Origin of the sequence: Halopseudomonas sp., from assembly GCF_041579695.1 — a bacterium.
GTDB lineage: Bacteria > Pseudomonadota > Gammaproteobacteria > Pseudomonadales > Pseudomonadaceae > Halopseudomonas.
Genome location: NZ_JBFGFI010000007.1, coordinates 1 through 57,465, shown reverse-complemented (window position 1 = coordinate 57,465; position 57,465 = coordinate 1). Strand labels below are relative to the sequence as shown.

Below are 57,465 nucleotides of genomic sequence, written 5' to 3'. Positions count from 1 at the left end.
GCGCAAAGCTCTGACATATCCGCGTGGCTCGCGCCGGGTAAGGTATGGCATACCCTCGCTGGCCACGACCCCGGGTAAGGGTCAGTTTTATCACACCGTTCTGCAACTGCTCTGCGACGGCGCCAAGCTCAGCCACGACGTCGGCCAGGTCAGCCGACATCCGCAATACGCCAAGGCCACGGCGCAAGCGCACAAGGTGATAGTCGAGCAACGCGATCCGGCCCTTGGCGACCCGCATCGTCTCGAACACTCCGTCGCCATAGGACAGGCCGCGGTCGAGTACCGACAACGTGTCGGCCGGCTTGCCGTCGACCAGACACTGCGATGCAGCTGAATTGTCCAGACGAGAATCCGCCATCAGGGACGACGGAATACCAGGCTGCCGTTGGTGCCGCCGAAACCGAAGGAGTTGGATACCACAACCTCAAGCGATCGCGCCTGCGCCTCGTGGGCCACGTAATTCAGATCACATCCCTCGTCGGGATTGTCCAGATTGATAGTCGGCGGAGCCACCTGGTCGCGTAATGCAAGAATGCTGAAGATGGCTTCAACAGCACCCGCCGCACCAAGCAAATGGCCGGTCATCGACTTGGTCGAGCTGATAGCCAATGCCTGGGCATGGTCGCCGAATACCGTCTTCACCGCGCGCGTCTCTGCCAGATCTCCGGCGGACGTCGAGGTACCATGGGCATTGATATAGCCCACCTGAGCCGGATCCACACCGGCATCGCGCAACGCATTGGTCATGCACTTGGCACCACCGCGGCCGTCTTCCGGCGGCGCAGTCATGTGGTAGGCATCGCCACTCATGCCGAAGCCGATCAGCTCCGCATAGATATTCGCGCCGCGCGCCTTCGCATGCTCATACTCTTCGAGCACCAGGGCACCGGCGCCATCGGACAGCACGAAACCATCGCGGTCGCGGTCCCAGGGCCGGCTGGCAGCCGTCGGATCCTCGTTGCGCGTGGACAGCGCGCGGGCTGCACTGAAACCACCCAGACCCAAGCCGCTGGTAGCCATCTCGGAGCCACCGGCTATCATCACGTCCGCTTCGCCATAGGCGATATTGCGCGCGGCCATGCCGATGCTGTGGGTGCCGGTAGTACAGGCCGTGGTCAGGGCATAGTTCGGACCCTGCAGGCCATACTGTATGGAGAAATAGCCAGCGACCATGTTGATGATCGAGCCAGGCACGAAAAACGGTGATATGCGTCGCGGCCCACTGGCCAGCAACAGCTCGTGATTCTTCTCGATATTGGTCAGGCCACCAATTCCGGAGCCCATGGACACACCGATCCGGTCACGGTTGTCGTCGGTGACCTCCACACCGGAGTCGGTGAGCGCCTGTATGCAGGCGGCAATGCCGTACTGGATGAACAGGTCGAGTTTGCGTGCCTCCTTGGGCGCCATGTACGGCTCGATATCAAAATCCCGGATCGATCCACCAAAACGGGTGCCAAAGGCACTCACGTCCATATGCTCGATAGGCCCGATACCGCTCTTGCCCGCCAGGGCTGCCTGCCAACTGCTGTCCACCGTGTTGCCCACAGGGGTCAACATGCCAAGGCCGGTTACCACGACGCGTCTGCGCGACACAGGATGCTCCTTATTCAACTCTCAGGGATGACGAGACATTACATTATCTCGCGGCAATCGGTAGGTATTGTCCGCATAAAGAGCGCCCTCGGCAATATCAGCGACCGAAGTATGCAGCAGCGCCTGGCGCAACAGATGCAAAAAGGCCGCGGTTCCGAATCAGAACCGCGGCCTTTTTGTGTTCAGTCAACGGACTTTGTGATTACTTCTGATGAGCATTCACGTAGTCGATGGCTTCCTGAACGGTGGTGATTTTCTCGGCATCTTCATCCGGGATCTCGGTCTCGAATTCTTCCTCGAGAGCCATGACCAGCTCAACGGTATCAAGCGAGTCAGCGCCAAGGTCTTCAACAAAAGAAGCGCTGTTGGTCACTTCTTCTTCTTTGACGCCGAGCTGCTCGGCAACGATTTTCTTGACGCGTTCTTCGATGGTACTCATACCTTGTTCTCACTCCTGGTTGCAGTTCCGGAAAGCCGGACTGCGCGTAGTTTATAGAAACAATTTACGTCATTTCAAGCATCAATCGTTTCTATCTCAAAGAGGTCAGGGCCACCAGGCCCTCACCGCGTAAAAACTGCTCCGGCGCTCCGGGCGCAGACGCCCGTGCCAGAAGGGTTACAGCTTAGCTCATAAACATGCCGCCGTTCACCGGAATAACTGCACCGGTAATATAGCCAGCCGACTCACCGGTCAGAAATTCGACGACGGCAGCGATTTCCTCGGCCTGCCCGAGGCGTCCGAGCGGGATCTGGTCGAGCATGGCCGAACGCTGACTCTCATTCAAGGCCTTGGTCATATCGGTATCGATAAAACCCGGTGCGACCGCGTTGACGGTAATTGAACGCGAGCCCACTTCCCGAGCCAGGGCACGGGTGAAACCTTCCATCCCGGCCTTGGACGCAGCATAGTTCGATTGCCCGGCATTGCCCATGCCGGCAACCACCGAACTGATGTTGATGATACGCCCCCAGCGGGCTTTGGTCATACCGCGCAGTACCGCTTTTGATAACCGGTAGACAGATCCAAGGTTGGTGCCTACAACGTCTTCCCACTCCTCGTCTTTCATGCGCATGAGCAGGTTATCGCTGGTGATACCGGCATTATTGACCAGGATCGCCGGCGCAGAAAACTCCTTGCCGATGCGCTCGAGCACCTCGCTTACCGACTGCGGATCACGCACATCGAGCTTCATGCCGGTGCCCTGATAGCCCGCGGCAGCGAGCTTGTCGGCAATCGCCTGGGCGCCGGAATCACTGGTTGCGGTGCCGATGACAATGGCGCCCTTAGCCGCCAGCGCATGGGCGATCGCCTGGCCGATACCTCGGCTGGCGCCGGTTACCAGCGCCACTTTCCCTTCGATACTCATATTCAGGCTCCTTGCGTTAGTGCGTTGCCGGCAGCGGCAAAACCGTCTACCGAATCCAGATTGTGGGTATTGACCCCTTTTACGCAGCGTTTGTTCAAACCGGACAGCACGCGCCCCGGTCCGCACTCAACCAGATCGGTCACGCCCTGGGCGGCCATCCACTCGATGCTCTCCACCCAGCGCACAGGATTGTAGAGCTGCTCGACCAACTGCTGGCGAAGACTGTCGAGATCCGCGGCCGGCCGCGCCGATACATTCTGCACCAGCGTGATTTGCGGCTGCTGCCAGCTCAGCACATCAAGATCCTTGCTCAACTGCTCGGCGGCGGGCTTCATCAGCGCGCAGTGCGAAGGCACGCTGACCGGTAACGCGATTGCCCGCTTTGCGCCCGCTGCCTTGCATTGCTCGATGGCGCGCTCGACCGCGCTGGCCTGTCCCGCTATGACCACCTGACCGGGCGCATTGAAATTGACTGCACTGACAACTTCGCCCTGTGCTGCCTGGGCACAGATATCGATTATCTGACTGTCTTCCAGACCCAGTATCGCAGCCATACCGCCCTGCCCCTCAGGCACAGCCTGCTGCATAAGCTGGCCGCGGCGCTCGACCAGCCGCAGCGCGTCGGCAAAACTGATCACATTGGCTGCCACCAGCGCCGAATACTCACCCAGGCTGTGGCCGGCCACATAAGCCGGGCGAGCCGGATTACTGGCGCACCACAAGCGCCACAGCGCGACGGAGGCGGCCAGAATGGCCGGCTGCGTGCGATCGGTGCGGTTCAGGTCAGCCTCGGGGCCCTGCTGGCAAAGAGCCCAGAGATCGTAGCCCAGGGCTTCGGATGCTTCGGCGAAGGTGTCGGTAATCAGGCTGTGCTCTGCTGCCAGCCCGGAGAGCATGCCCACTGCCTGGGAGCCCTGCCCGGGGAAAACAAATGCAAGGGTTTGAGACATTCCTTAATCCTCGTTTATTGTCATGTTCGCTGTTCGCCTTGCGGCGACTGCTGTTTGGATGGCGACAGACCGGCGCGGGTCACAGAAGCCCGGGCGTTAATGTCATTGGCTTGCAGGAACGGAGCCCTCAAGCCGGAGGGCGATCCGCTGCGGCAGATTGCTGCGGCCAGCCTGAGCGGCGCGGTCGATAGCGGCAGCAAACGCGTTCTCGTCGGCACCACCATGGCTCTTGACTACCACGCCCTTGAGGCCAAGCAGACTCGCTCCATTGTAGCAGCCAGGGTCGTGTCGCCGGATCATCGGCCGCAGCGCGGCTCCCAGCAGCGGCGACAGGCAGCGCAGCAACAGATTTGCCGTCAGCGCTTTGCGCAATTCGGCCTGCATATAACCGGCCAGACCTTCGCTGGCCTTAAGCACGACATTGCCGACGAAGCCGTCACAGACCACTACATCCGCATCACCACGGAACAGGCCGTCGCCCTCCACGTGACCGATATAGTTCAGCGCATCGCTCTGGCGCAGCAATTCGCTGGCCTCGCGCACCCGCTGACTACCCTTGTTGACCTCGCTGCCAATGTTCAGCAGACCTACCCTCGGACGCTCAATGCCCGAAAGCTCGCGCGCAGCCTCGGACCCCATCAATGCAAACTGAAAGAGCTGCAGCGCACTGCAATCCACGTTGGCGCCCAGATCAAGCAGATAGCAGGCCTTCCCGGCAACCGGCAACGCAGCCATGATCGCCGGCCGCTCAATCGAATCCAGAGTGCCCAGAATCGAACGCGACAGCACCATCAGCGCACCGGTATTGCCAGCGCTCAGGCAGGCATCAGCCTGCCCGTCCCGCACCTGCTCGATGGCCACGCGCATGGATGCATCCGGCTTGCCGCGCAGAACGCTGGCCGGAGAATCTTCGGCAAGTATGGTTTGAGTCGTGGAAACGCATCGAAAGCGTCCGGATGGAAGCTGATGCTTTTTACAGAGAGGTTCAACCTGTTCGGCATCGCCGACCAGAATCACCTGCAGATCGGAGATCTGCTGCAGGCTGCGGGCTACCGCAGGAATAATGCAACGGGGACCGAAGTCCCCGCCCATCACATCAATCGCAAGACGGATTGACGTCGACAAGACTTACTCTTCGCTATCCTTGTTGACAACCTGACGGCCGCGGTAGAAGCCATCCGGGGTCACATGGTGACGGAGGTGAGTCTCGCCGGTGGTGCTGTCCACGGACAGGGCCGCTGAAGACAGCGCATCGTGTGAACGACGCATGCCGCGTGCTGAACGAGACTTTTTGTTCTGCTGTACTGCCATGACGATAAGCTCCTAAGCTTTCAGGTATCACGTTTTAACGATGCCAGCACACTGAAGGGGTTGGGCTTTTCAGCCGGCTCCTCAGCGTCCACCGGATCGGGGGTATAGCCCGGCGGATGCTCGCATGTTTCCATTGGATGCATTGGAACTGGTGGCAGAGCCAGTAACAGTTCGTCCTCGATCAGCGCATGCAGATCCAGGGGTTCATCATCCACAATAACCGGTTCGTAGTGCTTCGGCAGATTTTTGGCTGCCTCGTCACTTTCGACAAAACCCACGTCACACTGACTGTCGAGCGGTACCACGACCTGCTCGAGACAACGCTGACAGATCAACGCCACCTCGGCCTGGTAGTGCCCGTGCAGGGTAGCAATACCCTGCTCGTCCCGTGCGAAAGCGAGCTTGACCTGAACGTCCCCTGCGGGGGCGTCCAATAGCGCGCTCAACCTGGGCATCTTGACGGCAGCCACCGTTCCCTCGAGAACGATTTCACGGTCAACCAGCTTGCGCGGCTCTATGTGTGCGGGTATGGGTCCAGACATAAGCGCGCAATTCTAGGCATCATGCACCCTGCTGTCAAAACTATTTGCACAATTAAACAGCAGGCAGCTGCAAAGGTTAGGATAGCCGACAACCTTACCGTCGAAGGAGTGCAACATGCTGCCACTGGTACTCGCCTCGGGCTCACCCTACCGCCGCAATCTTCTGGAGCGCCTGGGCCTGCCCTTTGAATGGGCTGCCCCGGACATCAACGAAACACCCGTACCCGACGAAGACGCGGCAGGGCTGACCGAGCGCCTGGCGCTCGCCAAGGCCCGCGCTCTCGCCTCCGCCTGGCCGGCCCACCTGATAATCGGTTCTGACCAGGTACTGCTGCTTGACGGCGCCCCCGTCAGCAAGCCCGGTAATCACGCAGCGGCCTTTGCGCAGCTGAGACGCTGCAACGGCCGCACAGTGCGTTTTTCCACCGCCCTGTGCCTGCTCAACACCCGCACAGGCAAGCATCAGATCGCAGTGGAGCCTTTCGATGTAGTATTTCGCGACTTGACCGACGAGCAGATTGAACGCTATCTGCGCCGGGAGCAGCCCTACGATTGCGCCGGCAGCTTCAAGATGGAGGGCCTGGGTATAACGCTGTTTCATGCATTGCGCGGCGATGACCCCAACAGCCTGATCGGGTTACCCCTGATCAGGCTGTGCGACATGCTTGCACAGGAAGGCTTCAGCCTTCCCTGACCACCTCTAGCGCAGCAGCGGCGCGCTCAAACCCAGGTGAGTGGCCAGAGTATTCCCCATGCTCGCACCGATCTGGCGGGCGAAACGCTCGAAGGCCGACTCGCGGTGAGTGAAATCAACCAACTCCTCGACGCCGACGACATCCCTGGCAACCTTTGAGGTACTGGCGAAGCCATCAATCAACCCCAGGTCCAGCGCCTGCTCACCCGACCAGATAAGGCCGCTGAACATATCCGGATGCTCCTTGAGCCGCTCACCCCGGCCAGCCTTGACCTGATCAATGAACTGTTGATGCACGGTACCCAGCACCCCTTGCCAGAACTCGGTCTCTTCCGGCTTTTCCGGCTGGAAGGGATCAAGGAAGGTCTTGTGCTCGCCCGAGGCATATACGCGGCGTTTGACGCCGAGCTTGTTGAGGGTTTCGACAAAACCGAAGCCCGCAGCGGTCACGCCGATAGACCCCACCAGACTTGCCTTGTCGGCGTAGATCTCGTCGGCGGCCGCAGCGATGTAATAGGCACCCGAAGCGCCGATATCGGTAATCACAGCGTATACCTTGGTATCGGGATGGAGACCGCGCAGCCGGACTATCTCGTCATAGACATAGCCCGATTGAACAGGGCTTCCTCCGGGGCTGTTTATACGCAGCACCACGCCCCGAGTATTTCCATCCTCAAAAGCCTCGCGCAGACTGGTTATCAAGTTGTCGGCACTGGCTTCTTGCTGGTCGGCAATGGGTCCACGCAATTCGATGACCGCCGTATGCGGTTTCAGCGAAGCGGTCCCTTCGCCCGACATCAGCGGCGTAAACAACACGACCGCACCCAACAGGTAAATGAATACCAGGATCTTGAAGAATATGCCCCAGCGCCGCGCCCGACGCTGCTCCTGAATCGACGCCTGCATTGTCCGCTCGATCATCGCCCACGCCTTGCCATTGTCAGCGCCGCTTTGTGCCTGCTCGCGATCAAGCATGGGGCCTTCGGTCCATCTATCCTGTGACATTATCTATCCTCTGCTGTGCAGCCTGTGAGGCGGGCAAGATCCAGCCCTGAAATTCAGTGAACGCATCAATACAATGCTCCGGGCGGCTTTGCAACAGATGCGCTCTGGACTGGGCGCCGTAGCTCGCTGCGACCGCACGCACCCGGGCACTGTGCGCCATGCGTATATCAAATTCGCTATCGCCCAGCATCAACGCACAACTGGCGGGGGTTTCCAGACGATTGAGGATCTCCTCAAGCATCCGCGGATGCGGTTTGCTCAGGGTTTCATCCGCGCAGCGGGTCATATCGAAAAAACCGGTCAGATCATGCGACGCCAATACCCGGTCGAGACCCCGGCGGCTTTTGCCGGTTGCCACTGCCAGCTTGAAGCCCGCGGCGCGAAAGTTTTCCAGCGCCTCCATCACCCCGGGAAACAGACTGGCCGGCTGCTGCTCGAGCGCCACATAATAATCGCTGTATTCCTGCCGCAACTTTTCCGCCAACCAGGGCTCGTCCATGCCGGGAAACAGCGTAGCAATGGCCTCCGGCAGACCCAGCCCGATAATGTCGCGCACAGCCTGATCGGAAGGCACTGCAAGACCGGTCCGTTGCGCGGCATTGGTCATCGCCTCCACAATTCGACTGATGGAGTCGCAGAGAGTGCCGTCCCAATCAAATATCAGGGTCTTGAGCTCAGGCATTGGCAAGCCTGCGCAGGGTATCGTCCCACATCCGGCCCGGCTCGGCCTTCACATCCAGCTGCGTGCCGTCGGGCAGCTCAACGTGCAACGAGGCTGCATGCAGAAACAGCCGCTTGCCGCCCAGCTCTTTTATCTGCTGGGAGAACTCGTCACTGCCATACTTGGGATCGCCGGCAATCACATGGCCAGCATGCCGGGCGTGTACACGGATCTGATGGGTACGGCCGGTGATAGGACGGGCCTCCACCAGGGTAGCGAAGTCGCCAAAACGTTGCACCACACTGAATTCGGTCAACGATTCCTTGCCTTCAGCGTTTACCTCGACCATGCGTTCGCCGGAACGCAAATTGTTTTTCTGCAAGGGCGCGTGCACCTTGCGCGTCGTCGCCGGCCAGTGGCCGCGAACCAGCGCCAGATAACACTTGCGCACGCCGTCGCCGCGCAGGGCGGCGTGCAGGTGACGCAACATGCTGCGCTTCTTGGCAATCATCAGGCAGCCCGAAGTATCCCGGTCGAGGCGGTGCACCAACTCCATCTGTGGAACATCGGGCCGCAACTGACGCATTGCCTCGATAACACCGAAGTTGAGACCGCTACCCCCGTGCACAGCCAGGCCCGCCGGCTTGTTGATCACGATCAGGCCCTTGTCTTCATAGAGGATGTTCTGCTCCAGCGCCTGCAGAATGCCCTGGCCGACCAGGACCGGTTCGTTGGGCTCGGGCAGGCGCACCGGCGGGATACGCACACTGTCGCCAGCCTGCAGACGATAATCCGGCTTGACCCTTCCTTTATTTACGCGCACCTCACCCTTGCGCAGGATTCGGTAGACCAGCGTGCGCGGTGCACCCTTCAGGCGGGTGATCAGATAATTGTCGATACGTTGCCCTGCCAGGTCTTCGGCAATCAGGTCAAACTGGACAGGGGGAGCGGCGGGAGTTGTACTTTCAGTCATCCGCGCATGATACATTTTTTCTTGCAATTGAAGCACTTAAAAAATGCTGTTATATTCGCTGAAGCTGCGTAACAGGCAGCCGGGGAAACAGCAGGCGCATCATCATCGCGCAGCCCCCAGAAACAACGACATATGGGACTTTGCCAGGCGTTTATCAAACAGTAGGCCGGCAAGTCCCATTGATCGACACGCTGGTTGCCAGGTGGCAGCCAGAATATAAACCCGCTCCCGACAAAGCGATGAGCGGCACCCGATCAAGATGGGTAAGTGTCAGGTGGAGATGCACAGCTTCAGGATCATGTGACGAGCGCTGACAGTTGCCCAGCAATATGTCCCCGTTCCCAGTCCGGCTGATTCCTCCCGAAGGCAGTTTTTGAACAGGCCCCCGCTCTGACATGGTCACCGGCGACCTGAAACGCCATCCCAGGCATGCACTACACGTGCATGGGTAGGCATCCGGCGCTGTCGTGGCATGGTCACGCAGGCTTTTTCAAAGACTTCCAGAAACGGTTTATCTGTACTCGCCGTAACAGACAGTATTGCCCTGCCCCATGGCAGCGACATGAAATCTGAACAAGGGCAAGGTTGGCCCAAGCAGAAACACCCCTGACACCTGTCATACGAGTCGCAGGTGCCGTCATTGTGTGATCCGGGCAGCACTGGAAACACAACGGTACTTCATGAAAAGAATGCTGATCAACGCAACTCAACCCGAAGAGTTGCGCGTAGCACTGGTAGATGGCCAGCGCCTGTACGATCTGGATATTGAATCCGGAGCCCGTGAGCAGAAGAAAGCCAACATCTACAAAGGCAAGATCACCCGCGTCGAACCCAGCCTTGAAGCTGCGTTCGTCGATTTCGGCTCCGACCGTCACGGCTTCCTGCCGCTGAAGGAAATATCCCGCGAATACTTCTCCAAGCAGCCTGAAGGCCGCGTCAACATCAAGGAAGTCCTGCGCGAAGGCCAGGAAGTCATCGTCCAGGTCGACAAGGAAGAGCGCGGCAACAAGGGCGCCGCCCTGACCACCTTTATCAGTCTTGCCGGCCGCTATCTGGTACTGATGCCCAACAACCCCCGCGCCGGTGGCATTTCCCGACGCATCGAGGGTGAAGAGCGCAACGACCTGCGCGAAGCCATCAACAGCCTCAACGTACCCGCCGACATGGGCATGATCGTGCGCACCGCCGGCCTGGGCCGCAGCGCCGAAGAACTGCAATGGGACCTCGACTACCTGCTGCAACTCTGGGGCGCGATCAAGGGTGCCTCCGATGAGCGTCCCTCCCCATTCCTGATCTATCAGGAAAGCAACGTCATCATCCGCGCCATCCGTGACTACCTGCGCCAGGACATCGGCGAAGTGCTGATCGACAGCGAAACCGTCAAGGAAGAAGCGCTGAACTTCATCAGCCAGGTCATGCCGCAGTACGCCAGCAAGGTCAAGCTGTACGAAGACACCGTACCGTTGTTCAACCGCTTCCAGATCGAAAGCCAGATTGAAACCGCGTTCGAACGTGAAGTGAAACTGCCGTCCGGCGGCTCGATCGTGATCGACCACACCGAAGCGTTGGTCTCCATCGACATCAACTCCTCGCGCGCCACCAAGGGTGCCGACATCGAGGAAACCGCACTGCAGACCAACCTGGAAGCGGCCGAAGAAATCGCCCGCCAGCTGCGCCTGCGCGACATCGGCGGCCTGATCGTGATCGACTTCATCGACATGTCCCCGGCGAAGAACCAGCGCGCCGTTGAAGAACGCGTCAAGGAAAGCCTGGAAGCCGACCGTGCCCGTGTTCAGGTCGGTCGTATCTCCCGTTTCGGCCTGCTCGAGATGTCCCGCCAGCGCCTGCGTCCGTCCCTGGGCGAGACCAGCGGCATCGTCTGCCCGCGCTGTAATGGCCGTGGCACCATCCGCGACGTCGAGTCCCTGTCGCTGTCGGTACTGCGTCTGATCGAAGAAGAAGCACTGAAGGAACGTACCGCCGAGGTGCGTGCACACGTGCCGATCGCCGTGGCTACCTTCCTGCTCAACGAGAAGCGCGAAGCGCTGGCCAAGACCGAGGAGCGCACCAAGGTACGCCTGCTTATTCTCCCCAGCGAGCACATGGAAACGCCGCACTTCGACGTCCAGCGTCTACGTGACGACCACGAAGCCGTGCTCAATGGCGAGACCAGCTACACCATGAGCAGCGACATCGTTGCCGAAGAACCCACCCCTGTCAGCCAGACCAAGGCGATCGTACGTCAGGAAGCAGCGGTGAAGACCCTGGCTCCCTCGCGCCCGGCACCGACACCGGCAGCAGCACCCGCGCCAGTAGCGGCCACCAAGGCAATTCATGACGCCCAGCCCGGTCTGTTCAAGGGCCTGATCAAATCACTGGTAAGCCTCTTCGCCTCCGAGGAAGAACAGGCGCGCGAAGAGCCTGCCAAGCCAGCAGAAAAAACTGCGAGCAAGCCCGCGGCCCGTGACAGCAAGCGTGGCGAAGAGCGCCGTGGAGGCCGCGGACGTCGTCCGCGCACCGAGCGTGGCGAAAAGCCAGAGCGTAGTGAGCGGCCAGAGCGTGGCGAACGTCCTGAGCGCAAGGCTCCCGCTGCACGAGCTGAAGCGCCGGCTCAGGCAGAGAAGCGTGAAACTCCGGTCGCAGCTGAAAGCAAAACCGGGGAGACCCCCACTCGTCGCCGTCGTCGTGGCACGCCGGAAACGCCTACTGAAGCCAAGCAGGCAGCCCAGGAGCAGAAGCCGGATCAGGACCAGAGCCGCGCAGAAGCCCCCGCAGAGCGTCGTCCGCGTCGCACCGAAGAAAAGCCGGTTGAAGACCATACCGTGACTGGCGAGCAGACCGAGCTCGACACCACCGATACCACCGATGAAGCCTCCGAGGGAGAGCGTCCCAAGCGTCGTTCGCGCAATAGTCAGCGCCGTCGCAACAACCGTCGCACCCGGGTAAACCAGGAAGAGACAAGCGCGAACACCGAAGGTGAGCAGACTACAGAAAACGAGCCGGCGGCCGTCGAGCAGAACCAGCCGGTAGCTGATACCGCGGTAGCTGTTGCGGCTACAGCCGCAGCTTCGGTTGCCAAGGCCGAGGAGCCGATCAACGAGCAGCAAGAGGAAGCTCGCGGCAGCCTGAGCGATGTAACCGAGCCGGTCGAGGCTGGCCTGAAGCAGGCCGCGACCGAGCTGGAAACATCCATTGAGGATGCCGTCCAGGCATTCACCGAGTCGCAGCCCAAGGCGCCTGAGGAAACTGAAGTTGAAGCCGAGCAGGAAACCACCAAGGCACGCGCCGCGGACGTTTCCGAGACCCGTTCTGCACCGACCGAACCGACCGCGGAAGCGACTGATTCGGCCGCCCAGCAGACCAGCGATCCGGCAGTCACAATCAGCGCTGCAGCAACTGACCCAGCCGAGCAGGAGCCGGAAGTGGTGATTCACGCGGAACCGGTGGTACCACCGACACCCGCACTGGAAGAAACCGTCGCAGCCAAGGTCGAAGCCCAGCCAGAGCCGGTAAAGCCTGCCGAGCCGATAATGCCACCGACCGACAGCGGCCGTGCCTACAACGACCCGCGGGAAATTCGTCGCCGCCAGCAGGAAGCCAAGCAACTGGCCGAACAGCAGGCTGCACGCGAGGAATCCGAAGCGGCAACGCCGGTTCAGGATGTCTCAACCCTGCCCGATCAACCGGAAGCCGTGGTCGACCCGGTAGCGCAAAAGTCTGTGGCTGCCGAGCAGACGGCTCCCGCCGAGGACGCGGCAACGACTGAGCCAGAGCAAGCCGAACAGGCGCGCCTTGCCAGCCCGGAACAGGCTGATCTGCCGATTGATACGGTCGAGTCGCCCGCTTCCGCGGACGCGACGGGCGATGAAGACCATCCCGAAACCCATGATCTGCGTCAGCAGCAGGAAGAAAAGCCCAAGCCCTGATCAGGCCAGGCAAACGAAAAAGGGGATGCTTATGCATCCCCTTTTTTTTGTGCGCGTACTGCTGAATCCGTCCTACCCCAACCGCTGCGGCTCCATTTCCAGCAGCAGGCCAAAGCGGTGCTGGACATCCTCTTTTATACGCGCGGCCAGGGAGAGTATGTCGTCACCCCGTGCGCCACCATGATTCACCAGTACCAGGGCCTGCAGTGCATGCACACCCACATTACCTTCGCGCACACCCTTCCAGCCAGACTGCTCGATCAGCCAGCCCGCAGCGACCTTGTAGCGTCCGTCGGGCTGCAAATAATGCGGTATGCCGGGATACAGCGTCTTCAACGCATCCAGCTGGTGTGCAGTGACCAATGGATTCTTGAAGAAGCTCCCGGCATTCCCCAGCTGCGCCGGATCAGGCAACTTGGAGCGGCGGATCTGGCATACCAGAGCGGCCACCACACGCGGGTCCGGCCGCTGCAGACCGGTCGCCTCCCAGGCGCGATCCAGCGGTGCATAGTCGACGCGAATGCTGCCCTGACGCCGCAACTGCAAACGCACGCGAAGAATCACGTAACGCCCCGGCAGTCGCTTGAACACCGACTCGCGATAGGCGAAGTCACAGGCCTTCCGGTCAAACTGGCGAATCTCACCGCTATCGCGGTCCAGCGCATCCAGACTGTGAAAGACGTCCTGCAACTCGACACCGTAGGCACCGATATTCTGTACCGGTGCGGCGCCCAGGGTGCCCGGGATCAGCGAGAGGTTCTCCAGGCCAAAGAGTTCCAGATCCAGCGTCCAGTTAACCAGATCATGCCAGCTCTCGCCGGCCTCGGCCTCTATCAGCACGCTGCCCGCGCTGCGCTGCAACACCTTACGGCCACGGCTGCGCATGGCCACAACCAGACCGCGCAAGGGGCCGGCAATCACCACATTGCTTCCGCCACCGAGCACAGTGACCGGCCAGCCGTTACGCCGGGCCATATCCAGCGCCAGGCGCAATTCCTTGTCGCTGCCCACTTCCGCCAGGCGCTCGGCCTTTTCGGTGATGCCCAGCGAATTGTAGGTTCGCAGGTCAGCCTGCTCACGCACGGCCAGCATCAACGCTGAGCCAGCATGGCCCGCACACGCTCCAGGTCATCAATGGTGTCGATGCCTGCAGCCGGCGCTTCGCACGCATCGGCCACCTGAATCCTGCAACCAAACCATAGCGCGCGTAGCTGCTCGAGGGACTCTGCAGTCTCCAGCGGGCTTGGCGCCCAGCGTACGTAGTCATGCAGGAAGCCGACCTTGTAGGCATACAGCCCGATATGACGGCGAAAGGACATGCCCTCCGGGACTTCGCGGGGCTGCGTGGCAAAGGAATCCCGGCACCAGGGAATGGGCGCCCGACTGAAATACAGTGCGAACCCCTGGTGATCGGTCACCAGCTTGACCACATTCGGATTAAAGATGGCCTCGATGTCCGTCAGCGGCTCGGCCAGCGTGGCAATGCTGGCCTGTGGATGCGAAAGCAGGTTGGCAGCCACCTGATCGATCAGGCTGGGCGGAATCATCGGCTCGTCGCCCTGCACATTCACCACGCAGTCACCGGGGTCGAGCCCCATGCTGGTAACCACCTCCTGCAACCGGTCGGTTCCCGAGGGATGATCGGTGCGGGTCATGACCACGTCCGCGCCAAACGCAGCACAGGCATCAGCAATACGTTGGTCATCGGTGGCGACGGTCACGCTCAAAGCCTGGCTCTTCAGCGCCTGCTCCCATACGTGCCTGATCATCGGCTTGCCGGCGATATCGAGCAATGGCTTGCCGGGCAGACGGGTCGATGCATAGCGGGCCGGAATGATCACATGGAACATGATCAGGTATCCAGCCGCTCGTCGGCGTCCAGGGCGCGGGCTTCGCTCTCCAGCATCACCGGAATACCATCACGGACCGGATAAGCCAGGCCATCGGCGCGGCACCACAGCTCGGTCTTGTCGGCGTTCTGTACCAGCGGGCCCTTGCATAGCGGGCAGGCCAGAATATCAAGCAGCTTGGGGTCCATCGAAAAACTCCTGAAAGGGAAAAGCAGTACGTGAAGACTCGGCCCCGCGCTAGCGCAAGGCGTCGAGCCGTTGCTGCAGAGCCGCAGCAAAGGCATCGCTCAGGGATGCCTCGATACTCAGATACCACCAGTTTGGCCGGGCAAATGCCGAACACTTGATCGCGTCTTTTTCGGTCATGATCAATGGCTGGTCCGGGTCGAAACCGGCGAAGCTGTCGACAGAATAGCGCGCGTGGTCGCTGAACGCATGCCGCACAGGCTCGAAGGATAGCCGTTCCAGGGTAATAAAAAAACGCTCCGGGTTGCCGATGCCGGCCACGGCCGTCACTCGCCTGTCGCCGCGCCACTCCTGCGGCGCGATACGCTCACCACTGCACAGGTTGACCAGCGCAGCCGGCTCCAGCGCCATGGCATAATCCGATCCGGAGTCGGCAGCCGCGCCGTTGCGCACCACAAAGTCGACAGATTGCACCCTCTCTGCCGGCTCACGCAGCGGACCCTCGGGCAGACAGCGTTGATTGCCCAGCCCCCGCGCAGTGTCCACCATAAGGATTTCCAGATCACGCCCCATCCGGTAGTGCTGCAGGCCATCATCGCTGACGATGACATCGACCTGTGCATGCGCCAGAAGATGCTGCGCCGCCCGTGGGCGATCAGAATCGATAACTACCGGTACCCCACAGCGCCTGGCGATCAGCAGAGGCTCGTCCCCCACCGCCGCCGCCTCGTCGTGCGCCGGGTCCAGCAGCCAGGGTGTAGCCTGCGGCGCCGCACCGTAGCCGCGGCTGATCAGGCCGGGACGCAGACCGAGGCTCTGGAGATGGTCAAGCAGCCAGATACACATCGGGGTCTTGCCGGTGCCGCCCAGGGTGATGTTGCCCACCACAATCAGCGGCACCGGCGACTGCCAGACACGTTCGGGATTGTCCCGGTATTGCTGGCGACGCCGGACGACCGCGCGGCTGTAGAGCGCCGATAACGGCCTCAGCACGACCAGCCAGGGTTGCCGGTCATACCAGGCACGGAGCATGAACTGCTCGAAGGAAAATCCCTTCACTGCTCCTCGCCCGCCTCCGTCTGCGTGGTGGTCAGGCGCAGCCGGGTAAAGCCCAGCTGGCCCGCCGCGTCCATCGCCATGATCACCGACTGATGCGGCGTTTGCGCATCGGCCGTGATAATCAGCGGCAAGGAACGGTCACCGGCAGACTCGCGCTCGAGCGCCGTTTTCAGCATATCGACACCCGGTGACGCAAGCGCCCTGTCGTTGATCGCGATATCGCCGCTGGCCGAGATGGTCAGTTCGATCTGTTGCTGCTCCCGGTTTTCCACCTGCTCTCCGGACGCGGCTTCAGGCAAATCCAGCTTGAGCTGGGTTTCGCGGGTAAAGGTCGTTGAAACCATGAAGAAGATCAGCAGCAGAAACACTACATCGATCAGGGGCGTGAGGTTGACACTGGCCTCTTCCTGTCTCTGGCGCCTGAAATTCACGTCCTGGCTCCCTTGCGTGTGCTGCCAACGCGGGATACCGGCTCCTTGCTCACGGGCGCGGCACCGGGCATCTCGACTTCCCGGTTGCCTTGCAGGACCTCGACCAGCTTGGTGGCCTCCTGCTCCATGGCAACCACCAGCTCATCCACGCGGCGTACAAAGAAGCGATGGAAGAACAACGCCGGAATGGCGACGGTGAGGCCCGCCGCAGTGGTAATCAGCGCCTTGGAAATACCGCCAGCCAATACACCGGTGTTGCCGGTGCCCTGAATCATGATCGCGCTGAACACGTCGATCATCCCGATAACGGTGCCCAGCAAACCCAGCAGAGGCGTGATCGCAGCGACTGTCCCGAGGGTATTGAGGTAGCGTTCGAGCTCATGGATAACCTTGCCGGCGGCCTCCTGAATGCTTTCCTTCATGATCTCCCGACCATGCCTTGAGTTGGTCAGACCGGCGGCCATGATCTCGCCCAGCGGAGAGTCACCGCGCAGCGTCCTCAGACGTTCGGCGTCGAGCTTACCTTCGCGCACCCATTGCCAGACCTGACCCAGCAGCGCCGGCGGTGCCACACGGGCACTGCGCAGAGCCCAGAGTCGTTCTATCACAATGGCGGCAGCTATAATCGAAGACAAGATAATCGGCAGCATAAGCCAGCCGCCCGCACTGATCAGTTCCCACACAAGCGATTCCTCCCCAAATGTCCGCATACTCTAGCACAGGGCCAACTGCTTCCTGCGCGCTGTTGTTATTCATGCCAGAAGCGTCTGGCGCTGTCGCGCCAGCCCCAGTCCCAGCGAACGCTGTCGCGCCCGTCGAGGACAAATCGAAGCGCCCCGGCGCGGCTAGTATAAACAGGTTCGACGGCCAATTCGCGGTAGCGCGCCACAACATTTGGATGCGGGTGGTTGAACCTGTTGTGGTGTCCGGAGCTGAATACCACCCAGCTCGGTTCAACCGCGCGAATGAAGGCATAGGATGACGACGTCCGGCTGCCATGGTGCGGCGCCAGCAACAGCTCCGCCGACAGGTTGCGGCCAAGCATCTGGTACTCTCCGCGGATGCCGATATCGCCAGTGAGCAATATAGCGTTCTCGCCGGAGCTGACCCGCAACACACAGGAGCGTTCATTCGCCGGCGCCGGCGCTGGTGCGCTGTAGATGATTTCAAAGTTCACGCCCTCCCAGTTCCAGCTTTCACCGGGCCGACACGCCTGCGCCTGCAGTTCAGGCTCCTGGTCTTCCTGCTGCCCGGCGATAACCCGGCTGACCGGCATACGCTCGACCATAGCCCCAGCACCGCCTGCATGGTCGTTGTCGGCATGACTGAGCAAAAGCACATCAAGGCGGTCGACACCCAGGGTAACCAGCGCCGGATACACCACCGCCTCGCCGAGATCGAACCCACTGGACAGGCGCGCACCGGCATCATAAAGAAGCGCATGCCGACGCGTCTGCAACAGCACCGACAAACCCTGCCCCACGTCCAGGACAGTAACCCAGAGCTCGCCATCGGCCGGCCTCGGCTGCGGGGATGCCAGTAGCACAGGCAGGCAGGCCAACGCCGGAAGCCATACAATCCGGGCAAGCGGACTCAACAATCCGAGAATCCCCACCATCCCCAGCCCCCAGTTGATCCAGCCGGGAAAGGCCAGGTAACTGGGCATATGCCACATGGCGGCCCACTCCAGCGCAACAAAGAGCGCATTCAGCGCCTCGGCAGCTAGCCATAGCAGCCAGGAAATGCCCATCGTCAGCTCCAGTAATGTGCCCAGCAGCGCCGCGGGCACCACCACCAGGCTTACCCAGGGTATCGCAAGGATATTGATCACCGGCGCGATAAGACTGCCCGGCATGCCCCAGAGCAACAGCCACGGCCACAGACCGATGAATATCACCCATTGCGCCCTACCCCAGCGCCACCAGAGCCCGCTCTGGCGCAGCCTGCCGGCCATACCGAAGACCAGCAGGCCCACGGCCATGAAAGACAACCAGAATCCGGCGAGCAGCGGTGCAGCCGGATCGAACATCACCACCAGGCACATTGCAGTCAACCAGAAGAACCAGGGGCCCGGCTGACGGAAAAGCAATCGTGCGAGTAAAACCAGAGTCACCATCAGCAAGGCGCGCTGCGTGGGCACGGCAAAGCCGGCAAGCGCCGCGTAGACAGCCGCCGCGAGAATGGCCAGCGGAGCCGCAAGCCATATGCGCGGGAACGCCAGGCGCAGCAGCCCAAAGCGTCCGAGCAGCGTGATCAGACCGAACACCGCAGCGGCGAGCAAGCCGACATGCAGGCCCGAGATCACCATCAGGTGGCTGGTACCTGTTGCCTGAAGCACCAGCCAGTCCTCCCGGCTCAGAACACTGCGATCACCTACAATCAGCGCCAGCAGCCGCTCCGTTCCCGGCGTGCTCCCCAGCGCAAGCAGTAATCGATCGCGTACATGACTGCGCATGCCATCAATCCCGCCACCCTGCTGCCTATCCAGGCGCTTACCGCTGCGAATACTCGCCAGCGCACCGATTCCCTGAGCGTAAAGCCAGGCCTCGTAATCGAAGGTACCAGGATTCGACATACCGCGGGGCCGTCGCAAACGCGCTTCAAACTGCCAGAATTCACCCTGCATCACCGGCTCTCCGGCATACCAGTGAACACGCATGAAGGGCAGGCTCGCTCCGGTCTCCCTGACGCGTGCATTGCTCAACTGAAAGCGCCAGCCGGTGGCAGTGGCTTCAGGCAGGCCGGCAATCCGTCCCTCGATCGAAAGTGTCTGCTGGTCGAGTTCGTGCGGCAACCGCTCATGCAAGGTGAACCAGTGGCCCGCGAGGGCCCAGATCAGCCCAAAAAGCGCCACTGCAACAAAACGGCCGCCCTGCCCCCACGGCCAGAGCCACAGCGCCAGCAGAAAAAGGCCGCCAACCAGCCACAGGGGCGGCAGCTGCTCGAGCATCAGGGGACTGATCAGGCCGAGGAGAAATGCCGGTAGAAACAGGATCAGGCGGGGGCGGTGCGATACATCCACTGTACCTCCTTCCTTTGCGGTCGGGCAGTAGTCTGCGCCCGACATTCCATGCATAATTGAGCGACATTTCCCTGGCCATCATTCGAAATGCCGCGTCGGTTCCTGAAACGCTACATGCCCAGTCCCGAACGCATAAAGGAAAGCAAATCGCTTCGCTTTATGGGCAGCATGCTGCACGATCCAAACCTGTGGCATCTCAACCGCCACAGCGTTGCGCGGGCAATGGCTATCGGCCTCTTCGTCTCGATGTTGCCCATCCCCATGCAGATGTTGCTCTCGGCCAGTATCGCGATGCCGGCGCGCGCGAACCTTCCGGTATCCGTAGGCCTGGTCTGGCTGACCAATCCGGTCACCATGCCGATGATCTTTTTCGCTGAATACAAGGTCGGCACGATGTTGTTGGGGGCGTCCGAGCGCAGTATGCCAATGGAACTGTCGATGACCTGGCTTATGAGCGAGATCCATCATATCTGGCAGCCGTTGCTGCTCGGCTCAGTTCTGCTTGGGGCTATTCTCGCCGTGACAGGTTATGCCGCCACCATGTTGTATTGGCGAATATGGGTCGGCCGCAACTGGCAAAGACGCAAACTGAGACGCCGTCGGCAGATCTGAGCTCAATCGCAGCCTTGCCCGGCTATTCCACCCTCGTTGCCAGCCGCCCCTCGGTCAGCGTCAGCACGCGATCCATCTGCGACGCCAGCGCCAGATCGTGGGTCACCACCATGAACGCGGTATTCAGGCTCTGGCTGAGCTCCAGCATCAGTTGCTGGATACTGCGCGCAGTGTGCTGATCCAGATTACCGGTGGGCTCATCCAGCAGGACGCAGGCAGGCTGATTGATCAGCGCGCGGGCGATCGCCACCCGTTGGCGCTCGCCGCCTGACAGTTCGCCCGGCTTGTGACCGGTGCGCTCGGCCAGCCCGACACGCTCGAGCATCTGTTGCCCGCGCCGGCGCGCTTCCGGGACGGGTGTTTTGCCGATCAGCAGCGGCATGCAGACGTTTTCCAGCGCGCTGAATTCGGCCAGCAGATGGTGGAACTGATAGACAAATCCCAGCCCACTGTTGCGCAGCCTGCCGCGCTCGGATTCGCGCATGGAGGACATCAGCTTTCCGGCCAGCCAGACCTCCCCCTCGGTCGGCGTATCCAGCCCGCCAAGCAGGTTCAGCATTGTCGTCTTGCCAGACCCGGAGCTACCCACGATAGCTACCCGCTCACCCGCCACCAGTTGCATGTTGATGCCATCGAGCACGCGCAGCCGCTGCGGCCCGATCGCGTATTCCATACTCAGTTGCCGGCACTCCAGAACTACTTCAGTCATAACGCAACGCCTCCGCCGGCTCGGTGCGCGAGGCGCGCCAGGCCGGATACAGTGTAGCCAGGAAGCTCATGCCCAGAGCCGCGGTACAGATCAGTACAACATCGCTCCAGATCAGCTCGGATGGCAAATAGCTGATGAAATACACGTCGGAACTGAGGAACTGGACACCGAACAGGCTTTCCAGTCCCGCCACCATTGCCGACACGTTGAGTGCCGCCAGCACCCCGAGCACGCATCCGGCCAGGGTACCTACCACACCGATAACCGAGCCCTGCACCATGAATATGCCCATGATGGTGCCCGGAGAGGCGCCCAACGTGCGCAGAATAGCGATGTCCGATTTCTTGTCAGTGACCACCATCACCAGGGTGGAAATGATATTGAATGCAGCCACGGCAACGATGAGCAGGAGCAGCAAGCCGATCATGGTCTTTTCCATGCGGATTGCGGCAAAAAGGTTGCCGTGGGTGCGAGTCCAGTCCTGGGCGTAGTAGTCACCCGGCAGCAGCGAGGCCAGTTCCCAGGCAACCCGGGGTGCCTGAAACAGATCACCCAGCCTCACCCGCAAACCCTGGACCTGTCCGGGTTGCCAGCGGGAAAGACGTGCTGCATCCCCGGCGTGGATCAACGCCAGCGAGCTGTCCAGCTCGGCGCCCACCTTGAAGGTGCCCATCACGTGAAACCGCTTGAGCCGGGGGAATACACCGGCCGGAGTGACCGATGCCTCGGGCAGCACGAACGTCAGCTTGTCACCGATACCAACGCCGAAGCGACTGGCGATCTGTTCGCCGACGATGATGCCGAACTCGCCGTCCTGCAGATCGCTCAGGGCACCGCTGGTCATGTGCTGGTCGACGATGGATACCTCGCGTTCCTCTTCCGGAAGAATGCCGTTGACCAGAACAGGAGCTACACTGCCATCATGTGTAAGCATCCCCTGCAGCTGTACAAAGGGTGCTACCGCCTGCACGTCGGGGTGCTCAAGCAGGGTGTCGGCCAGCTCCGGCCAGTTGTCGATGGGCTGCTGTGAGCTCACCGTGGCATGGGGCACCATGCCGAGAATACGGGTGCGCAGTTCCCGGTCGAAACCGTTCATTACCGACAGCACCAGGATCATCACCAGTACGCCGAGGGTCAGACCCAGCATCGAGATCAGTGATATGAAAGAGATGAAATGATTGCGGCGTTTCGCGCGGGTGTAGCGCAGGCCGATAAAGAATGGCAAGGGTCTGAACATGGAGTACCGGTGACCTGTTGGGCAGTGCCCGTTTGAATAGCAGTTCGGGTTGGCATGGTACACTGAAAACGCACATTTGTTCAGCGCTTCGCGAAGGCTCAGGCGGGTCACATGACAGACAGAGACGACGATACAGCAGACGACAAGCGCGATTTTTTCCGAATCCGCGACAGCCTCGCCCTCGATGTGCGCAAGGTCAGCAGCGCCGACCCGGAAGAGGCCGCGTTCGAAGAGCAATCTCCGCTATTCAGTCTGTTGACCGACCTGCACACCCTGGATTACGAATCCCAGCATCTGCTGCGTCAGATTGCCGAGCGGGACCGGGCGCTCGCGCATTATCTGAAGATTATCAACAAGCGCGTGGATCTGGTCAGCAAGGCCCTGGCTCTGCAGCTGGTAGCCGAGATCGGCGAACCGCAGGAGGTGACTCTGAGCGAGGGTGGGATTTCCTTCGACTATGTAGAACCATTGGAAATTGGATCCTGGCTGGCCCTGCGCATGGTCTTGCTGCCCTCGCCCCTCGGTCTGGTTTTGCCCTCCCAGGTAATCCGCTGCGAGACGAATCCTGAAACCGGGCTGTGGACCATAGCGGTGAGTTTCCACGCCCTGGCCGACAACCAGCGCCAACTGCTGGCACGGCACATACTGCAGAAACAGGCACAGGAGATCCGTGCCACCAAGACCCAGGCCACCCTCAAGGAAAGGACACCGACATGAAACACATCACCTCGACACTACTCGCTACCACGCTGGCTTTCGGCGTGACGCTCGCCGTTTTGCCCGTGCATGCCGAAACTGTGGTTATCAAACTCGGGCACCAGTCCTCGGATAACTTCACCGAGATGCCCCAGCGCGGGCTGCGCAAGGGCGCGGTCGCCCAGCGTCATGGTGAGCCCGTCAGGCGGTACGCACCCGTCGGACAGCCGCCGATCACCCGTTGGGACTATTCAGGGTTCAGTGTCTACTTCGAATATGACCGGGTCATCGACAGCGTCCGTCACCGCCAACCGCAGGGTACAGCCGCGCCATGACGCTGATTTACGGTCACCGCGGCGCACGCGGTGAAGCACCGGAGAATACGCTGGCAAGTTTCCGACAGGCCCTGGCAGCCGGCGTCAGGCGTGTAGAGCTGGACCTTCACCTGTCCGCTGATCGGCAGCTCATGGTGATTCACGACCCGACACTCAAGCGCACCACCGGGCTAGGCGGCAAGGTGAGCCAGCACAGTGCGGCGGCGTTGATGCAGCTCGATGCCCGACGAAACGCACCGCCCTGGTCCGAGGCCTGCCCCATTCCCAGCCTGGAACAGCTTTTTCAGGCCTGCCCGGAGTTCGAACACTATCAGCTCGAGGTCAAGAGCGGCTCGAGGACCCAGTCGCGTATCGTGCTGGAGGCAGTCAGTGAATTGGTCGAGCGCTTCGGGCTTCAGCACAAGGTAGTGCTGACATCCAGCAGCCGGACGCTGCTGAAAACGGCGCGCGATGAAACCTACTTCCTGCCCACCGGACTGGTCGAGGAATACGGCCTGATCAACCCGCTGAAAAGCGCGGAGCGCTATGGCTGTCGCTATCTGATATTGAACTGGAAACTGTGCAAGCCAGCACGCATTCGCAAGGCCCAGGCAATGGGTCTGCATGTCTCGGTGTGGACGGTAAATGACCCCGTGATGATGCTGCGTCTGGCCGACATGGGCGTAGACAGCTTGATCACGGATCTGCCGCACCTGGCAGTCGATACCCTGCAGCAGCGCCAGTAAGCAAAAGGCCCCGCATCGCGGGGCCTGGTCGTTCAGCGGCTGTACCGCAAGAGCCTAGAACAGCCGGTTCAAACCATCCAGTGCCGCCACCCGATAGGCTTCCGCCATGGTCGGATAGTTGAAGGTGGTGTTGACGAAGTACTTGATGGTATTCGCTTCACCCGCCTGATTCATGACTGCCTGGCCGATGTGCACGATCTCCGATGCCTGGTCGCCGAAACAATGAATGCCGAGCACCTCCAGCGTTTCGCGGTGAAACAGGATCTTCAGCATGCCGACCTGTTCACTGGTGATCTGCGCGCGGGCCATGCTCTTGAAAAAGGCCTGGCCAATCTCGTACGGCACCTGGGCATCGGTCAGTTCACGCTCGGTCTTGCCCAGCGAGCTGATCTCGGGAATCGTGTAGATACCTGTGGGCACATCATCGACAAAACGCCATGCGTCGTTGCTGACAATGTTGCCGGCGGCCGAACGCCCCTGATCGAATGCGGCGCTGGCCAGGCTCGGCCAGCCGATAACATCGCCCACGGCATAGATATTGGAGATCTCGGTGCGGTAATTTTCATCGACACTGAGTTGCCCGCGGCTGTTCGCCTTCAGGCCGACATTCTCCAGGCCCAGACCGTCCGTGTTGCCGGTGCGGCCGTTGCACCAGAGCAGCGCATCCGCTTTCAGCTTCTTGCCCGACTTGAGATGCAGCACGACACCGCGGCTGTCCAACCCTTCAATCTTGTCGTATTCCTCGTTGTGCCGGATCAATACACTGTTGTTGCGAAGGTGGTAGCTCAACGCATCGGAGATCTCGTCATCGAGGAAACTGAGCAGGCGGTCCCGGTTATTGATCAGGTCCACTTTCACGCCCAGTCCACAGAAAATGGACGCATACTCACAACCAATAACGCCAGCGCCATAGATGATCAATGTACGCGGAGTATGGTTGAGCTTGAGGATGGTATCGCTGTCGTATATCCGCGGATGGTTGAAGTTGACGTCAGCCGGACGATAAGGCCGCGAGCCGGTGGCAATGATGACTTCCTTTGCAATCAGCTTCTCTACCACACCGGAGGCGTTAACCAGCTCGATGGTGTTTTCGTCAGCAAAACTGCCCTTGCCAAAAAACACGTCCACGCGGTTGCGTGCGTAATAGCTGGTCCGCGAGGTGACCTGCTTGGCCATTACCTTTTCGGCGCTTTTCAGCACATCCGGAAAGGAAAACCAGCGGGGCTCGCCGATGGTGCGAAACATCGGATTGGTATTGAAGTGAATGATCTGCTTGACCGAATAGCGCAGCGCCTTGGAGGGGATGGTGCCCAGATGGGTGCAGTTGCCACCAACCAGATTACGCTCCTCTACCACCGCCACCTTGCGACCGTGCTTTGCCGCGTTCATTGCCGCACCTTCGCCAGCCGGGCCGGAACCCAGCACTACCACGTCATAGTTGTATACAGCCATTCACTCATTTCCTTGTTGTGCTCGAGAAGATGCTCTCATCCGCGGCGCGCCATCACTAGTCGACCTTGGTAGCGTCATATCCCAGATCGCTACCCGACTGCTTCTTGCGCGGCTCTATCCCGGCGGTTTCGCTCGCCTCTTCGCACTTCGTGACGTCGCCGCCACAGATACCACAGGACTTGTCCAGGCCGGTCGCGCCAATACCGCCACAGGAGCCGGCAATCGGTTTGCGGCCCATCATGACACCTACGGACATACCAACCACAATCAATGCCATCAACAGGAATGCCAGAAGCCAGACCATATTCTACTCCTCGCTCTTTGTCAGAGCCTCGAACAGGGGTGTGGGCCGGGAAACGAATTCGGCCCCTTCGCGCAGCACGAATAGCGCTGCGACATTGTTATCTTGCGCATACTCCCAGCCCCTTTCGGGACCAAGTACGAGCAACAGGGTAGACAGTCCGTCGGCCATAAGCGTCGACGGATCCATTACCGTTACCGCCGCCAGATCATGCATTACTGGCCAGCCGCTGTGAGGATCGACGGTATGCGAATAGCGCTGACCCTCATACTCGAAATAATTGCGATAGTCGCCCGACGTCGACACAGCATAACCGTTCAGCTCCACGATCAGGCTGGCCATGCGCTCGTCGTCGCGCGGTTCTTCAATTGCTATTCGCCACGGACTGTCACCCGGCTTCGAGCCGGCAGCCTTGATCTCGCCGGTAATCTCGACCATGTAATTTCTGATACCCAGCGCAATGAGGTGTTCCGCCACCCGATCAACCATGTAGCCGGCTGCGAGACCGCTCAGGTCCACGTGCAGGTCACGCTCCTTGCACAACCGTTCACCCTCGATGCGCAGATGCTGCTGGCCGATATTTCCCAGCACGTCGTCGATCGCCGCCGGCTCCGGTACCACCTGCACGCCGTCAGCGCGATGAAATCCCCAGACTTTAAGTAGAGGCCCGACGGTCACATCGAAGCCGCCCTCACTGGCAGTATTGAGTGTCTGCGCCAGACCGACCATATCCAGCACCGACTGCGGCATCGGCTCGCAGGAGCCTGCTGGCAGAGCGTTGAAACGCGACAGTGCCGAATCATCGCGCCAGGTGGACACCTCGGCATCGAACTGATCCAGTTCCTGCTCCAGGCTGGCCTGCAGCGCGTCCGGCGCAGGTGCGCCTTCCACGGGAACCCATTTGACCGAGTAGGTACTGCCCATCGTGGAGCCGGCGATTTCGGAAACCGGTGCCGTGGAATTGAAACAGCCCGCTATGGCTGTTGCCAGGGCAACAACAATAGCGGGCTGAAGGTGACGAAAGAGCACCCTAGCCGCCGAAATCGTCAAGCATGATGTTTTCCGGCTCGACACCCATATCCTGCAGCATCTTGATCACCGAAGCGTTCATCATCGGTGGACCACACATGTAGTACTCGCAGTCTTCCGGAGCCGGATGGTCCTTCAGATAGCTGTCCAGAAGCACGTTATGGATAAAGCCGGTAGGACCCTTCCAGTTATCTTCGGGCAACGCATCGGACAGCGCCAGATGCCATTGAAAGTTCTCGTGTTCTTCCTGCAACTTGTCGAATTCCTCGACATAGAAGGCTTCACGCAGCGAGCGCGCACCGTACCAAAAGCTGATCTTGCGATCGGTCTTGATCCGGCCCAGCTGGTCGAAGATGTGCGAACGCATTGGCGCCATGCCCGCACCACCACCGATGAAGACCATCTCGGCATCGGTCTCCTTGGCAAAGAATTCACCGAAGGGACCGTATACCGTGACCTTGTCACCGGGCTTGAGTGCAAAACACCAAGAGGACATCTTGCCCGGAGGCAGGTCGTCACGGCCGGGTGGCGGCGAAGCCACACGCAGGTTGAACTTCACTACACCGCGCTCTTCCGGATAGTTGGCCATCGAGTAGGCACGGATTACCGTTTCGTCGACCTTGGACACGAACCGCCACATGTCGAACTTGTCCCAGTCACCACGGAATTCGGGCTGAATGTCGAAATCCTTGTAATACACGGTGTGCGGCGGGCATTCGAGCTGCACATAACCACCAGCGCGGAAGTCGACGTTTTCGCCTTCCGGCAATTTCAGCGTCAGCTCCTTGATGAAGGTTGCCACGTTGGGGTTGGCCTCAACGGTGCATTCCCATTTCTTAACGCCGAAGACTTCTTCCGGCACTTCGATCTTCATGTCCTGCTTGACCGGAGCCTGGCAGGACAGACGCCAGCCTTCGTTGGCCTCGCGCTTGGTGAAATGCGATTCCTCGGTGGGCAGCATGGAACCGCCGCCCTCCTCCACAATGCATTTGCACTGGGCACAGGTACCGCCGCCGCCACAGGCGGAGGACAGGAAAATACCGTTATTGGACAGGGTGTTTAGCAGCTTGCCACCGGCGGGCACAGTGATGGTGCGCTCGCCGTTGATCTCGATGGTGATGTCACCGCTGGTCACCAGTTTGGAGCGGGCGATCAGGATCACGGCTACCAGAAACAACACGATCGCCGTGAACATCCCCACGCCCAGAAAAATTTCCATGTTCATCAGTTACAGCTCCTGTTTACAGTTGCACGCCGGAGAACGACATGAACCCCAGGGACATGAGCCCCACGGTGATGAAGGTAATACCCAGACCACGCAGGCCATCAGGAACATCGCTGTACTTGAGCTTCTCGCGAATACCCGCCAGCGCAACAATCGCCAGGGCCCAGCCGACACCCGCGCCGAAGCCGTAGACGATGCTCTCGTCCAGGGAGTAGTCACGCTCAACCATGAACAGTGAAGCACCCAGAATCGCGCAGTTCACGGTGATCAGCGGCAGGAACACACCCAGCGCGTTGTAGAGCGCAGGCACGAACTTGTCCAGCAGCATCTCGAGGATCTGTACCAGCGCAGCAATCACACCGATATAACTGAGCAGCCCGAGGAAACTCAGGTCCACGTTGGGCAGACCAGCCCAGGCCAGCGCACCATCGCGCAACAGATAGGTGTAGATAAGGTTGTTAGCCGGCACGGTGATGGTCAGCACCACCACAACCGCGATACCCAGACCCAGCGACGTTTGTACCTTTTTCGATATCGCGATAAAGGTACACATGCCGAGGAAGAACGCCAGAGCCATGTTCTCGACGAAAATGGCCCGCACCATCAGGCTTATATAGTGTTCAATCATGGCTTACATAGCCTCCTTCAGGGCACGGCTCTGCGGCGCCATCTTGAACTCCGGCTCTTCCACCTGTTCGGTCTTCCAGGAGCGCAGCGCCCAGATGATCAGACCGATGATGAAGAACGCCGACGGCGGCAGCAGCAACAGACCGTTTGGCTGATACCAGCCACCGGCATTGACCAGCGGCAGTATCTCGAAGCCGAGCAGTTTGCCCGCACCGAACAGCTCACGTATCACTGCGACCACGATGAGGATGAAGCTGTATCCCAGACCGTTACCTATCCCGTCGAGGAAGCTCATGTGCGGTGGGTTCTGCATCGCAAAGGCTTCCGCACGACCCATCACGATACAGTTGGTGATGATCAGGCCGACGAACACAGAAAGCTGCTTGCTGATGTTGTAGGCGTAGGCCTTGAGGACCTGATCGACCACGATTACCAGCGACGCGATGATCACCATCTGCACAATCATGCGGATCGAGCCGGGAATATGGCTGCGAATGCTCGAGATGAACAGGTTGGAAAATGCTGTCACCGACGTCAGAGCCAGACACATCACCAGCGTGACGCTCAGGCTGGTGGTGACGGCCAGGGCCGAGCAGATCCCGAGGATCTGCAGGGCAATCGGGTTGTTACTGAAAATAGGTTCGAAGAGCACCTGTCTGGCGCTTTGCTTGGCCATGATTATGCTTCTCCCGCGCTGAGGTTATCGAGGAACGGACGGAAACCGTTTTCGCCCATCCAGAACTGCACCAGTTTTTCTACGCCACGACTGGTCAGCGTCGCGCCGGCCAGACCGTCAATCTTGTGTTCGGCGTCTGCCATACCAGGGTCTACGCTGCCCTTTATGACCTGAATCGCAACATCGTCCTGTTCATCGTAAACAACCTTGCCATCCCACTGTTGTTTCCAGTTCGGGTTATCGACTTCGCCCCCCAGGCCGGGCGTTTCCGCATGCTGGTAGAACCCCAGACCGACAACAGTCTTCAGATCACCTTCCAGGGCAATAAAGCCGTAGAGGGTCGACCACAGGCCGTAGCCATGGATTGGCAGGATCATGGTCTCGATACCATCTTCGTTCTCAACCATGTACACAGTCGCGTAATGCGCGCGACGGCGGATGCTGGCGATGTCTTCAGAGCCCTCCAGCTGCTTCGACAGCGCAGGCTCCTTGGATGCCTTCTGCTGATCGTAAGTCAGGGGGTCCATTTCATCGCTGAACTCGCCGGTACGCAGATCGACCAGGCGGGCGGTGACTTTCTCGAACTGCTCGTCAACGCTAACGCCCTCTTCAAGCAAACCGGCGATGGCCAGGATGTTGCGCTTCTTGTCCTGCAGCTGGTTGGTTATCTGCACAGGCTTGAGCGCTACCGCGGCAACCGAAACGACCACGGAGCACACCAGGCACACCAGCAACGCAACCGTGATAGTGCGGCTGACTGATTCTTTTTTACTGGACATTACGTGCAAGCCTCCGCTTTATATTGGCCTGGACGACAAAATGGTCGATCAGGGGGGCGAACAGGTTGGCGAACAGGATCGCCAACATGATTCCCTCCGGGAAAGCAGGGTTTACTACCCGGATCAGCACAACCATCACACCGATCAGCCCACCAAAGATCCACTTGCCCTGGTTGGTCATGGACGCCGACACCGGATCGGTCGCCATGAAGATCATGCCGAAGGCAAAACCGCCGACCACCATGTGCCAGTACCACGGCATCGAGAACATCGGATTGGTCGTGGAGCCCAGCATATTGAACAGCAGGCTCAGACCGATCATCCCCAGCATCACGCCCGCAACAATACGCCAGTTGGCGATCTTGGTTGCCAGCAGCACCGCACCGCCGAGGAAAATCGCCAGCGTCGAGGTTTCACCGATCGAACCATGGATGTTGCCGACAAAGGCATCAAACCAGCTGATCCCCTGGGACATGACAGCTTCTATGCCGCCGGATGCAGCCAGACTCAGAGCAGTAGCGCCCGCGTAACCATCGATCACCGTCCAGACTTCGTCACCGGAGGACGCAGCCGGGTAAGCGAAGTACAGGAACGCCCGACCAGTCAGGGCCGGATTGAGGAAGTTCTTGCCGGTACCACCGAACACTTCCTTACCGATCACAATACCGAAACTGATGCCTAGTGCGACCTGCCACAACGGAATGCTCGGCGGCAGGATCAGCGCAAACAGGATCGAGGTAACAAAGAAGCCTTCGTTGACCTCATGCTTGCGAATCGAAGCGAAGAGTACTTCCCAGAAACCACCGACCAGGAAGGTCACGGCATACACAGGCAGGAAGTAGGTCGCGCCCTGGACGAAGTTGTCCCAAACACTTGCCGGATCGAAACCAGCCAGGGACTGGGTAACAGCAAAGCGCCAGCCGTCCTGTGCTGCCAGCAATTCCGGATTGGCCAGAAAGATGATGTTGGCCTGATAACCGATGTTATACATACCATAGAACATCGCCGGGAAGGTACATACCCAAACGGTGATCATCATGCGCTTGAGGTCCAGGCCATCACGTACATGCGAGGTGGTCCGGGTCACGCTACCGGGACGGTAGAAAAAGGTATCGATAGCTTCGTAGAGGGCGTAGAACTTTTCGTGCTTGCCGCCCTTTTCGAAGTTGTGCTCGATCTTGTCGAGGAATGCACGCAAACCCATGGCTTAACCCTCCTTCTCGATTCGCGTGAGATTGTCACGAAGAATCGGGCCATATTCATATTTGCCGGCGCATATGTAACTGCACAGGGCCAGATCTTCTTCGTCTAGCTCCAGGCAGCCCAGCTTCTGGGCCATGTCAGTGTCGCCGATGATGAGATAGCGCAAGAGTTGCGTTGGCAGGATATCCAGCGGCATGACCATCTCGTAGTTACCGAGCGGGACCATGGCACGCGGGCTGCCGTTGGTTGTAGTAGTAAAATCGAACTGCTTGTTGGGCTTGAACTTGGACACAAAGATATTCAGTACCGAGTGTTTGTTCACCCCCGGGCGCAGATAGTGAATCATCTCGCGGTCGGTGCCCTCGGCCAGAACCGAAACCTGCTGGTGATAACGCCCCAGGTAGGCAACCGGACCCAGCGCAATGCGCCCGCCGAATACCGAACCGGAGATCACCCGATTGTTTCCCGGCTGCAATTCGCCGGCGGTGAGTTCTTCGAGGTTGGCGCCCAGGCGGGTCTTCAGCAGACGCGGACGTTCAACCATGGGACCGCCCAAGGCCACAACGCGCTCGGTCCAAAGCTTGCCGTCGGTAAACAGATGGCCGATCGCGATCACGTCCTGATAGTTGATCTGCCATACCGTCTTGCCTTCGCTGACCGGATCGAGCATATGAATATGTGTGCCCGGCAGACCTGCAGGATGCGGACCGGCAAAGCTCTCGCAGCGGACTCCATCAAGGTTTTCACCCGGGACCGTGACGCCCTCGGCGCGGCAAAGCCAGATACGGCCCAACCGTGCGAGCACTTTCAGCCCGTTCTCGAAGGCGCCTGCATACTCCTTCAGCACCAGCGCCGGGTCGGCTGCCAGCGGATTGGTATCCATTGCTGTGACAAAAATCGAATGGGGCTCGCTGTCGACAGCGGGCACGCGGCTATAGGGGCGCGTACGCAGCGCCGTCCACATTCCGGACTCGATCAGTTGCTCGCGCACCTGCTTCGGATCCAGGCTCGGCAGAGCAGCTTCATCATGGGCAGAGAAACTGACAGACTCGTCGCCGTCCACATCAATGACCACCGACTGCAGAACACGCTTTTCGCCGCGGTTGATCGCACTGATCACACCTGCGGCCGGAGCGGTATAGATAACACCGGGGGTCTTCTTGTCGCTGAAAAGAATCTGGCCTAGCTTGACCCGGTCACCCTCTTTTACTTCCATGGTCGGTTTCATACCATGGTAATCAAAGCCGACTACAGCAACGCTGCGTACAGGACGCGCATCGTCTATGAGTTGCTCGGGGGAGCCGGTGATTGGCAGATCCAAGCCCCGTTTGATTTTTATCATACGTATAGCCTAATCACTGGTTGGAATCGTCAAGGGCGGATCGGGCATCCGGCGTAAGGGGCAGCCGAACGCTTCAGGAAGCAGACAGAACCCAGCAGAATGTGACCGCAAACCCTCATCAAAAATCCCGTCAAGTATAAAGACCATGGCCCTTCAATGCTACTCAAGGCCTTGGTTTTTTCAGGTTTTTTGCTGTTACACAATCCGCGCCCGGGCAAATTGACCGAGCCCCGCCGGGGGTACTTAATAGGTGTCTGACAACGTTTTCGGCACGAGGAAACATCATGATCGCACGACTGTTTCTACTTATCTGCCTGGCAATACCAGCAAGTGTTTCCGCAAACGAGGAGCGTATTGCCCAGGCCGACTTTCCCGAGCGCATGCAGGTCGACGGCCAGGAACTGGTTTTGCGTAACGCCAGCCTGCTCGAATACCTGTTCGTCGACGTCTACAGCGCGGCATTGCTGACGCCCCCGAACCAGCCGCTTAACACGCCGATAACGGCCAGAAACCCCCTGCATCTCGAGCTGTACTACTACCGCGACATCGACCGCGAAGATGTCATAAAAGCTGCCTGGGTTGCGCTGGAACGCCAATACGATGAGCCGACGCTGACGCGGCTGCGCCCTGGCATCGAGAGGCTGCACGCCACGTTCACCGACATCAGCGCCGGAGACCGATATGCACTGACGCTTGATACTGAGCACGCGCTGAGCCTGAAATACAACGGCAAGGAATCGTTCAGCTCCAGGGACAGCGAGCTGGCACGCGCGTATGTCGGCATCTGGCTGAGAGAAAACGGACTTTCAGACAGCCTGCGCGAGGAGCTGACCGCCGGCAATTGATCGGCGGGTCCAGCGCTCCCTCTGGCAGACAAAGCGCTTTCTGGCAGGCAAAAAGAAAGGCGCTTTCGCGCCTTTCCGAAACCACTGCAAAACGAGCTCCGACCCTAGACCGGGAACGCCGGTGGGTTGACACCACCCAGGTCCTCGAGGATACGCACCACCTGGCAGCTGTAGCCAAATTCGTTGTCGTACCACACGTACAGGATCAGACGACTATCGTTGCAGATAGTTGCCTCGGCATCCACCACACCGGCATGCCGCGAGCCAACGAAATCGCTGGACACCACTTCCTGCGAATTGGTGAAGTCGATCTGCTTGTGCAGATCCGAATGCAGCGCCATGTGACGCAAGTACTCATTCACTTCATCGCGATCGGTGGCCTTCTCCAGATTCAGATTGAGAATTGCCATGGAAACGTTGGGTGTCGGCACCCGAATCGCATTACCGCTCAGCTTGCCACCCAGCTCCGGCAGCGCCTTGGCCACGGCCTTGGCAGCACCGGTCTCTGTAATAACCATGTTCAGCGCAGCGCTGCGGCCACGGCGATTACCCTTGTGGAAATTGTCGATCAGGTTCTGGTCGTTGGTATAGGAGTGCACGGTCTCGACGTGACCGTTGATAATCCCGTACTTGTCGTTGATCGCCTTGAGCACCGGCACGATGGCGTTGGTGGTGCAGGAGGCCGCAGAAATGATCTTGTCATCCGGCGTGATGGTGGCGTGGTTGATACCATGCACGATGTTCTTCAGATCGCCCTTGCCTGGAGCGGTCAGAACCACCTGGGAGGCGCCCGGGCACTTCAGGTGCTGGGACAAGCCTTCGGCATCGCGCCACACACCGGTGTTGTCAACGACAATGGCGTTCTCGATACCGTATTGCGAATAATCAACTTCGCTCGGGTTGCTAGCGTAGATCACCTGGATGACCATGCCGTTGGCGGTCAGGGTGTTGTTTTCCTCATCCACCTTGATGGTGCCCTGGAAGGAGCCATGCACGGAATCGCGACGTAGCAGACTGGCACGCTTGGCCAAGTCGTTGCTTGCACCCTTGCGCACCACGATGGCACGCAGACGCAGCCCGTCGCCCACACCGATCTTCTCGACCATGATGCGAGCCAGCAGACGGCCGATACGGCCGAAACCGTAGAGGACTACGTCACGGCCCTGTCGACGCTCACCCTTGTGGCCGATGACGTCAGCCAGCTCCTTGCGCAGGAAGGCGTCCAGATCGTCGCCATCGTCGCGGCGGAACTTGTCCATCAGCCGGGCCAGATCAATCGAGGCCGGACCCAGATTCAGGTCGAGCAGGGTCTTGATCAGTGGATAGGTGTCATGCACCGACAACTCGGTATCGTCAATCTGACGGGCGAAGCGGTGGGACTTGAGAATACTGATCACCGAACGGTTGACCAGACCCCGACCGTAGATCGAGGTGACCACATTATGCTCGCGGTACAGGCGGCCGATCAGCGGAATCATTGCTTCGGCGGTGGATTCACGATCCGTCCAGTTTTCCAGACATTGATCATATTGAGCTTGAGTCACGGCTTTTCCTTCCAGGTCATGGGCGCTAAAGGGCCGATATTATGCTTTTGTTCGGGCAACGAGGCAATGATCCCGGAAAATGCGCGCTAACCGCGGCACAGTAATGCGTACACAGGTACACTTGGCGTTTTTTACAGATGGACTGCTAACGCATGCCTGCGAACAAAACCATCCTCGCCTCCGCCGACGTACTTGCCGGCAAAGGCAAGACGGCCTGGGGCAACCTCACCGGCGCCGCCCGGGCGCTGGCGATAGCCGAGGGCGCGCTGCTGCACCCCGGCCTGAGCCTGGTCATAACCACCGACACCGCAATGGCCGGCCAACTGGAACAGGAGCTGCGATTCTTCGCGCCCGACCTGCCAGTGCTCAGCTTTCCGGACTGGGAAACCCTGCCCTACGACCGCTTCTCGCCGCACCAGGACATCATCTCCCAGCGCCTGAAAACGCTGTACCAGCTACCGTCCGTCACACAGGGCATTCTTGTTGTACCCATGACTACCCTGCTCCACCGCATCGCACCGCGGTCATTTCTCGGCGGTTCGGTGCTGATGCTTGAGCTGGGCCAGCGCCTGGACATGGAACAGATGCGCCTGGACCTGGATTCGTCTGGCTACCGCTGCGTCGACACCGTCTACGAGCACGGCGACTATGCGGTACGCGGCGCGCTGCTGGACCTGTATCCGATGGGCAGTCGCTTACCGCTGCGCATCGACCTGTTCGACGATGAAATCGAAACCCTGCGCACCTTCGATCCGGAGACCCAGCGTTCGATCGACAAGGTCGAGCGGGTGCACCTGCTGCCGGCCAAGGAGTTCCCGGTAGACAAGGCCGCGTTGACCGGTTTTCGCGCCCGTTTTCGCGAACATTTCGATGTCGACTACCGGCGCTGCCCGGTGTACCAGGATCTGAGCGAGGGCCTGATACCTGCAGGCGTCGAGTATTACCTGCCGCTGTTCTTCGAAGAACTGCACAACCTGTTCGACTATCTGCCAGCCAATACATTGCTGTTCAGCCTGCCCGGCATCGAGGGCAGTGCAGAACATTTCTGGACCGACGTGCGCAACCGTTATCAGGAACAGAGCGTCGACAAGACACGCCCGCTACTGTCACCGGCAGAACTGTTTCTCAGCGTCGAGGACTGCTTCGCGCTGATCAAGCGCTTCCCACGCATTATCTGCCACCAGGAACCGATCGGCCCTGCCTCCGGTAATATTCACTTCAGCTGCCAGCCGCCACCGGAACTGCCGATCGACAATCGTCTCGACCAGCCACTGGCGGCCCTGGAATCCTTCGCCAGCTCGTTCGAAGGCCGGATTCTGTATGTAGTAGAGAGCGCCGGGCGCCGCGAGGCCATGCTCGATCTACTCGCCCGCATCAATGTGAAGCCCGACGCTGTTGACAGCTGGCCGGAATTTCTGGCTGCCAAAGCAGCCCACTCGATCATCATCGCCCCGATCGATCAGGGCATGCTCTGCGGCTCACCTGCCATCGCGCTGATTGCCGAGAACCAGCTGTTCGGTCAGCGCGTCATGCAGCGCCGGCGCCGCGGCAAGGCCACCGATCTGGGTGATGCGGTCATTCGCAACCTGACCGAGCTGCGTGAAGGTTCACCCGTGGTCCATATCGACCATGGCGTCGGCCGCTTCCTCGGCCTGGTCAACCTGACCGTGGAAGACCAGCAGGCCGAATTCCTCACGCTGGAATACGCCGACGAAGCCAAGCTCTACGTACCCGTCTCCAATCTGCATCTCATAGCCCGCTACACCGGCGGCGAGGATGAACATGCGCCCCTGCATCGGCTGGGCTCGGAGCAGTGGCAGAAAGCCAAGCGCAAGGCAGCCGAAAAAGTGCGCGATGTGGCTGCCGAGCTGCTCGATGTGTACGCTCGCCGCGGCGCGCGCAAGGGCTTCAGCTTCAGCGCTCCGGAACGCGATTATCAGGTTTTTGCCGACGCGTTTCCGTTCGAGGAGACCGCCGACCAGGAGGCGGCCATCGAGGCGGTAATCAGCGACATGGTCAAATCGCAGCCAATGGATCGCCTGGTCTGCGGCGATGTCGGCTTCGGCAAGACCGAAGTCGCCATGCGCGCTGCGTTCCTGGCGGTGCATGGGGGCAAGCAGGTTGCTGTACTGGTACCCACCACCCTGCTCGCCCAGCAGCATTACAACAGTTTCCGCGATCGCTTTGCCGACTGGCCGGTGAAGGTCGAGGTGATGTCGCGCTTCAAATCGACCAAGGAAATCAAGGCGGCCATGGGAGAGCTGGCCGAAGGCAAGGTGGATATCATGATCGGTACCCACAAGCTGCTGCAGAGCGACATCCAGTTCCAGAATCTGGGCCTGATGATCATCGACGAAGAGCACCGCTTTGGTGTACGTCAGAAAGAACAGCTCAAGGCGCTGCGCAGCGAAGTGGATGTGCTGACGCTCACGGCCACGCCGATCCCGCGCACCCTGAACATGGCCATGTCCGGCATGCGCGAGCTGTCGATCATCGCCACGCCCCCGGCGCGCCGCTTGTCGGTGCGCACCTTCGTCATGCAGCAGCAGGCACCGGTGCTCAAGGAAGCCATTCTGCGTGAGCTGTTGCGCGGCGGGCAGATCTATTACCTACACAACGAAGTGCAGACCATCGAGAAATGCGCCGCCGACCTGGCCGAACTGGTGCCCGAAGCACGCATCGGCATCAGCCACGGACAGATGCCCGAGCGGGCGCTGGAACAGGTAATGGGCGACTTTTACCACCGGCGTTTCAATGTGCTGGTCACCACTACCATTATCGAAACCGGCATCGACGTACCCAACGCCAACACCATCATCATCGAGCGGGCAGACAAGTTCGGCCTGGCCCAGTTGCACCAGTTGCGTGGGCGCGTCGGGCGCAGCCACCACCAGGCCTACGCCTATCTGTTGACGCCACATGGCAAGAAACTCACCAGCGATGCAGAGAAACGCCTGGAGGCGATCGCTGCGGCGCAGGAGCTGGGTGCCGGCTTCACCCTGGCAACCCATGACCTGGAAATCCGCGGCGCCGGCGAACTGCTCGGAGAAGGCCAGAGCGGCCAGATCCAGGCCATCGGCTTCACCCTGTACATGGACATGCTCGATCGAGCAATCAAGGCGATCAAGTCCGGCAATCAGCCGTCACTCGACCAGCCGCTGGGCGGCGGTCCGGATATCAATCTGCGACTGCCAGCGCTGATTCCGGACGACTACCTGCCGGACGTACACAGCCGCCTGATTCTCTACAAGCGCATCGCCAACGCAGCTGATGATGAAGCGCTGAAGGATCTGCAGGTGGAAATGATCGACCGTTTCGGGTTGCTGCCGGAAGCGGCGAAAACCCTGTTCCGGGTGACCTCATTGAAGCTGCGCTGCACCCCCCTGGGGATCAGCAAAGTAGATGTGGGTCCCGAGCATGGCCGCCTGGAATTTGCCGCCGACACCCGAGTAGATCCAATGACCCTGGTCAAACTGATTCAGGACCAGCCCAACCGGTATAAGCTTGAAGGCGCCACCCTGTTTCGCTTCAATGCACCCATGGGTGCTACCGATCTGCGCCTGAATACCGTCGAAGCATTGATTGACCGCCTGGAACCACAGCCCCAACCATCCCAAGGAAAAGGAAAGCGCTCATGAATCCTGTCATTCGCACCCTGCAACTGTCCGCACTGCTGATCCTGGCTTCGCTGGGCGCCGCCGCGCAGGCGCAGAACGCCAGCACCTACCAGATCGAAGCCATCCTGTTTTCCCAGCCATCAGCCGGACTGACCGGAGACCGTACGCCCGACTACGAGTGGGCAGAAGATGCGGTGATGCTCGAGGAAACCGCGCGCAGTGACGTGCGCGGGCTGGATGTGACCCAACATCGCATGGACCGGGAGGCTGACAAGCTGAAAGCCCAGGGCTATCAGATACTCATGCACAAGGCCTGGATACAACCTGCGGACAGCAATCTGAAAGTGGCGGTTCATCAGGGCGAAAGTCTGGGAGATCATTACCCGGTCGAGGCGATCGTCGGTCTCGGGCGAGGCCAGGAGGCACTCCAGATGGAGGTCAAGGCCTGGCGCCACACTGCAGTGCGCGACCAGAACGGTCAGGGCACTCGGATAATCAGCGACCAACTGCACCAGACCAGGCGTCTGCGCCTGGACGAAGTGCATTACCTCGATCACCAGGGCATGGGCATGCTGGTGCGGATTACCCGCCGCTAGACAGCTGCGCGCTCAGGCCCCAGCGACCATCGCATTGATAATCGCCCGTGCCTGAGCCATCCCCCCTTCCATGACCTTCTCGATATCGGCCATAGTGATGACGCCCTTGCCCTTGCCTGCGGCAGGATTGACCACCAGCGAGAGGCTCGCATAGGGCAGGTCCAGTTCGCGCGCCAGCGCCGCCTCCGGCATCCCGGTCATGCCGACGATGTCGCAACCGTCACGCTCGAGCAGACTGATTTCCGCCGCTGTTTCCAGCCGCGGGCCCTGGGTCGCGGCATAGACGCCATACGCACTGTGCGCCACGCCAACCCGGGCCAGCACTCTGATCAGGCGCTGACGCAGACCTTCATCGTAGGGATGCGTGAAATCAATATGCGTAACCGCCTCCAGATCCTCCTCGAAGAACGTGCTGCTGCGTCCCCAGGTGTAATCGATAAGCTGGTGGGGGACGCAGAAGTGCCCCACGCCCATCGCCGGATGAATGCCACCAACCGCGTTGACCGCGAGTATTTCATCCGCACCCGCTTCCTTCAGGGCCCAGAGGTTCGCACGGTAATTCACCCGGTGTGGCGGGATGCGATGGGGATCACCATGACGCGCCATGAAGAACACCTCCCGGCCGGCCATCATCCCCTTGATCACCGGCGCGGAAGTTTGTCCGAAAGGCGTCTCTGAGCTGCCTTCGCCGGTGCGCTTGAGGCCGCCCAGGCGGGTGAGCCCGGTGCCGCCGATAATGGCCAACGCGTTCATGAGCCCCCCTGCGCCGCAGTTTCCGCGCCCGGACGTGAGGGAGCCACCAGCTCGCCGTCACCGCCGCGCAATGTAAGCCCATCCGGCACATGCAGAGTCGAGGTGGGGAAAGCCACCTGCGCCTCGTGCTCGGTGACGATAGCCAATACCTTCAACAGCACATCCTCCTTCACCCGGTGATACTCGGCCCACACCGGACTGGTAAAACAATAGATGAAGAAATCCACGGACGACGCTCCGCAACGGTCGAAATACACCATTAGCGTCACGTCCTGGGCGATATCCGGGTGCGACTTGAGCATCTCGCGAACCGCCTTGACGATGGGTTCCATGTGCTGGATATCGTCGTAACGGATACCGATATGCTCGAATATCCGCCGATGAGACATGCGCGACGGATTCTGCAGCACCACGTTGGTAAAAATTGCATTCGGCACGTAGATCGGCCGCTTGTCGAAGGTGCGTATGCGGGTAAGACGCCAGCCAATGTGCTCTACCGTGCCCTCAATCTCCTTGTCCGGCGAACGAACCCACTCACCCACCGAGAAAGGCCTGTCCAGGTAGACCATCAGCCCACCGAAAAAGTTTGCCAAAAGGTCCTTGGCAGCAAAACCCACCGCGATTCCACCGATGCCGCCGAAGGCGAGCACGCCGCCAATGCTGTAACCCAGTGTCTGCAAGATCACCAGGCCACAGGTGATGACCACAGAGATACGGAGCAATTTGCCGATGGCGCTGACGGTAGTCTGGTCCATGGGCTTTTGCAGATAGCGCGAGTCGACCAGCCGTTCCTCGACCCGGCTCGCCAGCCGTAACAGGAACCAGGCAAGCAGCCCGATGAGCAGGACACTCTGCATGCTCTCGAGTGCATCGGCGAAATCCTCATCCATCTCCAGAGCTGTAATGCGGGCCGCCCACAGCAGCCCCATGCTCCATATCAACACCCATAGGGGCCTGCGCAGCGCGATGACCAGGGCATCGTCCCACACGCTCGGACTGACCGTGGCACGCGCCTCGACGCGATCAAGTATCAACTTCCCGACATATGCCAGTATCAGTGAAGCGAAAACGATTGCAAAAACCTTGTACACCCAGAGCTGCCCGGCAAAGGGAAAATCTTCCAGCGGCAGGCTATCTATCAATCCATTCATGCAGTCTCCCCGAGCAGATCGAGACCGCGCAGCAGCGTAATGGCCGCACGCCACTGCGGGTCAGCCTTGTAGTTGATACCCGGTTGCCTGCGGGCCAGCATGCCCTGCAGGTTACCCGGCGGCGTCAGACCGACCTGTTGCACGTGGCTAAGAGCCTCTTCCGCGGCGCCACGATCATTGCACACCAGCAGCATATCGCAGCCCGACAGAAGCGCCGCATCCACGCGTTGGCGTATACCGCCTACCACGTGGGCGCCCGCCATCGTCAGATCATCACTGAAGATCGCACCCGTGAAGCCCAGCTCGCCGCGCAGGATTTCCTGCAGCCAACGCCGAGAGAAACCCGCCGGCTGCGCGTCAATCGCCGGGTAAACAACGTGCGCGGGCATGATTCCATCCAGTTGCGCAGCAAGCTGTGCGAACGGCACCAGGTCGCTGGCGCGGATCAGAGCTTCGCTGCGTTCATCGATCGGCAGATCGGTATGGGAATCCGCTTCCGCCCAGCCGTGACCTGGAAAATGCTTGCCGGTTGCCGCCATACCGGCCTTGTGCAGGCCGGCGATATAGGCTTTGCCTAATTCGGCCACCTGCTGTGGGTCGCGCCCCAACGAGCGGTTGCCGATCACCTCACTACGCCCGTAATCCAGATCGAGTACAGGCGCAAAGCTGATGTCGAGACCACAGGCGAGCATCTCGGTGGCCATCACCCAGGCTGCGGTTGAAGCAATCTCCGCGACTTCCGTCTTGTCCTTGCAGCTGGCCAGTTCCGCTATCCGGCCCAGCGCAGGCAATCGTTCCACCCCGTTGCGCAGGCGCTGGACGCGTCCGCCTTCCTGGTCGATCGCAATCAGCATTTCCGGGCGCAGCGACCTGATTGACTGGACCAGTTCGCGTACCTGGCGTGGCGACTCGGTATTACGCGCAAAAAGAATGATGCCACCCACCTCGGGTTGTCTGAGCAGTTGACGATCTCCGGCATCGAGCCAGGTACCTGCCACGTCGAGCATCAGGGTGCCTTGTTTCAACAGTGTTACTCCGTAGGTGTTCTTGAGGATATGAGCGGCTCAATGGCCTGCTCGTGTATTTCGACGCGACAGCCGACCGGGGTCAATTCGAAAAGCGTCAGCATGTCCGTGTTGCGCAAGCGCACGCAGCCGTGCGACAGCGCCACACCCATGGGCTGATCGTCCGGCGTGCCGTGCAGGTAGATGTAGCGGCGCTGCGAATCCCGGTTGCCGCCGCGATTGAATCCAGGCTGCTCCCCGCATAACCAGAGGATTCGGGTCAGTATCCAGTCACGTTGGGGATGTTGCCGGGCGAACTCGGGCGACCATATTTCTCCGGTGGGACGCCGGCCGATAAAGACCGTGCCCAGGGGCTGGCCATCACCGATACGGGCGCGCACCCGGTGCCGTCCGAGCGGAGTACACCCGGAACCGTCCTGTTCGCCCGCGCCATTAAGCGCGGTGGAAACCGGAAAATCACACAGGGGCACCCCGTTGCTCAGGCCGATCAGGCGCTGGGAAGCGAGGGATATGTGGATCAGGTCCAGCGGCATTGCCATCTCCGTTAAAAGTGCACACACGATAACGGATCAGGCTGCGCTAGGAAACCTGTGCAACGCGGGGAAAGACCGCCGCGCCAGGCGGATAAGGCAGCGGTATGGGGCGACCGTCAGATCAGACCGGCTCCACCATGGCGCCCGATGGGCTTCGGGCAGTGGCGACAGGCATGGCGCTTTCGGCGCGCATGCCCGCGGCGAGAAACGGCACCATCAGCTTCAGAACCTGGTCTATACCTGTCTGCACACCGAACTCGGCCTCGGCAATCGCCCGTAGCGCCTTCATACTGGACATGGTGAAAGCCGCGCTGCCGAGCATGAAATGTACCCGCCAGAACAGCTCGGTCGGCGGCAGCTGTGGCGCGGCAACGAATACCAGCTGCATATAGCGCTGGAATACCTTGCCGTACACCTCGGCCAGATACTTGCGCAGGTGACCCTGGCTCTGACTGAAAGCCAGGCCCAGCAGGCGCATGAAAATGGCCAGGTCATTGCCGCTCCGCGGCTTGACCGTCAAGGCCTGCCTGACCAGCATCTCGAGCAACTGCTCGAGGGTCAGTTGCTTTTCACCGCCCTGCTGCTGGTGACGGTCCAGCTCCTGCTCAAGGCTACTGACAAAGGGATTGAGAAAACGGACGAAGACCGCCTGAATCAAGGCCTTCTTGGAGCCAAAATGGTAATTGACCGCCGCCAGATTGACGCCTGCCTTGCTGGTAATCAACCGCAGCGAGGTTTCCGCGAACCCCTTCTCCGCGAAAAGTTGTTCTGCTGCATCCAGGATGCGCTCGACGGTATCAGACTGGGCCATGGGATCTTCCGAAAATAAACAATTGTTTGAAACATACGTTTCAAACGGTTTCGCTGTCAAGCAACGTTAACTAAATCGGCCAGGCGCAGACATTGGCAGGATTTAAACAGTGAAGCTTGCCCTTGAAGAACAACTGTATATAATCACAGTTACTGTATAAAAACACAGGTGGAACCCGATGCAGAAGCTCACGGCCAGACAGCAGCAGATCCTTGCGTTTATCAAGGAATACATGGACGCCAATGGCTATCCGCCAACCCGCGTCGACATCGCCAGGGTACTGGGTTTCAAGTCGCCAAACGCGGCAGAGGATCATCTGCGCGCCCTTGCCCGCAAAGGCGCAATCGAGATGATACCCGGCGCTTCCCGCGGCATTCGTCTACCCGAACAGGACCTCGAAGCACCGGAGGATCGCCTTCCAGTTATCGGCCGTGTGGCAGCCGGCGCACCCGTGTTGGCGCTGGAGAATATCGAGGATCATTGCCAGATCGACCCGGGCTTTTTCCACCCCCGGGCTGATTATCTGTTGCGCGTACAGGGCTTGAGTATGCGCGATGTCGGCATTCTTGATGGCGACCTGCTTGCGGTTCACCGCACTGCGGTCGCCCGCAACGGACAGATAGTGGTCGCGCGCATCGGCGACGAAGTCACGGTAAAACGTTTTCAGAAGCAGGGCCGCAAGGTGCTGCTCCATGCAGAAAACCCGGATTTTGCACCCATAGAGGTCGATCTGGGCGAACAGGAACTGACCATCGAAGGCTTGAGTGTCGGCGTAATACGCCGCTAGAGGGGTTGAACATGCTGTATTCCCACGACCATCAACGATCAATCAGTACCGCTGTGCAACCGGAGCTGTTTCATAACGCTCTGATGGCGTCTCGCTACGCATTGCCGTCCAAACCGGCGCTGAGCAGCGCGCGATCCGCTCGCCAGCCGGAGTCAGAGGACGCCTTCAGCGAGATTCGCCTCAATGGCGCGCCCAGGCAGTGCCTGCAGTGGCTTGCGCCTGTTCTGCGCGATCTCAGCCAGGCAGACGCGCCAGGCTGGCTGACGCTACTCGATCCGCCGGAAACCGTGAGTCATCAATGGCTGCGCAACGCCGGGTTGAATCCGGAGCGGATACTGATCGTGCGATGCAAACCGGGAATGGACAGCCTCGACCTGTGCTGTGAACTACTCAGCCTGGGCTGCAGCCATACCGTGGTCAGCTGGCTGACAACGGATGGCCATAATGGACGGGCCAGCCGCCTGTTGCGCGCAGCGGCCGGCAAGGGTCATTGTCAGAGTCTGAATGTGTGTCTGGATAGCTGCATGGCGGCCTGAAAGCGGCCACGGCAGATCAATGCAGGATATGGTCTTCGGCGTAGGGCTCGCCTTCTTCCATCACCTGACCAGCTACCTGCATACCGGCGCTGATCATGGCCTTGGCGACCTCGATGTAGTGACCCTGCAGGAAATCGCGGGCGTCAGAGGAGAATTCGATAACCACAAGTGGATCGTTTTCTTCATTGGAGCGCCGCAGAGCTACCTTGCCGTTTTCCAGTTCCACTATTTCCAGAAATGGTGAAGAAGGCATCATTGGGTCTCCTGTAGATTGGCCGCGCAGTTTAACACAATGCCGCGACCAATCGCAGGGCTGCTACCACTCAACCATACCTTCCCGGTAACAGTTCACTCGCTCGGTCAATGCCGCATGGGCCTCACGGGCGTCTTCCAGGGACCAGTCACGCGAGGGTCTGGCTGCGCTGACGGCAATCAGATCGTCAGACGGGGCCTTGCTCTCTTCTGGCTGTGGCGGCAGATTCAACGCTGCCCAGCCGCGCAACAGTCGGCCCAGCCAGCTATCAGGCGCCTGCGCCAACTCAGTCAGCTCAGCCAGCTCGGGACCGGGGAAACGGGCCGATGTCTGCGGATCGAGCATCTGGTCCACCGAACGCACCTCAAGCAAGGGCCAGCGATAGCGGTCAGCGACCTCATGGGCCACCGCCAGAACCGTGCGATGCAGGTGAAACAATGCATGCTCGCGGTGATATCGCGCCATGGTGATGGCTGACAGCGCATCCGACGTCTCGGCTTCGGACCAGGCCTCGATCGCCAGACGGGCAAAATACAAAGCCTGGTTAGTGCGGGTATAGACTTCATTGGCCATGGCTTGACCCTCAGCTCTTCGGTTTCGGTCGCTTGTCGTCCTCGACCCAGCGTTTGCCGTCATGATAGGCGCGCCATCCGGTAGGCTTGCCCTCGACTTCGCTCTGCACGTACTGCTCCTTGGTCTTGCGACTATAGCGGATCACTGTAGCCACGCCATCGGGATCCGCTACCGGCGCCTCGAGCAGGAAATGATACTTGGGATCTATCTCCTTGCGATGCGGGAGCAGTTCCTTGACCAACGGAGCGCGGGTCTCGCGATTCTTCGGGAACTGGCTGGCGGCCAGGAACATGCCCGATGCGCCATCGCGCAATACATAGACGTCATCGACCTTTTCACAGGCCAGTTCGGGCATCGGCACCGGATCCATCTTCGGCGGCGCTGCCTCACCGCTTCTCAGCAGCTTGCGGGTGTTCTTGCATTCGCTGTTGGTACATCCGAAATACTTGCCGAAACGCCCGGTCTTGAGCTGCATCTCACTGCCACACTTGTCGCACTCGAGACGCGGACCCTCGTAACCCTTGATCTTGAATGCGCCCTCTTCTATTTCGAAGCCGGGGCAGTCCGGATTGTTCCCGCATACGTGCAACTTGTGCTGCTCGTCCACCAGATAGCTGTCCATCGCGGTGCTGCATACCGGGCAGCGGCGCTTGTTGCGCAGCACCAGGGATTCGCCTTCCTCGTCATCGGTAGCCACTTCATTGCCGGGCACCAGATTGACCGTGGTCTTGCAGCGCTCCTTGGGCGGCAGGGCATAGCCCGAACAGCCGAGAAAGACACCGGTAGAGGCCGTGCGGATCATCATCGGGCGCCCGCATTCCTTGCACTTGATATCGGTCAGCGTGGGCTCGTTGGAACGCATGCCCTTGCCTTCTTCGGCCGACTCGGCGGCGCTCAGCTTCAGGCTGAAATCCGCGTAGAAATCATCCAGTACCTTTTTCCAGACCACACCACCCTGGGCCACTTCGTCCAGCGATTCTTCCATCGTCGCGGTGAAGCTATAGTCCATCAGATTCGGGAAGCTCTCTGCCAGGCGCTCGGTGACGATGTCGCCCATCTTTTCGGCATAGAACCTGCGGTTATTCTGCGAGACGTAGCCGCGATCCTGGATTGTCGAAATGATAGAAGCGTAGGTAGAAGGCCGGCCGATGCCGCGCTTCTCCAGCTCCTTGACCAGATTCGCTTCGGAGTAGCGCGCCGGAGGCTTGGTAAAATGCTGCTTGGGGTCGAGCTTCTGCAGCGCCAGGTTGTCCTTGACCTTCATGTCGGGCAGCACTTCGTCTTCGCCACCCTTGCCCTGTTGCGGCATCACCCGGGTATAACCGTCAAACTTGAGGATACGGCCCTTGGCGCGCAACTCGAAGTCTCCGGCATTGACGGTGATCAGCGTCGAGAGGTACTGCGCGGGCACCATCTGGCAGGCCAGGAACTGGCGCCAGATAAGCTCGTAGAGCCGCTCGGCGTCCTTCTCCATGCTCTTCAGGTCGCCAGTCTTGAGCTTGACGTCCGAGGGCCTGATCGCTTCGTGGGCTTCCTGCGCGCCTTCCTTGCTGCTGTACATGTTGGGTTTTTCAGGCAGGTACTTCTCGCCGAAATTCTTCTCGATGTAGCCCCGCGCCATTGCAATTGCATCGGCCGAGAGGTTGGTCGAGTCGGTACGCATGTAGGTGATGTAACCCGCTTCATACAGTCGCTGGGCCATCATCATGGTTTTCTTCACCCCAAAGCCCAGGCGCGTGCTCGCTGCCTGCTGCAGGGTGGAGGTGATGAATGGTGCGTTGGGCTTGGAGCTAGTCGGCTTGTCTTCACGCTTGGCAACCGTGTAGTCAGCGTCCTTGAGCACATTCAGTGCAGCATCGGTCTCGGCCTTGTTCACCGGCCGGAAATTATTACCGTTATGCTTGGCGACTTCAAAACGCACAGACTGGCTCTGGGGCGTGTCCAGCAGCGCGTGTATTTCCCAGAATTCTTCGGGTATGAATGCGCGGATCTCGCGCTCACGGTCCACGATCAGCTTCACTGCAACTGACTGCACGCGACCGGCCGAGAGTCCACGGGCGACCTTTTGCCAGAGCAGTGGCGACACCATGTAACCGACTACGCGGTCGAGGAAGCGGCGGGCCTGCTGGGCGTTGACGCGGTTGATATCCAGTTCGCCGGGCGTGGCGAAGGCACCCTGGATGGCTTTTTTGGTGATCTCGTTGAACACCACTCGCTTGTAGCGGCTTTCATCACCACCAATGGATTCGCGCAGGTGCCAGGCAATCGCCTCCCCTTCGCGGTCCAAGTCCGTCGCGAGATAGATGGCGTCGGCATCCTTGGCCAGACGGCGCAGTTCCTCGACGACCTTTTCCTTGCCCGGCAGGATCTCGTAGTGCGCTTTCCAGCCGTTCTCGGGGTCGACGCCCATGCGCTTGACCAGCTGCATCCGGGCCTTGGTCTTCTTGTCCACTTCGGGAGCGGCGGAGGCTGCCTTGCGGCCGCCCTTGGCTTTGCTGTCGGTCTTGCCACTACCGCTGGTGGGCAGGTCGCGGATGTGACCGATGCTCGATTTCACGATGAAATCGTTACCAAGATACTTGTTGATCGTCTTCGCCTTGGCGGGAGACTCAACAATGACCAGTGCTTTTCCCATGGGTAACTGTATTCCTAGCTCTATCGAATCTGGATGCCCTGTTGGGCAAAGAGTAATGCGCCGCGGCGTCTGGAAGCCTGCACAGACCCACGGAGGGCCAGAGCCTACACGTCTTCGCTGATAAAGGTAAAGCGTGGCGTAGGCTCGCCGTCAAGCACGACGCTGCCGGCAAACATGTCCAGCGGCCGCACCCACAGATCAAAATCCCCGTATAACGTGCGGTACACCACCAGCGATTCTTCTGTCTCGGAGTGTGTCGCCACACCCAGGACCTGATAGTCCTTTCCTTTATAATGGCGATAGCGGCCTGGCTTTAGTGACATGGTTTGCTCCTTGGTTGTTTAAGACTTTACACAGCGCTCTACAGGTTAGCGCAGAGTGTCGAGCTGATATTGATTCTGCATCTTTTGTCCTCGGCGCAAGCCCTACCCCACAAACAAAAACCGGGGCACGAGGCCCCGGTTTCTGGTCACACCACAGCCGTATCAGACACGCTCGAATACGGTAGTGATGCCCTGCCCCAGACCGATACACATGGTCGAGACACCAACAGTACCGCCATTCTGCTTCATCACGTTCAGCAGAGTGCCGGAGATGCGGGCGCCGGAGCAACCGAAGGGGTGACCCAGAGCGATCGCGCCGCCGTGCAGGTTGACCTTGGCTTCCATCTTGTCCAGCAGCTTGAGGTCCTTGAGCACAGGCAGGGCCTGGGCAGCAAAGGCTTCGTTCAGCTCGACGAAGTCGACGTTATCCATGGTCATGCCAGCGCGCTTGAGCGCTTTGTGGGTAGCCGGAACCGGACCGTAGCCCATGATTGCCGGATCAACACCGGCAACAGCCATGGAACGGATAACCGCCATTGGCTCAAGACCCAGGGCCTTGGCGCGCTCGGCAGACATCACGATCATGCATGAGGCACCGTCAGTGATCTGCGAAGAAGAACCGGCTGTCACGGTACCGCCCTTGGGATTGAATGCCGGCTTGAGGGCCGCCAGGCTTTCCAGGGTAGTCTCGGGACGGATGGTCTCGTCTTGTGTGAACACTTTCAGGAAACCGTCAGCATCGTGGCCGTGCATCGGGATGATTTCATCCTTGAAGCCGCCATTGAGGGTTGCCTTGTGCGCCAGCTGGTGCGAACGCAGGGCGAACTGGTCCTGCTGCTCACGGCTGATACCGTGCATCTTGCCCAGCATTTCCGCAGTCAAACCCATCATGCCGGACGCTTTGGCAGCGTACAGGGACAGGCTCGGGTTCGGATCAACACCGTGCATCATGCTCAGGTGACCCATGTGCTCGACACCACCTACCACGAACACATCGCCGTTACCGGTCTGGATCGCTTGGGCGGCAGTGTGCAGCGCGCTCATGGAAGAACCACACAGACGGCTCACGGTTTGCGCGGCGCTGGTGTGCGGGATCGGCGTCAGCAGGGAGATCATGCGGGCAACGTTCCAGCCCTGCTCCAGGGTCTGGTTTACACAGCCCCAGATCACATCTTCCACTTCTGCGGGATCAATTTTCGGGTTACGTGCCAGCAGACCGGTGATCAGGTCAGCGGACAGGTTCTCGGCACGAACGTTACGGTACATGCCACCCTTGGAACGGCCCATCGGGGTGCGGCCGAAGTCGACAATAACGACGTCTCTCGGATTCAGGCTCATAGATTCACTCTCGCTCTGTGCGTTCCGCGGTTAACCGAAGAATTTCTGGCCGTTCTTGGCCATTTCACGCAACTTCTCAGTCGGCGTGTACATGGGACCAAACTCGGCGTACTTGTCAGCAATGGCCACAAACTCGGCCACACCCAGGGTGTCGATATAGCGCAGCGCACCACCACGGAAGGGCGGGAAGCCGATACCGTAGATCAGACCCATGTCGGCGTCGGCAGCACTTTCAACGATGCCATCTTCCAGGCAGCGAACGGTCTCAAGGCACAGCGGAACCATCATGATCTCGATGATTTCTTCGTCGGTGAACTCGCGGTTCTCCTGCACGACAGGCTTGATCAGCTCGTAGGACTGCGGATCGACAACCTTCTTCGGCTTGCCCTTCTTGTCCATCTCGTACGCGTAGAAGCCCTTGCCGGTCTTCTGACCCAGGCGGCCTTCTTCGTACATGATGTCGGCTGCAGTGCGCACGTTTTCAGCCATGCGATCGGGATAGCCTTCAGCCATTACATCACGGCCGTGGTGCCCGGTATCCAGACCTACAACGTCAAGCAAGTAAGCCGGGCCCATGGGCCAGCCAAACTTTTCCATAACCTTGTCGACGCGCTGGAAGTCGGCGCCCATGTTCACCAGGCGAGCAAAGCCGCCGAAGTACGGGAACAGTACGCGGTTGACCAGGAAGCCGGGGCAGTCGTTGACGACAACCGGGGTCTTGCCCATCTTCTTGGCGTAGGCAACGGTGGTAGCAACGGCTTTCTCGCTGGACTTCTCGCCACGGATAACTTCAACCAGCGGCATCATATGCACGGGGTTAAAGAAGTGCATACCGCAGAAGTTTTCCGGACGCTTGAGCGCCTGGGCCAGATAGGTGATGGAGATGGTAGATGTGTTGGAAGCGATGATCGCATCTTCACGCACGTGACCTTCTACCTCAGCCAACACAGCGTGCTTGACCTTGGGGTTCTCGACAACGGCTTCAACGACGATATCGACATTGCCGAAATCACCGTAGGACATGGTCGGACGGATCGCATTCAACGCCTTGGCCATCTGGTCCGGCTTCATGCGGCCCTTGGCAACGCGGCTACCCAGCAGCTTGGCTGCCTCGTCCAGACCCATCTGGATGCCTTCTTCGCGAATATCCTTCATCAGGATCGGCGTGCCCTTGGAGGCAGACTGGAAGGCGATACCGCCACCCATGATGCCCGCACCCAAAACCGCAGCCAGCTTCACGTCAGCAGCCTTCTTGTCATACTGCTTGGCCTTGGCTTTCAGCGCCTGATCGTTCAGGAACAGACCGACCAGAGCTTGGGCAACCGACGTCTTGGCCAGCTTGGCAAAACCAGCGGCTTCGATTTCCAGTGCCTTTTCGCGGCCATGGGCAGCGGCTTTCTGGATAGTCTTGATCGCTTCAACCGGGGCCGGATAGTTCGGGCCGGCCTGACCAGCCACGAAACCTTTAGCCGTTTCGAACGCCATCATCTGCTCAATGGTGTTGAGCTTGATCTTTTCCAGCTTGGGCTGACGCTTGGCCATGTAGTCCAGCTCGCCACTGATGGCACGCTTGACCAGATCCAAAGCAGCTTCCTTGAGCTTGTCATCGGCAACAACGGCATCGACAGCACCCATTTTCAGGGCCTTGTCCGCGCGGTTCTCTGTACCGCCGCAGATCCACTCGATGGCGTTATCGACACCGATCAGACGTGGAGTACGTACGGTACCGCCGAAGCCCGGGTAGATGCCCAGCTTGACTTCCGGCAGACCGACCTTGGCACTGGCTGCCATGACACGGTAGTCACAGGCCAGGCACATTTCAAAACCGCCACCCAGCGCCATGCCATTAATAGCAGCAACGGTGGGGATTTTCAGGTCTTCAACGGCATTGAAGATCTTGTTGGCCTCGAGGCTGCCGGCGACCAGATCTGCCTCGGGCAGTTGGAAGGAATCGACGAACTCATTGATGTCAGCGCCGACAATGAATACTTCCTTGCCGCTGGTGACGATGAGGCCCTTGACGCTTTTATCGGACTGGATGGCCTCGACGGCAGCTTGCAGCTCCGCCAGGGTCGCACGATTGAACTTGTTGACAGACTCGCCCTGCAAATCGAACTTGAGCTCGACGATGCCGTCTTCAAGGGCTTGAACCGTGATGGCTTTACCTTCGTAAATCATCAACTGATCTCCACGCTGTGTAAGCACTTGAGAAAAAGCAAATCCGGCAGTGTCCGCAGCACAGGCTGCGGACACTGCCGGAGGATGCCATGATAGTTCCCGGGGGGCGTTTGTTCGGGGTGAAATTCGAACAATTCATACGCTCGTTTGATTCGGGTGCGCACACCTTCGTGCAAATCCGAACTGTTGTCAATCGGGAGCGCGCATAGCGCAGCCGGGAAAGAGTGATAAGAAATTCTTTATAACCGATATTTATACTTATATAACAATAACTTGAAAACACTACAGAGAACCGGTCGAGGACGCGCTCAGTCAGACATCCTGTGTCTGCCGCAGCGGCGCCAGGGCCTTATCCAGGTCGTGCAGGGTATCAATCGACTCCGGCTCTATCCAGTACACCAGAACCGAGAAGGACTGCCGATCAATGCGTTTCACAATCTCCGGCAGCGCATCGAGCACCGGCTGAACCGACGCCGCATCCGGGTTGCCAAGCAACCAGCGCCACTCCTGACCGTCTCGCTCACAGCTGAACTCGTGCTGCATCGGGCAACGCTCAAGCGACTGCCTGTAACCGACGCAATGTTCAAGCAGTGCACCCGGTTCGCCTTCGGGCTGGCGCTCGACCCGGTATCCGAGCTTGCGTGCCTCCTCGCGCAGGCGTTGAATGTGCAGCATACGACCTCGGGGCAGCAGCTTCAGAAGATTCGCAACCAGAATGGCTGCCACTATTGCGACTATCGCCCAGGTCACAGGTCCCCCCGCTGCGCAGCCGCGCGCTCAGCAGGATGGACTGCGCGGCAAAGACTGTTACTATCGGACTGAAAAACAGGAGAAACCTGCATGCTCTATTCCCACGTATTGGTCGCGGTCGACCTGATCGATGAATGCCGTTCGGTAGCCGACCATGCCATGGCATTGGCCAAGGCACTGGATGCCAAACTGACAATTCTGCATGTAGTGGAGCCTCTCGCCATGGCCTACGGTGGCGACGTGCCGATGGACCTGTCGATGTTGCAACAGCAACAGTTCGATCAGGCCAAGGAGCGGATGCAGGCATTTGCCGGCGATTATGGCCTACCGGAAGAACACCTGCAGATCGCATTCGGTCATCCCCGGCATGAAATCCACCGCGTATCGACCGAACAGAACTGCGACCTGATCGTCGTCGGCAGCCACGGCCGTCATGGCCTGGCGCTGCTACTGGGCTCCACCGCCAACGACGTCCTGCATGGTGCGCCCTGTGATGTGATTGCGGTGCGGCTGGGGAAGAAGGACAAGAAATAGCGAGTAGCATCACCTCGTCATAATGCTCAACCCCGCTTCCTTAAAAGCAAAATGGATCCCCGCGTTCGCGAGGATGACGTTTGGGTAGAGACCGGAGGCCGGACTCACATCCGTGCCGCCTTCCTACTCCGTCATTCCCGCGAAAGCAGTAATCCAGGCAGTGTCCCGGCCGTGCTCCCTGCTCTGAACCACCCCTCGTCATTCCGGCAAACGCGGAAATCCAGGCGATGACTCGGCGTTGCCCCGCTCTCTGCCACAACTCTGTCATTCCCGCTAAGACAGGAATCCAGGCAGTGTCCCGGCTATGCCCCCTGCTCTGAACCACCCCTCGTCATTCCCGCAAATGCGGAAATCCAGGCGATGTCTCGGCGTTGCCCCGGCTCTCCGCCACAACTCTGTCATTCCCGCGAAGGCAGGAATCCAGGCAGTGCCCCGGCTGTGCCCCTGATCTGAACCACCCCTCGTCATTCCCGCGAACGCGGGAATCCATTTTGACGTGGCTCTGCCGGGCGTTAGCTCGAGGGCTACCCGCCAGCAATATCCTCCAGCTCAGCCCAGCGCTCCATCGCCTTGTCCAGCTCGGCTTGCTTGGCTGCCATCTTGTCCAGCACCGCAGTGGTCTTCTCTGGCGACTGCTGATAAAAGGCCGTTTCGTTGACCTGGGCCTGTAACTCGCCGAGTTCCAGTTCGAGCTTTTCCATCTGCGCCGGCAAGCTGTCCAGTTCACGCTGCAACTTGTAGCTCAGCTTGACCTTCGGCTGCGCCGGTGCGGCTGGCGGAGCGCTGGCGGGGGCCACGGTGCCTGACTCGATGGCGGGTGGCGCAGGGGTTTCGGGGGTGTCCGGTGCCATTGCACCGGAATCCCATTCGGCGAGCGATTCGACCTTGCCGCCCTGGCGCAACCAATCGGCGTAACCGCCGACGTATTCACGCACCTTGCCGTGGCCTTCGAACACGAGCGAACTGGTGACCACGTTATCCAGGAATGCCCGGTCGTGGCTTACCAGCAGGACGGTGCCATCAAAGCCGGCGAGCACTTCTTCCAGCAGTTCCAGGGTTTCCACGTCCAGGTCGTTGGTCGGTTCGTCGAGCACCAGCATGTTGGCGGGCTTGCTGAACAAACGGGCCAGCAGCAGACGCGCACGCTCACCACCCGATAGCGCCTTGACTGGCGTGCGTGCGCGCTCCGGGGAAAACAGGAAGTCACCCAGGTAACTGATCACATGACGACGCTCGCCGTTGATCTCGATGAAATCGCGACCTTCAGAAATATTGTCGATTACCGTCTGTTCCAGATTCAGCTGAGCGCGCAACTGGTCGAAGTAGGCGACCTCCAGCTTGGTGCCGTGCTTGACGGTACCGCTGGTAGGCTCAAGCTGGCCCAACAGCAGTTTGAGCAAGGTACTTTTGCCCGATCCGTTATTGCCGATCAGACCGATCCGGTCACCGCGCATCACGTTCAGATTCAGATTGCGCACCAGCGGCACGTGACCCGGCCAGGCAAAGCTGACGTTATCCAGTTCAATAACCCGCTTACCAGAGGAATCGGCCGTCTCCAGCTGGAAGCTGGCCTTGCCCTGACGCTCCAGACGCTGGGCGCGCTCGTTGCGCATTTCCTTCAGCGCACGCACGCGGCCTTCGTTACGGGTACGCCGGGCCTTGATGCCCTGGCGGATCCAGACTTCTTCCTGGGCCAGACGCTTGTCGAACAACGCGTTGGCCGTGGCCTCGGCGGCGAGCTGCTGCTCCTTGTGCTCGAGAAAGCTGACATAGTTGCCCTGCCAGTCGATCAACTGACCGCGGTCCAGCTCCATGATGCGGGTGGCCAGGGCCTGCAGAAATTGCCGGTCGTGGGTAATAAAGAGCACGGCGCCGCGAAAATCGAGCAGCACCTGTTCCAGCCAGGCGATGGTATGGATATCCAGGTGGTTGGTCGGCTCGTCCAGCAGCAGCACATCGGGCTCGGCAACCAGCGCCTGAGCCAGCAGCACACGCCGGCGCCAGCCACCGGACAGCTCGGACATCTTCTTGTCGGCGGGCAAGCCCAGTCGGGTCAGGGTAGTCTCGACCAACTGATCCAGGCGCCAGCCGTCCTTTGCTTCCAGCCGCTCCTGTACCTTCTCCAATTGCTGCAGCTCGGCATCACCCATGTGACCGGTAATCAGGTGGTGGTACTCCGCGAGCAGATCACCGACGCCAGCCAGACCGGCAGCGACCACGTCATAGACGATGCTGTCATCCGCCTTGGGCAGTTCCTGGGGCAACTGACCGATCTTCAGGCCCGGCGCATACCAGATCTCACCTTCATCGGCAGGCTGTTCCCCGTTCAGCAGCTTGAACAGGCTGGACTTGCCGGCTCCGTTGCGTCCGATCAGACACACGCGCTCCCCGCGATCGAGCTGGAAGCCTACCTTCGTCAGCAGCGGATTGAGCCCGTAGGCCAGAGATACATCGGTAAACGAAAGCAGCGCCATATAACACCTTTTGATTAATCAGGGCGGCATTCTACCTGCTGCAGCCAGGCGCTGCATGCCATAGTTGAACACTTTGTCTGCGAGCCCTATGACGCCGGTGCACAAACAGCTAAGCTAGAAATTCGTTGCGTGAACCTCAGTTGAACGCACGCCTGAATATTCCATTTCTTGCCCTACCTCGCTCGAGACCCATGATGCAGCTTTCTTTCTTCGCGCCACTGAAATCGCTTTCAGCCCTCCTGCTGGCTGGCCTGCTGACAACCAGCCTGCCCCTGCAGGCTGATATCCAGCAGCAGCGCAAGACCTATGACCAGGCCATGGCCGCCCTCAAGGCAGGCCAGCAGCAGCGTTATGAAAACCTGCTGCCAGCCCTGCGCGACTACCCGCTGTATCCCTATCTGCTGCTGGAGTCCCTGAAGCAGCGAGTCGAGACAGCGTCGCATCAGGAAATAGAGAGCTTCCTGGTATCCCACGGCGACCTCCCCTTCGCCCAGCGGCTAAAGAATGACTGGCTACGCCGCCTGGTACGCGAGAACCAGTGGAGCCTGCTGCGCGAGCATTATGACGCCAGCAGCCAGAACGCCGGCATTTCCTGCCAGTTGGCGCTACAGAGCTGGCGCGAGGGTAATCAGACGACCGCAATGACCCAGGCGGCAGAGCTGTGGACCGTAGGGCGCTCGCAGCCCAACGAATGCGATCCGTTATTCGACCGTTGGCGCGACGCCGGCGGACTGACCGAAGATGTTGCCTGGGCGCGCATCCGCGAGGCCCTGCTCTATCGCCAGGACGCGCTGGCCCAGTATCTGGTGCGTTACACGCCCGGCCGGACTGCCCTGGCTGAGCTGTTCGTGGAGACCGCAACCAAACCGCACGGACTGGCCCAGAGCGAGCGTTTCCGCCCCGGTGCCGGCAAACCAGCCGACAAGCTGGCCGACATCGCCACCGTCTCCCTGCGCCGCTTGAGCCGCGACGACCCGGCAAAGGCCCTGGAACTCTGGCCGCAATACCGCGACCTGCCCTACCAGGAGGCAGACCGCCTGGCGATCACCCGCGACATTGGCGTGCGCATGGCTAAACGTCACGCGCCCGAGGCGCTTGCGTTCATGGCCGCCAATGACCCCGAAATGATCGACGACCAGATTACCGAGTGGCGCATCCGCCTGGCCCTGCGTACCGGCCAGTGGCAGACCGCGCATGCACTCACCCGCAACCTTCCCGCCACCCTGGCCGAGCAAAGCCGCTGGCGCTACTGGCAACTGCGCAGCACCCAGCTGGCGCGACCGGAAGTGGGCGAACTGCGTGAGGAATACCGTGACCTGTCGAACGAACGGGACTTCTACGGGTTCCTGGCTGCAGAGCGCAGCGACCAACCCTACGCCCTGCGCCATCAAACGGCGCAGGTTGATCCAGCGGTATTTGCTCGTGTCAGCAAGACCGCAGGCATTCGCCGGGCCCGGGAATTCTACGCCCGCGGCCAGGTGGTCGATGCCCGCCGGGAGTGGTACCACGTGGGCACGATATTCAGCCGGGATGAGCTGATTGCCCAAGCAGTCATGGCCCGGGAAATGGAGTGGTACTTCCCGGCGATACGCGGCATCAGCCTGGCGCAGCACTGGGACGATCTGGATATCCGTTTTCCGATGGCCTATCAGGAGCCGATTCGCGCCCAGGCGGCCGCACGCCAGCTG

Annotated in this window: 56 protein-coding genes (1 of these 56 only partly in view); 13 read left to right on the top strand and 43 right to left on the bottom strand. The window is 59.9% G+C overall.

The features are described 5' to 3' along the window. From pabC to ABYA88_RS03250, 8 genes are all read right to left on the bottom strand, one after another. Positions 1-358, bottom strand: partial view of an aminodeoxychorismate lyase gene (gene pabC, locus ABYA88_RS03285; protein ID WP_373185453.1) — the start only. It extends 488 nt beyond the left edge of the window; the window shows 358 of its 846 coding nt (coding positions 1-358); its start codon is at positions 356-358; its stop codon lies off the left edge, out of view. After that, positions 358-1,596, bottom strand: coding sequence for a beta-ketoacyl-ACP synthase II (gene fabF / locus ABYA88_RS03280; RefSeq protein ID WP_373185452.1), 1,239 nt, complete (start codon positions 1,594-1,596; stop codon positions 358-360). Before fabF ends, pabC begins: the two co-directional genes overlap by 1 nt. Positions 1,597-1,798: 202 nt before the next feature. After that, positions 1,799-2,035: an acyl carrier protein gene (gene acpP / locus ABYA88_RS03275; protein ID WP_092385036.1), complete on the bottom strand. Its 237-nt coding sequence runs from the start codon at positions 2,033-2,035 to the stop codon at positions 1,799-1,801. A 184-nt stretch (positions 2,036-2,219) separates the two neighbouring features. Next, positions 2,220-2,963, bottom strand: a complete 744-nt coding sequence (fabG, locus tag ABYA88_RS03270) for a 3-oxoacyl-ACP reductase FabG (protein WP_373185451.1) — start codon at positions 2,961-2,963, stop codon at positions 2,220-2,222. A 2-nt stretch (positions 2,964-2,965) separates the two neighbouring features. Beyond that, positions 2,966-3,913 (bottom strand): ACP S-malonyltransferase, encoded by a 948-nt coding sequence (fabD, locus tag ABYA88_RS03265; protein ID WP_373185450.1) that lies wholly within the window; start codon positions 3,911-3,913, stop codon positions 2,966-2,968. Positions 3,914-4,015: 102 nt separating this feature from the next. After that, on the bottom strand, positions 4,016-5,038 hold the full coding sequence (gene plsX / locus ABYA88_RS03260) for a phosphate acyltransferase PlsX (protein WP_373185449.1): 1,023 nt from the start codon (positions 5,036-5,038) through the stop codon (positions 4,016-4,018). A 3-nt stretch (positions 5,039-5,041) separates the two neighbouring features. After that, positions 5,042-5,224, bottom strand: a complete 183-nt coding sequence (gene rpmF, locus ABYA88_RS03255; protein WP_150276786.1) for a 50S ribosomal protein L32 — start codon at positions 5,222-5,224, stop codon at positions 5,042-5,044. Between the two features lie 20 nt (positions 5,225-5,244). Further along, positions 5,245-5,766, bottom strand: a complete 522-nt coding sequence (locus ABYA88_RS03250) for a YceD family protein (RefSeq protein ID WP_373185448.1) — start codon at positions 5,764-5,766, stop codon at positions 5,245-5,247. A 115-nt stretch (positions 5,767-5,881) separates the two neighbouring features. Here ABYA88_RS03250 and ABYA88_RS03245 point away from each other — a divergent pair, with 115 nt between their 5' ends. Continuing rightward, the gene (locus ABYA88_RS03245; RefSeq protein WP_373185447.1) at positions 5,882-6,460 is read left to right on the top strand and encodes a nucleoside triphosphate pyrophosphatase; all 579 of its coding nucleotides are present in this window, start codon (positions 5,882-5,884) and stop codon (positions 6,458-6,460) included. Between the two features lie 6 nt (positions 6,461-6,466). On the opposite strand, the gene ABYA88_RS03240 is transcribed toward ABYA88_RS03245, so the two are convergent. The 3 genes from ABYA88_RS03240 to rluC are packed head-to-tail and all read right to left on the bottom strand — an operon-like array spanning position 6,467 to position 9,099. Beyond that, positions 6,467-7,465 (bottom strand): S49 family peptidase, encoded by a 999-nt coding sequence (locus tag ABYA88_RS03240; protein WP_373185446.1) that lies wholly within the window; start codon positions 7,463-7,465, stop codon positions 6,467-6,469. Beyond that, on the bottom strand, positions 7,452-8,147 hold the full coding sequence (locus ABYA88_RS03235) for an HAD-IA family hydrolase (protein WP_373185445.1): 696 nt from the start codon (positions 8,145-8,147) through the stop codon (positions 7,452-7,454). The genes ABYA88_RS03240 and ABYA88_RS03235 overlap by 14 nt, the downstream gene beginning before the upstream one ends. Beyond that, complete coding sequence (gene rluC, locus ABYA88_RS03230; protein ID WP_373185444.1) at positions 8,140-9,099, bottom strand: 23S rRNA pseudouridine(955/2504/2580) synthase RluC; 960 nt, start codon at positions 9,097-9,099, stop codon at positions 8,140-8,142. Before rluC ends, ABYA88_RS03235 begins: the two co-directional genes overlap by 8 nt. A gap of 680 nt (positions 9,100-9,779) precedes the next feature. Here rluC and rne point away from each other — a divergent pair. Continuing rightward, positions 9,780-13,025, top strand: coding sequence for a ribonuclease E (gene rne, locus ABYA88_RS03225; protein ID WP_373185443.1), 3,246 nt, complete (start codon positions 9,780-9,782; stop codon positions 13,023-13,025). A gap of 72 nt (positions 13,026-13,097) precedes the next feature. On the opposite strand, the gene murB is transcribed toward rne, so the two are convergent. The 7 genes from murB to ABYA88_RS03190 form a co-directional block, all read right to left on the bottom strand. Continuing rightward, positions 13,098-14,120, bottom strand: a complete 1,023-nt coding sequence (murB, locus tag ABYA88_RS03220; protein ID WP_373185442.1) for a UDP-N-acetylmuramate dehydrogenase — start codon at positions 14,118-14,120, stop codon at positions 13,098-13,100. Beyond that, positions 14,117-14,875 (bottom strand): 3-deoxy-manno-octulosonate cytidylyltransferase, encoded by a 759-nt coding sequence (gene kdsB / locus ABYA88_RS03215; RefSeq protein WP_373185441.1) that lies wholly within the window; start codon positions 14,873-14,875, stop codon positions 14,117-14,119. Before kdsB ends, murB begins: the two co-directional genes overlap by 4 nt. A gap of 2 nt (positions 14,876-14,877) precedes the next feature. After that, a complete protein-coding gene (locus ABYA88_RS03210) occupies positions 14,878-15,063 on the bottom strand; it encodes a Trm112 family protein (RefSeq protein WP_373185440.1) in 186 nt (61 codons plus the stop codon). A gap of 49 nt (positions 15,064-15,112) precedes the next feature. After that, the gene (lpxK, locus tag ABYA88_RS03205; protein WP_373185466.1) at positions 15,113-16,093 is read right to left on the bottom strand and encodes a tetraacyldisaccharide 4'-kinase; all 981 of its coding nucleotides are present in this window, start codon (positions 16,091-16,093) and stop codon (positions 15,113-15,115) included. A 23-nt stretch (positions 16,094-16,116) separates the two neighbouring features. After that, entirely contained in the window at positions 16,117-16,551 is a 435-nt protein-coding gene (locus ABYA88_RS03200) for an ExbD/TolR family protein (protein WP_373185439.1), read from the bottom strand. Further along, the gene (locus ABYA88_RS03195) at positions 16,548-17,234 is read right to left on the bottom strand and encodes a MotA/TolQ/ExbB proton channel family protein (RefSeq protein WP_373185438.1); all 687 of its coding nucleotides are present in this window, start codon (positions 17,232-17,234) and stop codon (positions 16,548-16,550) included. Before ABYA88_RS03195 ends, ABYA88_RS03200 begins: the two co-directional genes overlap by 4 nt. A 65-nt stretch (positions 17,235-17,299) precedes the next feature. Next, positions 17,300-19,573: a DNA internalization-related competence protein ComEC/Rec2 gene (locus ABYA88_RS03190; protein ID WP_373185437.1), complete on the bottom strand. Its 2,274-nt coding sequence runs from the start codon at positions 19,571-19,573 to the stop codon at positions 17,300-17,302. 87 nt (positions 19,574-19,660) lie between these two features. Between ABYA88_RS03190 and ABYA88_RS03185 the strand changes: the two genes are divergently transcribed. Beyond that, on the top strand, positions 19,661-20,185 hold the full coding sequence (locus ABYA88_RS03185; RefSeq protein WP_373185436.1) for a DUF2062 domain-containing protein: 525 nt from the start codon (positions 19,661-19,663) through the stop codon (positions 20,183-20,185). Between the two features lie 22 nt (positions 20,186-20,207). On the opposite strand, the gene lolD is transcribed toward ABYA88_RS03185, so the two are convergent. After that, a complete protein-coding gene (gene lolD, locus ABYA88_RS03180; RefSeq protein WP_373185435.1) occupies positions 20,208-20,894 on the bottom strand; it encodes a lipoprotein-releasing ABC transporter ATP-binding protein LolD in 687 nt (228 codons plus the stop codon). Beyond that, on the bottom strand, positions 20,887-22,131 hold the full coding sequence (locus tag ABYA88_RS03175) for a lipoprotein-releasing ABC transporter permease subunit (protein WP_373185434.1): 1,245 nt from the start codon (positions 22,129-22,131) through the stop codon (positions 20,887-20,889). The genes lolD and ABYA88_RS03175 overlap by 8 nt, the downstream gene beginning before the upstream one ends. A gap of 111 nt (positions 22,132-22,242) precedes the next feature. On the opposite strand from ABYA88_RS03175, the gene ABYA88_RS03170 reads away from it, so the two are divergent. Genes ABYA88_RS03170 through ABYA88_RS03160 form a run of 3 tightly spaced genes read left to right on the top strand, consistent with a single transcriptional unit; the run spans position 22,243 to position 23,887 of the window. Then, on the top strand, positions 22,243-22,848 hold the full coding sequence (locus ABYA88_RS03170) for a PilZ domain-containing protein (RefSeq protein ID WP_373185433.1): 606 nt from the start codon (positions 22,243-22,245) through the stop codon (positions 22,846-22,848). Next, positions 22,845-23,162: a phosphodiesterase gene (locus ABYA88_RS03165; RefSeq protein ID WP_373185432.1), complete on the top strand. Its 318-nt coding sequence runs from the start codon at positions 22,845-22,847 to the stop codon at positions 23,160-23,162. Before ABYA88_RS03170 ends, ABYA88_RS03165 begins: the two co-directional genes overlap by 4 nt. Further along, on the top strand, positions 23,159-23,887 hold the full coding sequence (locus tag ABYA88_RS03160; RefSeq protein WP_373185431.1) for a glycerophosphodiester phosphodiesterase: 729 nt from the start codon (positions 23,159-23,161) through the stop codon (positions 23,885-23,887). Before ABYA88_RS03165 ends, ABYA88_RS03160 begins: the two co-directional genes overlap by 4 nt. Positions 23,888-23,941: 54 nt before the next feature. On the opposite strand, the gene sthA is transcribed toward ABYA88_RS03160, so the two are convergent. The 9 genes from sthA to ABYA88_RS03115 are packed head-to-tail and all read right to left on the bottom strand — an operon-like array spanning position 23,942 to position 32,521. Beyond that, positions 23,942-25,339: a Si-specific NAD(P)(+) transhydrogenase gene (gene sthA, locus ABYA88_RS03155; RefSeq protein ID WP_373185430.1), complete on the bottom strand. Its 1,398-nt coding sequence runs from the start codon at positions 25,337-25,339 to the stop codon at positions 23,942-23,944. Between the two features lie 55 nt (positions 25,340-25,394). Then, positions 25,395-25,643 carry a (Na+)-NQR maturation NqrM gene (gene nqrM / locus ABYA88_RS03150; RefSeq protein ID WP_373185429.1) on the bottom strand — a complete coding sequence of 83 codons (249 nt, stop codon included), beginning with the start codon at positions 25,641-25,643 and terminating at the stop codon, positions 25,395-25,397. A 3-nt stretch (positions 25,644-25,646) separates the two neighbouring features. After that, positions 25,647-26,669, bottom strand: coding sequence for an FAD:protein FMN transferase (locus tag ABYA88_RS03145; protein WP_373185428.1), 1,023 nt, complete (start codon positions 26,667-26,669; stop codon positions 25,647-25,649). 1 nt (position 26,670) lies between these two features. Further along, positions 26,671-27,897: an NADH:ubiquinone reductase (Na(+)-transporting) subunit F gene (nqrF, locus tag ABYA88_RS03140; RefSeq protein ID WP_373185465.1), complete on the bottom strand. Its 1,227-nt coding sequence runs from the start codon at positions 27,895-27,897 to the stop codon at positions 26,671-26,673. 13 nt (positions 27,898-27,910) lie between these two features. After that, a complete protein-coding gene (gene nqrE, locus ABYA88_RS03135; protein WP_373185464.1) occupies positions 27,911-28,519 on the bottom strand; it encodes an NADH:ubiquinone reductase (Na(+)-transporting) subunit E in 609 nt (202 codons plus the stop codon). A 6-nt stretch (positions 28,520-28,525) separates the two neighbouring features. Next, positions 28,526-29,197 carry an NADH:ubiquinone reductase (Na(+)-transporting) subunit D gene (locus ABYA88_RS03130; protein ID WP_373185427.1) on the bottom strand — a complete coding sequence of 224 codons (672 nt, stop codon included), beginning with the start codon at positions 29,195-29,197 and terminating at the stop codon, positions 28,526-28,528. A 2-nt stretch (positions 29,198-29,199) separates the two neighbouring features. Then, on the bottom strand, positions 29,200-29,976 hold the full coding sequence (locus ABYA88_RS03125; protein WP_373185426.1) for a Na(+)-translocating NADH-quinone reductase subunit C: 777 nt from the start codon (positions 29,974-29,976) through the stop codon (positions 29,200-29,202). Beyond that, complete coding sequence (locus tag ABYA88_RS03120) at positions 29,966-31,180, bottom strand: NADH:ubiquinone reductase (Na(+)-transporting) subunit B (protein WP_373185425.1); 1,215 nt, start codon at positions 31,178-31,180, stop codon at positions 29,966-29,968. Before ABYA88_RS03120 ends, ABYA88_RS03125 begins: the two co-directional genes overlap by 11 nt. A gap of 3 nt (positions 31,181-31,183) precedes the next feature. Next, positions 31,184-32,521 (bottom strand): Na(+)-translocating NADH-quinone reductase subunit A, encoded by a 1,338-nt coding sequence (locus ABYA88_RS03115; RefSeq protein ID WP_373185424.1) that lies wholly within the window; start codon positions 32,519-32,521, stop codon positions 31,184-31,186. Positions 32,522-32,805: 284 nt separating this feature from the next. On the opposite strand from ABYA88_RS03115, the gene ABYA88_RS03110 reads away from it, so the two are divergent. After that, entirely contained in the window at positions 32,806-33,366 is a 561-nt protein-coding gene (locus tag ABYA88_RS03110; protein ID WP_373185423.1) for a chalcone isomerase family protein, read from the top strand. Positions 33,367-33,470: 104 nt separating this feature from the next. Here the strand turns inward: ABYA88_RS03110 and ABYA88_RS03105 are convergent, their stop codons facing one another. Beyond that, positions 33,471-34,910, bottom strand: coding sequence for a glyceraldehyde-3-phosphate dehydrogenase (locus ABYA88_RS03105; RefSeq protein WP_373185422.1), 1,440 nt, complete (start codon positions 34,908-34,910; stop codon positions 33,471-33,473). A gap of 152 nt (positions 34,911-35,062) precedes the next feature. Between ABYA88_RS03105 and mfd the strand changes: the two genes are divergently transcribed. Together mfd and ABYA88_RS03095 are read left to right on the top strand one after the other, a co-directional pair. Then, a complete protein-coding gene (gene mfd, locus ABYA88_RS03100) occupies positions 35,063-38,548 on the top strand; it encodes a transcription-repair coupling factor (protein WP_373185421.1) in 3,486 nt (1,161 codons plus the stop codon). Further along, positions 38,545-39,123 carry a CsiV family protein gene (locus tag ABYA88_RS03095; RefSeq protein ID WP_373185420.1) on the top strand — a complete coding sequence of 193 codons (579 nt, stop codon included), beginning with the start codon at positions 38,545-38,547 and terminating at the stop codon, positions 39,121-39,123. Before mfd ends, ABYA88_RS03095 begins: the two co-directional genes overlap by 4 nt. Before the next feature lie 12 nt (positions 39,124-39,135). Here ABYA88_RS03095 and ABYA88_RS03090 read toward each other — a convergent pair whose 3' ends face one another. The 5 genes from ABYA88_RS03090 to ABYA88_RS03070 form a co-directional block, all read right to left on the bottom strand. Next, positions 39,136-39,876, bottom strand: coding sequence for an S-methyl-5'-thioinosine phosphorylase (locus tag ABYA88_RS03090; protein ID WP_373185419.1), 741 nt, complete (start codon positions 39,874-39,876; stop codon positions 39,136-39,138). Beyond that, entirely contained in the window at positions 39,873-41,027 is a 1,155-nt protein-coding gene (locus ABYA88_RS03085) for a mechanosensitive ion channel family protein (RefSeq protein ID WP_373185418.1), read from the bottom strand. Before ABYA88_RS03085 ends, ABYA88_RS03090 begins: the two co-directional genes overlap by 4 nt. Next, positions 41,024-42,034, bottom strand: a complete 1,011-nt coding sequence (nagZ, locus tag ABYA88_RS03080; protein WP_373185463.1) for a beta-N-acetylhexosaminidase — start codon at positions 42,032-42,034, stop codon at positions 41,024-41,026. Before nagZ ends, ABYA88_RS03085 begins: the two co-directional genes overlap by 4 nt. A gap of 23 nt (positions 42,035-42,057) precedes the next feature. Further along, positions 42,058-42,585: a L,D-transpeptidase family protein gene (locus ABYA88_RS03075; protein WP_373185417.1), complete on the bottom strand. Its 528-nt coding sequence runs from the start codon at positions 42,583-42,585 to the stop codon at positions 42,058-42,060. 121 nt (positions 42,586-42,706) lie between these two features. Beyond that, a complete protein-coding gene (locus ABYA88_RS03070) occupies positions 42,707-43,396 on the bottom strand; it encodes a TetR family transcriptional regulator (protein ID WP_373185416.1) in 690 nt (229 codons plus the stop codon). A gap of 178 nt (positions 43,397-43,574) precedes the next feature. Here ABYA88_RS03070 and lexA point away from each other — a divergent pair, with 178 nt between their 5' ends. Both lexA and sulA read left to right on the top strand, forming a co-directional pair. After that, positions 43,575-44,183: a transcriptional repressor LexA gene (gene lexA, locus ABYA88_RS03065; protein ID WP_373185415.1), complete on the top strand. Its 609-nt coding sequence runs from the start codon at positions 43,575-43,577 to the stop codon at positions 44,181-44,183. An 11-nt stretch (positions 44,184-44,194) separates the two neighbouring features. Next, positions 44,195-44,719, top strand: a complete 525-nt coding sequence (sulA, locus tag ABYA88_RS03060) for an SOS-induced cell division inhibitor SulA (protein ID WP_373185414.1) — start codon at positions 44,195-44,197, stop codon at positions 44,717-44,719. A 16-nt stretch (positions 44,720-44,735) separates the two neighbouring features. On the opposite strand, the gene ABYA88_RS03055 is transcribed toward sulA, so the two are convergent. The 7 genes from ABYA88_RS03055 to ABYA88_RS03025 form a co-directional block, all read right to left on the bottom strand. Then, the gene (locus ABYA88_RS03055) at positions 44,736-44,972 is read right to left on the bottom strand and encodes a hypothetical protein (RefSeq protein ID WP_373185413.1); all 237 of its coding nucleotides are present in this window, start codon (positions 44,970-44,972) and stop codon (positions 44,736-44,738) included. Between the two features lie 63 nt (positions 44,973-45,035). After that, entirely contained in the window at positions 45,036-45,545 is a 510-nt protein-coding gene (locus ABYA88_RS03050) for a DUF6586 family protein (RefSeq protein ID WP_373185412.1), read from the bottom strand. 10 nt (positions 45,546-45,555) lie between these two features. Beyond that, positions 45,556-48,180, bottom strand: coding sequence for a type I DNA topoisomerase (gene topA / locus ABYA88_RS03045; RefSeq protein ID WP_373185411.1), 2,625 nt, complete (start codon positions 48,178-48,180; stop codon positions 45,556-45,558). Positions 48,181-48,284: 104 nt separating this feature from the next. After that, positions 48,285-48,503 (bottom strand): DUF1653 domain-containing protein, encoded by a 219-nt coding sequence (locus ABYA88_RS03040; protein ID WP_373185410.1) that lies wholly within the window; start codon positions 48,501-48,503, stop codon positions 48,285-48,287. 162 nt (positions 48,504-48,665) lie between these two features. Further along, positions 48,666-49,841 (bottom strand): acetyl-CoA C-acyltransferase FadA, encoded by a 1,176-nt coding sequence (gene fadA / locus ABYA88_RS03035; protein WP_373185409.1) that lies wholly within the window; start codon positions 49,839-49,841, stop codon positions 48,666-48,668. A gap of 30 nt (positions 49,842-49,871) precedes the next feature. Then, a complete protein-coding gene (gene fadB / locus ABYA88_RS03030; protein WP_373185408.1) occupies positions 49,872-52,019 on the bottom strand; it encodes a fatty acid oxidation complex subunit alpha FadB in 2,148 nt (715 codons plus the stop codon). 312 nt (positions 52,020-52,331) lie between these two features. After that, a complete protein-coding gene (locus ABYA88_RS03025; protein WP_373185407.1) occupies positions 52,332-52,769 on the bottom strand; it encodes a hypothetical protein in 438 nt (145 codons plus the stop codon). Positions 52,770-52,859: 90 nt separating this feature from the next. On the opposite strand from ABYA88_RS03025, the gene ABYA88_RS03020 reads away from it, so the two are divergent. Continuing rightward, the gene (locus ABYA88_RS03020) at positions 52,860-53,303 is read left to right on the top strand and encodes a universal stress protein (protein WP_373185406.1); all 444 of its coding nucleotides are present in this window, start codon (positions 52,860-52,862) and stop codon (positions 53,301-53,303) included. A gap of 524 nt (positions 53,304-53,827) precedes the next feature. Here the strand turns inward: ABYA88_RS03020 and ABYA88_RS03015 are convergent. Then, positions 53,828-55,777, bottom strand: coding sequence for an ATP-binding cassette domain-containing protein (locus tag ABYA88_RS03015; protein WP_373185405.1), 1,950 nt, complete (start codon positions 55,775-55,777; stop codon positions 53,828-53,830). 191 nt (positions 55,778-55,968) lie between these two features. Between ABYA88_RS03015 and ABYA88_RS03010 the strand changes: the two genes are divergently transcribed. Further along, on the top strand, positions 55,969-57,465 hold a 1,497-nt coding region (locus ABYA88_RS03010; protein ID WP_373185404.1), incomplete at its 3' end, for a lytic murein transglycosylase.

Coding starts and splice junctions, on each gene's coding strand:
- rluC (WP_373185444.1), bottom strand. CDS start 9,099: ATGACTGAAAGTACAACTCCCGCCGCTCCCCCTGTCCAGTTTGACCTG.
- ABYA88_RS03165 (WP_373185432.1), top strand. CDS start 22,845: ATGAAACACATCACCTCGACACTACTCGCTACCACGCTGGCTTTCGGC.
- ABYA88_RS03070 (WP_373185416.1), bottom strand. CDS start 43,396: ATGGCCCAGTCTGATACCGTCGAGCGCATCCTGGATGCAGCAGAACAA.
- rne (WP_373185443.1), top strand. CDS start 9,780: ATGAAAAGAATGCTGATCAACGCAACTCAACCCGAAGAGTTGCGCGTA.
- lpxK (WP_373185466.1), bottom strand. CDS start 16,093: ATGCTCCGTGCCTGGTATGACCGGCAACCCTGGCTGGTCGTGCTGAGG.
- ABYA88_RS03130 (WP_373185427.1), bottom strand. CDS start 29,197: ATGGCCAAGCAAAGCGCCAGACAGGTGCTCTTCGAACCTATTTTCAGT.
- ABYA88_RS03120 (WP_373185425.1), bottom strand. CDS start 31,180: ATGGGTTTGCGTGCATTCCTCGACAAGATCGAGCACAACTTCGAAAAG.
- ABYA88_RS03175 (WP_373185434.1), bottom strand. CDS start 22,131: ATGTTCAGACCCTTGCCATTCTTTATCGGCCTGCGCTACACCCGCGCG.
- fabD (WP_373185450.1), bottom strand. CDS start 3,913: ATGTCTCAAACCCTTGCATTTGTTTTCCCCGGGCAGGGCTCCCAGGCA.
- ABYA88_RS03250 (WP_373185448.1), bottom strand. CDS start 5,766: ATGTCTGGACCCATACCCGCACACATAGAGCCGCGCAAGCTGGTTGAC.
- lexA (WP_373185415.1), top strand. CDS start 43,575: ATGCAGAAGCTCACGGCCAGACAGCAGCAGATCCTTGCGTTTATCAAG.
- ABYA88_RS03110 (WP_373185423.1), top strand. CDS start 32,806: ATGATCGCACGACTGTTTCTACTTATCTGCCTGGCAATACCAGCAAGT.
- ABYA88_RS03125 (WP_373185426.1), bottom strand. CDS start 29,976: ATGTCCAGTAAAAAAGAATCAGTCAGCCGCACTATCACGGTTGCGTTG.
- ABYA88_RS03115 (WP_373185424.1), bottom strand. CDS start 32,521: ATGATAAAAATCAAACGGGGCTTGGATCTGCCAATCACCGGCTCCCCC.
- acpP (WP_092385036.1), bottom strand. CDS start 2,035: ATGAGTACCATCGAAGAACGCGTCAAGAAAATCGTTGCCGAGCAGCTC.
- ABYA88_RS03040 (WP_373185410.1), bottom strand. CDS start 48,503: ATGTCACTAAAGCCAGGCCGCTATCGCCATTATAAAGGAAAGGACTAT.
- ABYA88_RS03170 (WP_373185433.1), top strand. CDS start 22,243: ATGACAGACAGAGACGACGATACAGCAGACGACAAGCGCGATTTTTTC.
- lolD (WP_373185435.1), bottom strand. CDS start 20,894: ATGACTGAAGTAGTTCTGGAGTGCCGGCAACTGAGTATGGAATACGCG.
- ABYA88_RS03090 (WP_373185419.1), bottom strand. CDS start 39,876: ATGAACGCGTTGGCCATTATCGGCGGCACCGGGCTCACCCGCCTGGGC.
- ABYA88_RS03095 (WP_373185420.1), top strand. CDS start 38,545: ATGAATCCTGTCATTCGCACCCTGCAACTGTCCGCACTGCTGATCCTG.
- fadA (WP_373185409.1), bottom strand. CDS start 49,841: ATGAGCCTGAATCCGAGAGACGTCGTTATTGTCGACTTCGGCCGCACC.
- ABYA88_RS03020 (WP_373185406.1), top strand. CDS start 52,860: ATGCTCTATTCCCACGTATTGGTCGCGGTCGACCTGATCGATGAATGC.
- fabG (WP_373185451.1), bottom strand. CDS start 2,963: ATGAGTATCGAAGGGAAAGTGGCGCTGGTAACCGGCGCCAGCCGAGGT.
- mfd (WP_373185421.1), top strand. CDS start 35,063: ATGCCTGCGAACAAAACCATCCTCGCCTCCGCCGACGTACTTGCCGGC.
- ABYA88_RS03240 (WP_373185446.1), bottom strand. CDS start 7,465: ATGTCACAGGATAGATGGACCGAAGGCCCCATGCTTGATCGCGAGCAG.
- nagZ (WP_373185463.1), bottom strand. CDS start 42,034: ATGCTCGACGTGGCAGGTACCTGGCTCGATGCCGGAGATCGTCAACTG.
- ABYA88_RS03050 (WP_373185412.1), bottom strand. CDS start 45,545: ATGGCCAATGAAGTCTATACCCGCACTAACCAGGCTTTGTATTTTGCC.
- ABYA88_RS03210 (WP_373185440.1), bottom strand. CDS start 15,063: ATGGACCCCAAGCTGCTTGATATTCTGGCCTGCCCGCTATGCAAGGGC.
- kdsB (WP_373185441.1), bottom strand. CDS start 14,875: ATGTTCCATGTGATCATTCCGGCCCGCTATGCATCGACCCGTCTGCCC.
- ABYA88_RS03185 (WP_373185436.1), top strand. CDS start 19,661: ATGCCGCGTCGGTTCCTGAAACGCTACATGCCCAGTCCCGAACGCATA.
- ABYA88_RS03015 (WP_373185405.1), bottom strand. CDS start 55,777: ATGGCGCTGCTTTCGTTTACCGATGTATCTCTGGCCTACGGGCTCAAT.
- ABYA88_RS03245 (WP_373185447.1), top strand. CDS start 5,882: ATGCTGCCACTGGTACTCGCCTCGGGCTCACCCTACCGCCGCAATCTT.
- rpmF (WP_150276786.1), bottom strand. CDS start 5,224: ATGGCAGTACAGCAGAACAAAAAGTCTCGTTCAGCACGCGGCATGCGT.
- sthA (WP_373185430.1), bottom strand. CDS start 25,339: ATGGCTGTATACAACTATGACGTGGTAGTGCTGGGTTCCGGCCCGGCT.
- fadB (WP_373185408.1), bottom strand. CDS start 52,019: ATGATTTACGAAGGTAAAGCCATCACGGTTCAAGCCCTTGAAGACGGC.
- ABYA88_RS03055 (WP_373185413.1), bottom strand. CDS start 44,972: ATGCCTTCTTCACCATTTCTGGAAATAGTGGAACTGGAAAACGGCAAG.
- ABYA88_RS03235 (WP_373185445.1), bottom strand. CDS start 8,147: ATGCCTGAGCTCAAGACCCTGATATTTGATTGGGACGGCACTCTCTGC.
- topA (WP_373185411.1), bottom strand. CDS start 48,180: ATGGGAAAAGCACTGGTCATTGTTGAGTCTCCCGCCAAGGCGAAGACG.
- ABYA88_RS03085 (WP_373185418.1), bottom strand. CDS start 41,027: ATGAATGGATTGATAGATAGCCTGCCGCTGGAAGATTTTCCCTTTGCC.
- ABYA88_RS03160 (WP_373185431.1), top strand. CDS start 23,159: ATGACGCTGATTTACGGTCACCGCGGCGCACGCGGTGAAGCACCGGAG.
- nqrM (WP_373185429.1), bottom strand. CDS start 25,643: ATGGTCTGGCTTCTGGCATTCCTGTTGATGGCATTGATTGTGGTTGGT.
- ABYA88_RS03075 (WP_373185417.1), bottom strand. CDS start 42,585: ATGCCGCTGGACCTGATCCACATATCCCTCGCTTCCCAGCGCCTGATC.
- sulA (WP_373185414.1), top strand. CDS start 44,195: ATGCTGTATTCCCACGACCATCAACGATCAATCAGTACCGCTGTGCAA.